The 57,671-nt window shown below is 36.8% G+C and carries 50 protein-coding genes and 1 pseudogene (1 of these 51 running past the window's edge); 19 read left to right on the top strand and 32 right to left on the bottom strand.

Features of this window, described 5'->3' with window-relative positions:
- From C6H22_RS03060 to C6H22_RS03050, 3 genes are all read right to left on the bottom strand, one after another.
- Window positions 1–58, bottom strand: the beginning of a protein-coding gene (locus C6H22_RS03060) for a M24 family metallopeptidase (RefSeq protein ID WP_104693872.1). Its footprint begins 1,004 nt before the window's first position; 58 of the gene's 1,062 nt are visible here — the first part of the coding sequence; it begins with the start codon at window positions 56–58; its stop codon lies off the left edge, out of view.
- A gap of 5 nt (window positions 59–63) precedes the next feature.
- Entirely contained in the window at window positions 64–537 is a 474-nt protein-coding gene (aroQ, locus tag C6H22_RS03055) for a type II 3-dehydroquinate dehydratase (protein ID WP_104693871.1), read from the bottom strand.
- A 109-nt stretch (window positions 538–646) separates the two neighbouring features.
- On the bottom strand, window positions 647–1,906 hold the full coding sequence (locus C6H22_RS03050; protein WP_104693870.1) for a TolC family protein: 1,260 nt from the start codon (window positions 1,904–1,906) through the stop codon (window positions 647–649).
- Between the two features lie 227 nt (window positions 1,907–2,133).
- Between C6H22_RS03050 and C6H22_RS03045 the strand changes: the two genes are divergently transcribed.
- From C6H22_RS03045 to C6H22_RS03035, 4 genes are read left to right on the top strand one after another with little or no spacing between them, the layout of a single operon-like run.
- A complete protein-coding gene (locus tag C6H22_RS03045) occupies window positions 2,134–2,388 on the top strand; it encodes a hypothetical protein (RefSeq protein WP_104693869.1) in 255 nt (84 codons plus the stop codon).
- Complete coding sequence (locus C6H22_RS03040) at window positions 2,375–3,340, top strand: alpha-2,3-sialyltransferase (RefSeq protein WP_104693868.1); 966 nt, start codon at window positions 2,375–2,377, stop codon at window positions 3,338–3,340. The genes C6H22_RS03045 and C6H22_RS03040 overlap by 14 nt, the downstream gene beginning before the upstream one ends.
- A 42-nt stretch (window positions 3,341–3,382) precedes the next feature.
- Window positions 3,383–3,568, top strand: a complete 186-nt coding sequence (locus tag C6H22_RS08620) for a hypothetical protein (RefSeq protein ID WP_158654606.1) — start codon at window positions 3,383–3,385, stop codon at window positions 3,566–3,568.
- Window positions 3,513–4,352: a beta-1,4-N-acetylgalactosaminyltransferase gene (locus C6H22_RS03035; protein ID WP_233707007.1), complete on the top strand. Its 840-nt coding sequence runs from the start codon at window positions 3,513–3,515 to the stop codon at window positions 4,350–4,352. Before C6H22_RS08620 ends, C6H22_RS03035 begins: the two co-directional genes overlap by 56 nt.
- Before the next feature lie 157 nt (window positions 4,353–4,509).
- On the opposite strand, the gene C6H22_RS03030 is transcribed toward C6H22_RS03035, so the two are convergent.
- On the bottom strand, window positions 4,510–7,707 hold the full coding sequence (locus C6H22_RS03030) for an efflux RND transporter permease subunit (protein ID WP_158654605.1): 3,198 nt from the start codon (window positions 7,705–7,707) through the stop codon (window positions 4,510–4,512).
- A gap of 4 nt (window positions 7,708–7,711) precedes the next feature.
- Window positions 7,712–8,764, bottom strand: coding sequence for an efflux RND transporter periplasmic adaptor subunit (locus tag C6H22_RS03025; RefSeq protein WP_104693865.1), 1,053 nt, complete (start codon window positions 8,762–8,764; stop codon window positions 7,712–7,714).
- Window positions 8,765–9,089: 325 nt separating this feature from the next.
- Between C6H22_RS03025 and C6H22_RS03020 the strand changes: the two genes are divergently transcribed.
- Entirely contained in the window at window positions 9,090–9,425 is a 336-nt protein-coding gene (locus tag C6H22_RS03020; RefSeq protein WP_104693864.1) for a DUF485 domain-containing protein, read from the top strand.
- 4 nt (window positions 9,426–9,429) lie between these two features.
- The gene (locus tag C6H22_RS03015; protein ID WP_104693863.1) at window positions 9,430–11,088 is read left to right on the top strand and encodes a cation acetate symporter; all 1,659 of its coding nucleotides are present in this window, start codon (window positions 9,430–9,432) and stop codon (window positions 11,086–11,088) included.
- Window positions 11,089–11,139: 51 nt separating this feature from the next.
- Here C6H22_RS03015 and lon read toward each other — a convergent pair whose 3' ends face one another.
- From lon to dnaA, 10 genes and pseudogenes are all read right to left on the bottom strand, one after another.
- A complete protein-coding gene (gene lon / locus C6H22_RS03010; RefSeq protein WP_104693862.1) occupies window positions 11,140–13,503 on the bottom strand; it encodes an endopeptidase La in 2,364 nt (787 codons plus the stop codon).
- Between the two features lie 26 nt (window positions 13,504–13,529).
- Window positions 13,530–14,171: an outer membrane protein assembly factor BamD gene (locus C6H22_RS03005; protein ID WP_104693861.1), complete on the bottom strand. Its 642-nt coding sequence runs from the start codon at window positions 14,169–14,171 to the stop codon at window positions 13,530–13,532.
- A 27-nt stretch (window positions 14,172–14,198) separates the two neighbouring features.
- The gene (alaS, locus tag C6H22_RS03000; RefSeq protein WP_104693860.1) at window positions 14,199–16,877 is read right to left on the bottom strand and encodes an alanine--tRNA ligase; all 2,679 of its coding nucleotides are present in this window, start codon (window positions 16,875–16,877) and stop codon (window positions 14,199–14,201) included.
- A 238-nt stretch (window positions 16,878–17,115) separates the two neighbouring features.
- Window positions 17,116–18,750 carry a chaperonin GroEL gene (gene groL, locus C6H22_RS02995; protein WP_104693859.1) on the bottom strand — a complete coding sequence of 545 codons (1,635 nt, stop codon included), beginning with the start codon at window positions 18,748–18,750 and terminating at the stop codon, window positions 17,116–17,118.
- A gap of 43 nt (window positions 18,751–18,793) precedes the next feature.
- Window positions 18,794–19,060: pseudogene (gene groES, locus C6H22_RS02990) on the bottom strand (co-chaperone GroES); the annotation flags it as partial.
- Window positions 19,061–19,244: 184 nt separating this feature from the next.
- Window positions 19,245–21,125 (bottom strand): RNA polymerase sigma factor RpoD, encoded by a 1,881-nt coding sequence (gene rpoD / locus C6H22_RS02985; RefSeq protein ID WP_104693874.1) that lies wholly within the window; start codon window positions 21,123–21,125, stop codon window positions 19,245–19,247.
- 121 nt (window positions 21,126–21,246) lie between these two features.
- The gene (polA, locus tag C6H22_RS02980; protein WP_104693857.1) at window positions 21,247–23,964 is read right to left on the bottom strand and encodes a DNA polymerase I; all 2,718 of its coding nucleotides are present in this window, start codon (window positions 23,962–23,964) and stop codon (window positions 21,247–21,249) included.
- The gene (gene gyrB / locus C6H22_RS02975) at window positions 23,965–26,277 is read right to left on the bottom strand and encodes a DNA topoisomerase (ATP-hydrolyzing) subunit B (RefSeq protein ID WP_104693856.1); all 2,313 of its coding nucleotides are present in this window, start codon (window positions 26,275–26,277) and stop codon (window positions 23,965–23,967) included. It abuts the gene before it with no gap.
- 22 nt (window positions 26,278–26,299) lie between these two features.
- Window positions 26,300–27,364, bottom strand: coding sequence for a DNA polymerase III subunit beta (gene dnaN / locus C6H22_RS02970; protein WP_104693855.1), 1,065 nt, complete (start codon window positions 27,362–27,364; stop codon window positions 26,300–26,302).
- Between the two features lie 198 nt (window positions 27,365–27,562).
- Window positions 27,563–28,888, bottom strand: a complete 1,326-nt coding sequence (gene dnaA, locus C6H22_RS02965; protein WP_104693854.1) for a chromosomal replication initiator protein DnaA — start codon at window positions 28,886–28,888, stop codon at window positions 27,563–27,565.
- 104 nt (window positions 28,889–28,992) lie between these two features.
- Here dnaA and ruvC point away from each other — a divergent pair, with 104 nt between their 5' ends.
- Window positions 28,993–29,460: a crossover junction endodeoxyribonuclease RuvC gene (gene ruvC, locus C6H22_RS02960; protein WP_104693853.1), complete on the top strand. Its 468-nt coding sequence runs from the start codon at window positions 28,993–28,995 to the stop codon at window positions 29,458–29,460.
- A gap of 2 nt (window positions 29,461–29,462) precedes the next feature.
- Here ruvC and C6H22_RS02955 read toward each other — a convergent pair whose 3' ends face one another.
- The 13 genes from C6H22_RS02955 to C6H22_RS02895 all read right to left on the bottom strand — a co-directional run bounded on the left by C6H22_RS02955 (window position 29,463) and on the right by C6H22_RS02895 (window position 40,345).
- Window positions 29,463–30,167 (bottom strand): hypothetical protein, encoded by a 705-nt coding sequence (locus C6H22_RS02955; protein ID WP_104693852.1) that lies wholly within the window; start codon window positions 30,165–30,167, stop codon window positions 29,463–29,465.
- Between the two features lie 31 nt (window positions 30,168–30,198).
- A complete protein-coding gene (locus C6H22_RS02950; protein WP_104693851.1) occupies window positions 30,199–30,498 on the bottom strand; it encodes a YciI family protein in 300 nt (99 codons plus the stop codon).
- A gap of 21 nt (window positions 30,499–30,519) precedes the next feature.
- A complete protein-coding gene (locus tag C6H22_RS02945; protein WP_104693850.1) occupies window positions 30,520–31,572 on the bottom strand; it encodes a 7-cyano-7-deazaguanine synthase in 1,053 nt (350 codons plus the stop codon).
- Window positions 31,547–33,232, bottom strand: coding sequence for a DNA primase (gene dnaG, locus C6H22_RS02940; protein ID WP_104693849.1), 1,686 nt, complete (start codon window positions 33,230–33,232; stop codon window positions 31,547–31,549). Before dnaG ends, C6H22_RS02945 begins: the two co-directional genes overlap by 26 nt.
- A gap of 17 nt (window positions 33,233–33,249) precedes the next feature.
- Window positions 33,250–34,545, bottom strand: coding sequence for an outer membrane family protein (locus tag C6H22_RS02935; protein ID WP_104693848.1), 1,296 nt, complete (start codon window positions 34,543–34,545; stop codon window positions 33,250–33,252).
- A gap of 67 nt (window positions 34,546–34,612) precedes the next feature.
- Window positions 34,613–35,878: a UDP-N-acetylglucosamine 1-carboxyvinyltransferase gene (gene murA, locus C6H22_RS02930; protein ID WP_104693847.1), complete on the bottom strand. Its 1,266-nt coding sequence runs from the start codon at window positions 35,876–35,878 to the stop codon at window positions 34,613–34,615.
- Window positions 35,879–35,889: 11 nt separating this feature from the next.
- Window positions 35,890–36,258: a hypothetical protein gene (locus tag C6H22_RS02925; protein ID WP_158654604.1), complete on the bottom strand. Its 369-nt coding sequence runs from the start codon at window positions 36,256–36,258 to the stop codon at window positions 35,890–35,892.
- Between the two features lie 52 nt (window positions 36,259–36,310).
- Window positions 36,311–37,135, bottom strand: a complete 825-nt coding sequence (gene galU, locus C6H22_RS02920) for a UTP--glucose-1-phosphate uridylyltransferase GalU (protein WP_104693845.1) — start codon at window positions 37,133–37,135, stop codon at window positions 36,311–36,313.
- A gap of 16 nt (window positions 37,136–37,151) precedes the next feature.
- Window positions 37,152–38,786 carry a lytic transglycosylase domain-containing protein gene (locus C6H22_RS02915; RefSeq protein WP_104693844.1) on the bottom strand — a complete coding sequence of 545 codons (1,635 nt, stop codon included), beginning with the start codon at window positions 38,784–38,786 and terminating at the stop codon, window positions 37,152–37,154.
- Window positions 38,786–39,079, bottom strand: a complete 294-nt coding sequence (locus tag C6H22_RS02910) for a YggT family protein (RefSeq protein ID WP_104693843.1) — start codon at window positions 39,077–39,079, stop codon at window positions 38,786–38,788. Before C6H22_RS02910 ends, C6H22_RS02915 begins: the two co-directional genes overlap by 1 nt.
- A gap of 68 nt (window positions 39,080–39,147) precedes the next feature.
- On the bottom strand, window positions 39,148–39,483 hold the full coding sequence (locus tag C6H22_RS02905) for a rhodanese-like domain-containing protein (RefSeq protein WP_104693842.1): 336 nt from the start codon (window positions 39,481–39,483) through the stop codon (window positions 39,148–39,150).
- Window positions 39,484–39,534: 51 nt separating this feature from the next.
- A complete protein-coding gene (locus tag C6H22_RS02900) occupies window positions 39,535–40,092 on the bottom strand; it encodes a class I SAM-dependent methyltransferase (protein ID WP_104693841.1) in 558 nt (185 codons plus the stop codon).
- The gene (locus C6H22_RS02895) at window positions 40,064–40,345 is read right to left on the bottom strand and encodes a hypothetical protein (RefSeq protein WP_104693840.1); all 282 of its coding nucleotides are present in this window, start codon (window positions 40,343–40,345) and stop codon (window positions 40,064–40,066) included. Before C6H22_RS02895 ends, C6H22_RS02900 begins: the two co-directional genes overlap by 29 nt.
- Here C6H22_RS02895 and C6H22_RS02890 point away from each other — a divergent pair.
- Together C6H22_RS02890 and C6H22_RS02885 are read left to right on the top strand one after the other, a co-directional pair.
- Entirely contained in the window at window positions 40,340–41,275 is a 936-nt protein-coding gene (locus tag C6H22_RS02890) for a ferritin-like domain-containing protein (RefSeq protein ID WP_233707006.1), read from the top strand. The genes C6H22_RS02895 and C6H22_RS02890 overlap by 6 nt on opposite strands.
- A gap of 4 nt (window positions 41,276–41,279) precedes the next feature.
- Entirely contained in the window at window positions 41,280–41,909 is a 630-nt protein-coding gene (locus C6H22_RS02885; RefSeq protein ID WP_158654603.1) for a LysE family translocator, read from the top strand.
- Window positions 41,910–42,704: 795 nt separating this feature from the next.
- Here the strand turns inward: C6H22_RS02885 and C6H22_RS02880 are convergent.
- Genes C6H22_RS02880 through rsmA form a run of 4 tightly spaced genes read right to left on the bottom strand, consistent with a single transcriptional unit; the run spans window position 42,705 to window position 46,875 of the window.
- A complete protein-coding gene (locus tag C6H22_RS02880; protein WP_104693837.1) occupies window positions 42,705–42,944 on the bottom strand; it encodes a DUF2443 family protein in 240 nt (79 codons plus the stop codon).
- Between the two features lie 11 nt (window positions 42,945–42,955).
- Window positions 42,956–43,933 (bottom strand): KpsF/GutQ family sugar-phosphate isomerase, encoded by a 978-nt coding sequence (locus C6H22_RS02875; RefSeq protein WP_104693836.1) that lies wholly within the window; start codon window positions 43,931–43,933, stop codon window positions 42,956–42,958.
- A 9-nt stretch (window positions 43,934–43,942) separates the two neighbouring features.
- Window positions 43,943–46,087 carry a ribonuclease J gene (locus C6H22_RS02870; RefSeq protein WP_104693835.1) on the bottom strand — a complete coding sequence of 715 codons (2,145 nt, stop codon included), beginning with the start codon at window positions 46,085–46,087 and terminating at the stop codon, window positions 43,943–43,945.
- A 2-nt stretch (window positions 46,088–46,089) separates the two neighbouring features.
- Window positions 46,090–46,875, bottom strand: coding sequence for a 16S rRNA (adenine(1518)-N(6)/adenine(1519)-N(6))-dimethyltransferase RsmA (rsmA, locus tag C6H22_RS02865; RefSeq protein WP_104693834.1), 786 nt, complete (start codon window positions 46,873–46,875; stop codon window positions 46,090–46,092).
- Window positions 46,876–46,998: 123 nt separating this feature from the next.
- On the opposite strand from rsmA, the gene hisF reads away from it, so the two are divergent.
- The 10 genes from hisF (at window position 46,999) to C6H22_RS02815 (ending at window position 57,522) form a co-directional block, all read left to right on the top strand.
- Window positions 46,999–47,769: an imidazole glycerol phosphate synthase subunit HisF gene (hisF, locus tag C6H22_RS02860; protein ID WP_104693833.1), complete on the top strand. Its 771-nt coding sequence runs from the start codon at window positions 46,999–47,001 to the stop codon at window positions 47,767–47,769.
- Between the two features lie 7 nt (window positions 47,770–47,776).
- Entirely contained in the window at window positions 47,777–48,355 is a 579-nt protein-coding gene (locus tag C6H22_RS02855) for a phosphorylase family protein (protein ID WP_324826068.1), read from the top strand.
- The gene (gene rlmN, locus C6H22_RS02850) at window positions 48,352–49,449 is read left to right on the top strand and encodes a dual-specificity RNA methyltransferase RlmN (RefSeq protein WP_104693831.1); all 1,098 of its coding nucleotides are present in this window, start codon (window positions 48,352–48,354) and stop codon (window positions 49,447–49,449) included. Before C6H22_RS02855 ends, rlmN begins: the two co-directional genes overlap by 4 nt.
- 147 nt (window positions 49,450–49,596) lie before the next feature.
- Complete coding sequence (locus C6H22_RS02845; RefSeq protein WP_104693830.1) at window positions 49,597–50,814, top strand: epoxyqueuosine reductase QueH; 1,218 nt, start codon at window positions 49,597–49,599, stop codon at window positions 50,812–50,814.
- 62 nt (window positions 50,815–50,876) lie between these two features.
- Window positions 50,877–51,332, top strand: coding sequence for a 3-hydroxyacyl-ACP dehydratase FabZ (gene fabZ / locus C6H22_RS02840; RefSeq protein WP_104693829.1), 456 nt, complete (start codon window positions 50,877–50,879; stop codon window positions 51,330–51,332).
- A gap of 3 nt (window positions 51,333–51,335) precedes the next feature.
- On the top strand, window positions 51,336–52,133 hold the full coding sequence (lpxA, locus tag C6H22_RS02835; RefSeq protein WP_104693828.1) for an acyl-ACP--UDP-N-acetylglucosamine O-acyltransferase: 798 nt from the start codon (window positions 51,336–51,338) through the stop codon (window positions 52,131–52,133).
- A 2-nt stretch (window positions 52,134–52,135) separates the two neighbouring features.
- A complete protein-coding gene (gene clpX, locus C6H22_RS02830; RefSeq protein WP_104693873.1) occupies window positions 52,136–53,392 on the top strand; it encodes an ATP-dependent protease ATP-binding subunit ClpX in 1,257 nt (418 codons plus the stop codon).
- 41 nt (window positions 53,393–53,433) lie between these two features.
- Window positions 53,434–54,468 carry a rod shape-determining protein gene (locus tag C6H22_RS02825; RefSeq protein WP_104693827.1) on the top strand — a complete coding sequence of 345 codons (1,035 nt, stop codon included), beginning with the start codon at window positions 53,434–53,436 and terminating at the stop codon, window positions 54,466–54,468.
- Between the two features lies 1 nt (window position 54,469).
- Entirely contained in the window at window positions 54,470–55,276 is an 807-nt protein-coding gene (mreC, locus tag C6H22_RS02820; protein ID WP_104693826.1) for a rod shape-determining protein MreC, read from the top strand.
- 14 nt (window positions 55,277–55,290) lie between these two features.
- Window positions 55,291–57,522, top strand: coding sequence for a hypothetical protein (locus C6H22_RS02815; protein ID WP_104693825.1), 2,232 nt, complete (start codon window positions 55,291–55,293; stop codon window positions 57,520–57,522).
- The last annotated feature ends 149 nt before the right edge of the window (window positions 57,523–57,671 follow it).

Below are 57,671 nucleotides of genomic sequence, written 5' to 3'. Positions count from 1 at the left end.
CATAATATTGTGCGTTTTCATCACGCACGATGTATGGTAATGAACTATCAAAAGACATGAGAATTATTGTTGTTTGTTTTGCTGGGCTTTAAGTGCTGCAATTTCACTAAGAATCTGCAAAAGCGCAATAAGCCCCAAATGATACCCAAACACGCCAAACCCTGTAATCACACCTGCACACACTCTACCCGTGTAGCTTTTGGCACGGAAATCCTCTCTAGCATGAATGTTGCTAATATGCACCTCAATCACTGGCACACCACAACTAGCAATAGAATCCGCAATGGCAATAGAAGTGTGAGAATACGCGGCTGGATTAATGATAACGCCATCATATTCCCCACCTATACATTCTTGAAGTTTGTCGATAATCTCACCTTCAAAATTGCTTTGAAAAAATTCGATATCAGTATTATGTTGCTTAGCTTGAGCTTGAAGGTTGGTGTGAATCTGATCGAGTGTTACATTGCCATAAATATGAGGTTCGCGATGTCCTAAAATATTAAGATTTGGTCCTTGGATAACTAGGATTTTCATAACTGCTCCTTATATAGACTATTACGCATACCTGTGTCCCCACAAATCCTACGCTTATAAAGGCTAGGACTCTAGCGGTTATGCTATAAAAACCTGCTTAAACTAAGCCTTAGTCCAAAAACAATAATGGGTTTTGCACGATACGCTCAAGATTAGCAAGAGCTAGATTAATACGATGTTGGGATTGATTGAAATGCAAGCGTGCTTGATTAAGTGCCACCTCGACATTAAGCAATTCTCTAGAGGTTTCGATATTTTGTTGGTAGCGGTTTTGTATGATGCGATAATTTTCTTCAGCCAAAACAATCGCCTTTTGTGAAATGCTATATTGCTCCTTGGCTATGACTAAATCATCAAGTGCCTTATCAAGAGAGAGCATCATTTCTCTTTTGAGATCGCTAAGCTTGCTTTTGGTTGCCAAAACTTCATAACGCTTAGATTCTATAGCATACATATCACTCAATCCATTAAAAAAATTCCACGACATACCAAGAAGCGCTTGAGATTGAAGATTTGTCCCAAAACGATTAAGCACGCTCACATCATTGCTATACCACCTCTTAGAAAAACTTACATCAAGAGCGGGTAAAAAATTCCCATAAAGAGCGTTTTTTTGGTTTTCTATTGAGGCAATCATTTCTTGCATATAGAGGTATTCGGAACGATGAGAGAGCATAATGCTTAAAAGCCTTTCGCGATCAAAAGAAAGCGTTTCTAAACTTTGGAGTCTAATCTCTTCAAGCGTCTGCACATCGACTTCTTGCATAATGAGCTTTTGGAGCGCCAACGTAGCGTGATGTAAAAGATTCTTATCATTGCTTTGTGTAACTTTGGCATTAGCCAACATCACCTCCACACTCAAAAGATCGCTTTTTGCTTTCACGCCTTGCAAATAAAATTGTTCAGCCTGTGCCTTTTGGAGCTCCAAAAGGCGGATAGATTCTGTAGAAATTGCTAGATTATCTCTTGCTTGTAAAATCTTGATATAGAGGCTTTTGGCAAGTAAAATAATATCTTGTTTGCTTGCCTCATACATATACTGCTGCGCTTTGTGGAGATTTGTATAAGACTTAAGTCCATAAAAATCTATCAAGCCATTAAAAAGGTTATATGTTACTTGGAGATTGCTAAGGTTAATTGTATACACACTATCATTAACGCGAGTATTTTGTGTTATCGTGTATTGAAGTCCAACTTTTGGAGAGAATCTACCATATTGTGCTAAGAGGTCTGCGCGAGACTGCTTGGTATTAAATGCTTGTTCTTTTATCACATCGCTATTTTGTAATGCCAAGCGTATTGTTTCATCAAGATTAAGCCCAAACATATATATTGGCAACATTGCTATGATGGCTATTTTTGCTTTCATTCTCCTACCTATGTTTATTATTATTTGTGTGTATGTATTTGTGTCTTATGTGGTTTGCTAACTGCCACACTCTATATCCCAAATTTTTCAAAACCTTTAGAAGAATCCTTAGGGCTTGTTTAGAAACATTATAGCATGTTTCTTACAAGCCCTTTTTTGTGTTCTTGTATCCAAAAATATGCTAGAATGTCGCCTAAAAGCAGAAAAATTACCAAAGGTCTAGCAAAATGTCTTTAAAACAAACATTGAAAAAATGTATAAGAGCACTCCTAAGACGACAAACAAATACCTCAATCACCCTACAAAAACTTCATCAGATTGCTTATAAAGATAATCTTTATGGGGGGGGGGGGCGAGATGCCCTAATCCAACATACGTGTGATATTTGCACAAAGTTTGCTTTCTCTATTATATACAATAAAAAAGTTTTTGTTGCATATTTTTATCTTTTTGTATCGGAGACCCTCTATGCGAAAAGATAACACACAGCAAATACAAAAAGCTATTGTGGCAGGTAATGCACCGAGTTTAACTGCTATTGATTATGCACGCTTGCCTCTTTCTTATGAGGTATTTCGCGCAAATCAATTCTATTTGGAAGACGCATATTATTTAGGGAAGAACATCAAAGCAGTAACCTTTGCACAGCAAGCACTTTTTGAGCATATCTATACTATGCAAGTTTTTAATAACACAAAAGAATACAAAATAGATTCTATAATTATCAATGACAGCCCGTTTATCTCAAACTCAAAAGAGGAATTTCATGTAAAATCCAACTTTTTATTAAAAGTCCTCCACAAACATAGCTTTATCGATACTCTCTATAACGGCAAACTCTCAGAAAATATTGGTGAGTTCTTAGAATACAATAGCTTGCAAAAACTCTACTCTAACAAAAATCCAACAAGTGGAATTTACCTCTGTGCGATAGCTGTCGCATTAGGACATAAAGAAATCTATCTGACAGGCATTGATTTTTATGAGGGTAAAACTTTATATGCCTTTGATCATTCCAAAACCAATCTCTTAAAGGTTATGCCATGGGAATTTGAAAGTGCCATGCCTCAACAAAAGTCACAGCAAGAGAGCTATCATAGCAAAGCAGCAGACCTAGAGGCATTAGAATTTTTAGCAAAAACCTACAATGTGGAGTTTTATTCACTCTCTCCTGCTAGCCCACTCTCGCGCTATATCCCTCTAGCGCCCATTACAAACAACACAACAAAGCCAGAAAAAAAGCCTCCAAACCACACAGATGATATTATTTTGCCACCAGAACATGCTTACCGCACTTTTAGAATCCTAAATGAACATATAGATTATTCAAAACGTGGCAGAGTAAAAAATAACTTTTATCTTAAACTCCTCTATGATTTAGCGCGTTTGCCTCGTGATATAAAGTATTGTTTTAAGAAGCTAAAAATATGCTAGAATGTCGCCTAAAAGCAGAAAAATTACCAAAGGTCTAGCAAAATGTCTTTAAAACAAACATTGAAAAAATGTATAAGAGCACTCCTAAGACGACAAACAAATACCTCAATCACCCTACAAAAACTTCATCAGATTGCTTATAAAGATAATCTTTATGGGGGGGGGGGGCGAGATGCCCTTACTCTCGCAAAGTTTGTCGCAGAACTACCTTTCAACAAAGCACCATAAAAATTCTCCACAAAATCCATATGCCTTTATCCGTGTCAAAAATGAGGAAAAAACATTGCGCGCAAGTTTAGATTCTATGCTGCCTGCGATTAAACGCGGAGTGATTGGATATAATGACTGCACAGATTCTAGTGAGGAAATTATTTTAGAATTTTGTAAAAAATACCCTAGTTTTATCCCTGCAAAATACCCTCATCAAGTGTTCTTAGAAAATCCACCACATGAATGCAACAAACTTCATAGCTATTATAACTTTGTGCTTTCACTTATCCCAGAGAATGAGTGGTTTATAAAAATTGATGTTGATCATATCTATGAGCCAACGCTCTTAGAGCAAACATTTTACATCCCTAGAAAAAAAAATCATGCAGTAGTTTATCCTCGCATAAATTTTATAGTTGAAGATTCTAAAATTTATGTCCAAAATAGTGGTAAAAGTGGCTTTATAAATGGCTATGATCAATTACTAGTATGCAAAAGAAATATTACATTTACTGAACGTAAAACCTCCAAAGCAGCACAATGGATTGATAACACAAAACACGAAAACACACTTTACTCTGAAAGTCAAATTTTACCAAATGATGTAAGGTATTTCCACGCTCCCCTTATACAATGGCATTTCCCAGCAGTGAAACAAAGACGCAAAGACTACACAAAGTATCTCCAACTCCTAAGCCTACAAGAATTTAAAGAGAGAAATTCTCATCTTATAGATTCTGTAATTCCTAGCTTTATGCTTGAGGAACAAGTGATACTAGAGCAATATGAAAAATTTATATAACAACAAAACTATAATCTAGCCATTATATCGCCTTATTGCAAGCACTACACTTTAGCCTACTTCACCAAATAGAGTAATTAGCCCTTTTTATCTCTGTGGGATTTAAAAGATTAATACCACCTATATCCCAAATTTTTCAAAACCTTTAGAAAAATCCTTAGGGCTTGTTTAGAAACATTATAGCATGTTTCTTACAAGTCCTTTTTTTGTGTTCTTGTATCCAAAAATACAAAAAAAGTGCACTTGGAATCACTAACAAGCTAAGCACACCCGAAAATAGTAAGCCACCTACAAGCACAGATCCAAGCCCCCTATAAATCTCGCTCCCTGCACCACCAAAAAGCACAAGTGGTGCTAATCCAAACACGCTTGTAAAAATGCTCATAAAAATAGGTCGCATGCGCGATTTGGTAGATTCAATGATGCTAGGCAGATACGCCATACCCTCATTGAGATTATGTTGGGTTTGATGCACGATTAAAATCGCATTATTAACCACGCTTCCCACAAGAATAATAAAGCCCAAAAGACTTAGCATATCAAGATTTTGTGGATACACAAAGGCATTTACAAAACTTAGTCCAAATAAGCCACCACAGATTGCAAAAGGCACACTCAAGATAATAATAAATGGATAAGAAAAATTTCCATACAACGCACACAAAACAAGATATGTAATACACAATGCCAACAAAAATCCAAAATACAAATCCTCTCTGCCACCCTCAATGTCTTTAGCAGCACCACCAAAGATAAGGTGATTATCGCGCAACTCACCTTTTATCTCTAGCTCAGGCAACACCTCATCTTTGATACTAGAGAGAATCTCCTCAAGGGGTTTGTTTGGAGGAGCATTTAAAACAAGTAAAATAGTTCGCTCTCGCTCAAGATGCCGAATCTGTGCCATAGTGTATTCATAAGCAATATCTGTAAGTGAAGTTAGTGGCAACAACCTACCACTAGGCACATAAATTTGTGTGTGTGAGAAATCTTCTGGAGCCTGAAAATCTACACTCTCTCTAGCGCGTTCTATACTCTCATCGCTTAAATCTGGCAAAGCTTTAAGCACAAGGTCTATGGTTTTGCCACTACGCATTTTAAATTCATCAATTTGTTTGCCATCAAGCACCACATCAACAATATCTCCAAAACTCTTGACATTAAGATCATTAAGGGCTAATGCGACATAATCTGGGTGCAATACAATCTCGCGATTTGTGTTTTCTAGCGCGGGAAGTGGGCGCACTTGCATATATGGCATTTTTTGTGTGATGGCATTGCTTAGGCTTGTAGCGGTGGCGACTAGAGAATCTAGCTCACTCCCTACAACATTAATATAAATACTTTGCGTGCTAGAACCCTTATTAAAGATTCCTTGTTGCACCACAGAAGCCCTAACACCAGGAATGTTTTTGATACTTTCTTGAATCTGTGGAATAAGTCGCCTAATTTCTGCAGGATTACTTGAGGTTACACCAAACTGCATATACGATTCATTACCAGAAAAAAACAAATGCTTGATAGGTGGTAAGTCTTTAGAATCTCGCTGTGTATAGCCCAAAGATTCTATAAGATGTTTATTTTGAGAAAATATACTCTCGCCAATCTCTTTTCGCTGCTCATAAGATATGCCAGGTGGTGCATTCACATATCCGATGAGAAAATTTTGATTACCCTTAGGAAGATAATCAAGCCTTGGAAATAATGCCCAGCTACTCACCACACAAAAAAACATAAATCCGACTATAAACACTGCGCTACGCTTAGGCGTGTGCAAAATAAAACCTAAGCCTCTCATAAGCCATTGACTACATGCAACACCAAGTTTTTGATACAAGCTTTGTGTTTTATGAGATTCAATATAAAAAGTTTGGATGGATGTTTGCATCATTGTAGGTATGACAAAGATAGAAGCAAAAAATGAAATCCCCAAACCAAAACATACGCTAAGTGCAACATCATAAAATAATTGCCCCAAATCCTGTTGCATATCCATGATAGGAATAAAAATCGCGATAGTTGTTACTACCGAGGCAAAAATTGCTCCGATAACTTCTCTTGTACCATCAACACAAGCCCTAAAAAGTGGTTTTTGTTTGTGCAAGTGGCGCGTGATGTTTTCAAGCACAACTATAGCATTATCAATAAGCATACTCATAGCAAAGCTCACACCTGCTAGAGAGATAACATTTAATGTGCGCCCCATAAGATTCAAAAAGAAAAATGTGCTAATAATACATATAGGGATAACAATAAGCACCACCACCACAGAATACACATTGCGCAAAAATAGATACAACACCACACATGCCAAAATAATGCCCACGATAATGTTGTTTTTCACCAAAGATAATGCATCAAGGATATAGCCCTCTTCGTCTCTGCTCCACACAAGCTCTAAACCATTATCATGCAAAATACCCTCATTAAGATTCTCTACTGCCTTGCGCACCCTTTGCGTCAAATCCAAAATATTCGCATTTGGCGTAGGCACAATCTGCACACTAAGTGCACGTGTATCGTTGAGATACCCATAGCTTGTCTGTTTGGCAAAACCCTCCACCACAACACCAAGATCCTGAAGATACAAAACCTTATTGTTAGATTTTTGAATAGGTGTGTGAAGAATAGAAGCAGTGTCGTTGTATTCGGATTCCACCTTGATTTTATATGAGCGCATTCCATAATCAAGACTTCCTGCAGTTGTGTTGGTATTGTGTGTAGTTATTGCACTAATAACATCGGCTATGCTAATATTGTGGTGCGCAAGTTGTTTAGAATCTAGCAAAATTTGTATCTGTGTAGCACGCCCACCGGGATAAAACACTTCACCAACACCCTCTATGCGCTCCAAATGCCCAAGCACATAGTCTTCAAAAAATGTCTTGTAAGTATCCACCTCTTGGGTATTGCTCTCTAGTGTGCGCAAAAAAAGATAAATGGCTGGTGGAATACTCTCACCACTTAAAGCAATCGTAGGCTTATGGACATCTTCTGGATACCCTTTTATCTCATCTATTTTGGCACTTACTTTTAAAAGAGCAAAATTTGTATCTACTCCGCTTTGAAATTCCAACAATACCACTGCACGTCCTTGTCGTGCGGTAGAACTCATAGATTCTAAGCCCTCAATGCCTTTGAGATATTTCTCTTGACGATTAATAATCTCTTTTTCTATTTCATAAGGTGTCGCGCCATTCCAATTCGTATAAACACTAATTGTTGGCTTACTAACTTGGGGCAAAAGCTGATAGGGCATAGACTTTAAGCCCAAAATCCCAAACATAATCGCAAAAATCACACACACAAGAACTACCATAGGATTATGAAGGCAAAATTTGAGTGTGCGTATCATAAGCCTACTTTTTGGAACTCTTGAGATTAATAGTAGATTCTCGCACCTGCATACCATTTTGGAGGCGATCTTGTCCACGATACACAACAGAATCTGTGCTTTTTAGCTTACCACGCACAATCGCATTTTCTCCCTGCATACTTAGCACCTCAACTGGCACAGCATATGCCTTAGAATCGCGCACGACAAAAACACTTTGTGTCCCCAAATATTCTACAATGCAATCTCTAGGCACCATATCACCCTCAATCACGCCACCGCTAGCGAGCAAAACTTGAGTCGCCATACCATCGACAAAACTCCCATCGTTTTCCACATGCAAATGCACTGGAAATGTCCTTGTGTGTGTGTCAGCACGAGGAATGATGGCATAAATCTTACCTCTATAATGCTTTTTCTCAATAATCACACCCACTTCTTGTCCGTTTTTTAGGTGCATTAGCATCGTTGATGGCACATCAACTATGATTTCTGCACTCGTAGTATCCACAATTTCGCAAATGGGGTCGCCCACATTAATCCATTCGCCCTTATTAATCATCTTATCCACGATGATACCGCCTATTGGAGCTTTGATATTTTTTTTGCTTAGCTCCATTTTGGCAGATTCTAGCTCAGAAGTGAGTGCTAAAATATTGCTGTATTGAGATTTTTGTTCGTATTCGATACTTTCGTATTGTTGGAGCGACACAGATTCGGACTTGAGTAGATTCTTATAACGCGCAAGTTCTTTTTGTTGGCGTTCGTGAATGTATTGGGCTTGTTTGAGTTTGGCTTGTTTGCTTTGGATTTCTTTTTGTAATAAATCAGCATTAACCTGTGCAAGAGAAGCATTTATCTTAATAGAATCACCAATTTTAAAATTGAGTTTTTCCACAACACCGCTTGTTTGCGAGGCAACTTTGGAGGCATTGACAAAATGTAATGTGCCTAAAAATGAAGTTTGTGCTTGCAGTTTGCCCTTTTGAATAGGTTGTGAAACAATTGTTGCTTCTGTAACTTTATCCTGCGCAAACAAGCCAAAACACACAAACACCAAGAGAACTAAAATTCTCATCTAACTCCCCTTCTATTATGATTTTAAGCCAAAGAAACCCCACCATCTAAATATAGGCTAAATCGTGTAAAATCCAAAATATTTCAATATCAAATATCACTACATATCCAAAATGGGAGACGATAACAATCACTGCTCATAATATATAGATTCTCAACTTGAGTGTTTCATTTTGTATATAATACTGAGTATCCTATGTATCACAATTTTTGATACATATCAACACAATATTTTTGAAAAAATCTCCATATTATTACAAAAAGCTTAACAAATTATTATTTTTTTGTTACATTAAAAATATCTTAACCAAAACAAGGAGTGCAGTATGGCAAACGATAACAAAGAAGCTGTGTTACAACGCTTTAAGCAATTTGTAAGATTTCGTAACAAATTTGGACTTACTCTTGCGATAGCTGTCCTTATATGTTACTATGGGTTTATCATTGGTGTTGGATTTTTCCCAGAGGTTTTGGGATATAGGCTAGGACCTAGCTCCATTACGCTTGGTATTATGTTTGGAATCTTTCTCATTGTATTATCCATTGCGCTAACTGGTGTTTATACTCTTTTTGCCAATAAATATTTTGACAAAGAACAAGAAGAAGTGATTGATGAGTTACGCCAAAATGGACTCATAGAAGATTTGCAAAAAGGGAGGTAATACTATGAAACATAAAATATTTTTGGGATTTTTGGCTATAAGTGGCACACAAATTATCTTAGGTGCTGGACTTGATCTAGGAGAAGTGCAAAGAAGTGATCTAAACTACATTGCGATTACCTTGTTTGTGCTTTTTGTCTTAGCAACGCTTGGCATTACATATTTTTCTAACAAAAAATCGAAATCTGCTGATGGTTTTTATACCGCTGGAGGCAATATCACTGGATTGCAAAATGGCATTGCAATCGCTGGGGATTATATGAGTGCGGCAAGCTTTTTGGGGATTGTGGCATTGGTTTTTACCAATGGCTTTGATGGGCTTATTTATTCTGTTGGATTCTTGGTTGGTTGGCCTATTGTGCTTTTTCTCATAGCCGAAAAATTTCGCAATCTAGGTAAATACACATTTGCAGATATTGTAGCGTATCGATTGAAGTCTAAACCTATTCGCACAATTTCGGCAATTAGTGGGTTGGCTGTGATTGTCTTTTATCTTATCGCGCAAATGGTAGGTGCAGGACAGCTTATAGAAGTGCTCTTTGGGCTTCCATACACAATAGCAGTTATAATTGTAGGAATCTTGATGATTTGCTATGTTGTTTTTGGTGGTATGCATGCCACTACTTGGGTGCAAATCATTAAGGCTTGTTTGTTGTTGGGTGGCTCTACATTTATGGCGCTTATGGTGCTTTATTATGCAAACTTTGATCTTGCATCTTGGTTTGAAAAAGCCATTAACAACCACAAAAGTGGTGAAGCCATTATGCGTCCTGGGACTTTTTTACCTGATCCTATCTCCGCATTATCTTTAGGTTTGGCGCTTATGTTTGGGACGGCTGGATTACCTCATGTATTGATGAGATTTTTTACCGTCAAAGATGCCAAAGAAGCACGAAAATCTGTATTCTATGCCACAGGACTTATTGGATATTTTTATATCCTTACCTTTATTATAGGATTTGGTGCTATTGCTTTTTTGCTAGGTAATCCAGATTTTACTGATAGCGAGGGTAAATTCACTCATCCAAACAACATGGCGGCTGTTCTTTTGGCACAAGTCCTCGGTGGTGATGTATTCTTTGGATTTATTTGTGCAGTAGCCTTTGCCACGATTTTAGCTGTGGTGGCTGGATTGGCAATCTCTGGAGCTGGTGCAATAAGCCATGATTTATTTGTCAATGTTTGCAAAAATGGAGTTTGTGACCAAAAATTAGAAATGCGTGTTACAAAAGGTGCATCTATTGGACTTGGTATATTGGCAATTATTCTTGGTATAGGGTTTGAAAGCCAAAATGTTGCCTTTATGGTGGGTCTTGCTTTTGCTATTGCTGCAAGCGTAAATTTTCCTATCATACTACTTTGTATTTATTGGAAAAACCTCACAACAAAAGGGGTATTTTGGGGTGGATTAATCGGCTTAGTTAGTGTCTTGACACTTGTGTTGCTTAGCAAAAGCGTATGGGTGCAGGTTTTCAAATTCCCTGAAGCTATTTTCCCTTATGAACACCCTGCGATCTTTACGATGCCATTGACATTTTTACTCATCTTCATTATTTCTAAACTTGATAATAGTGAGCGTGCAAAAATCGATAGATTGGGATTTAAGGCTCAAGATTTCCGTGCGCAAACAGGGATTGGAGCAAGTGAAGCGGTAGCACATTAACACACTTTGAGTGTATCCGAGTTTGCCTATATAGGCAAACTCAAATTCTTCTCATACAAGTGCGATTTTTAATACTTCCTTGATTGTGCTTACACCAATTATTTGCATTTGCTCTTTAATCTGTGGACTAATTTCATCCAAATCCTGTTGATAATTTTTCATAGGAATAAGTGCTTTTTTAATGCCTGCCTTATGTGCAGCAATCAATTTTTCCTTAAGTCCGCCTATAGATAAAACATTGCCACCTAAAGTTAGTTCTCCTGTCATAGCAACACTGCCATCTACGCATCTATCAGACAAGATACTTGCAATCGTGCAAGCCATTGTAATTCCCGCACTAGGTCCATCTTTTGGTGTCGCACCCTCTGGAATATGCAAGTGTATATCATAGCTGTTATAAATCTGTGCGTCTTGTTTGTGTTGTGCATTGCACAAAAATTTAGAATCAAAAAGTGTCTTTACCACAGAATGCGCAATTTTGGCAGATTCTTTCATTACATCACCAAGGCTACCGGTAAGTGTTAATTCTCCCTTACCCTTAATCTTAATTGCCTCAATTTTTAAAACATCGCCTCCAACGCTTGTCCAAGCCAAGCCACTGGTAACACCTATTTGATTTTTTTTCTCAGCACTAGAGATCTCAAATACCTTTTTATGGAGATATGTAGGAAGATCTTTTTGTGTGATGAGAATCTTTGTGTCCTCTTCTTTGCTTAGAATCTCTTTAGCCACCTTACGCATTATCGTGGCGATTTGTCGTCGTAAATTCCGCACACCTGCTTCTCTTGTATATTTTTCTATAAGTTCTTTAAGTGCTCCTATGTTAAGAGAAATTTCTGTAGATTTAAGGGCATGTTTTTTAATCTCTTGGGGGATTAAATACTTACGCGCAATCTCAAATTTTTCTTGTGGTGTGTAACTAGAAATTTCAATAAATTCCATTCTATCGCGCAAAGGTGGGGGAATCATACCTATATCATTAGCTGTAGCAATAAAAATAACTTGCGAAAGATCAAGATCAAAATTTGTATAATAATCTCTAAATGCTACATTTTGCTCTGGATCTAGAATCTCTAAAAGCACGCTAGATAGATCGCCTCTGTAACTTTTGCCCACTTTATCAATCTCATCTAATACAATCACAGGGTTTAATTCTTTAGCTTCTATCAAACCTTGTGTAATTCGTCCGGGCATAGCACCTATATACGTGCGTCTATGTCCGCGTAATTCATTGACATCCTCCATACCACCTAACGCGATGCGCACAAGAGAGCGTTTTGCAGCCTTAGCGATAGAATTTGCAAGGCTTGTTTTTCCCACACCTGGAGGTCCAAAAAAGCATAAAATGGTACCCTTAGAATCTTTACTATCTTGCTTACGCCTAGTAGCAAGCTCTCGCACTGCAAAATATTCCACAATCCTTTCTTTAGGCTTTTGTAATGCATAGTGATCAGAATCTAACTGCTTGGCAAGATTTTTGATAGCAATCTTAGTGGGAGCAAATTTCCCAAAAGGAATCTCTAGGCACCATTCTACATAGTTTTGCAATAAATTTGCATCAGCGCTATCTTGATGCATACGAGAAAGACGAGTAATTTGCTTTTTTATCTCTTTGTATGCATCTTCGTGCATATATGGGCGTAAAAATTCTAGTTTTTGGCTATAGCGCTCTATTTCTTCATCTTTTGGATTCTCGCCTAGCTCTTTTTGTATAAGCTTTAGCTGCTCTTTGAGAAAATACTCCTTATTGATTTGCTCCATTTTATTATGCACTTTGGATTTGATCTCTTTTTGCATTTTTTGAGCTTGAATCTCCTCCATTACACATTCAATAATAAGCTCTAAACGCTCCAACACATCATCTTTGGCAAAAAGCGTGTAAGCGACATCTTTTTTTAATCGAATCCCGGAAGCCACAAGATCAACAATGCGATTAGGATCATAGTTTTCATCAAGGGCTTTAAGTAAATCTGGTGGAAAATGTTGCGCCAAGTTTGCCAAAATCTTGACTTTTTCACGCAAAATCTCCAACAAAGCATTTGCAGTGTTTTCCTCATAGGGCTTAGATTCTATGCGATCTATATGAACTTCTAATAGCTCCCCTTGTGTTACACCAAGCACTTTGCATTTATAAAGACCTTGAAAGAGGATTTTTATGCGTCCATCGGGAATAGCAGTCTTTCGCATAATATGCCCCATCACACCCACATCATAAAATCCTCCATCTTCTTTAGCCACAGAGACAAAAATACGCTTTTGCTCCATATCTTTACTCTCCATAGCTTTATCAATGGCACATATGTTTTCCTCATCGCTCACAAAAATAGGTAAAATCATAAATGGATAAATAAAAAGATCATCTTGCACAAGCAAGGGTAAGGTCATCGGAAATTCTAAAGTATCATCATTATGCATTATTGTAAACCTCTTATTAAATTTTATTACCAGTTAAAAATCCGCACATACCAAGGAATATATGAGGATTTAATTTTAAGTCCCTCGATGATATCTTGATTTCTTGAGAGATAATCTTCTTGCGCCTGCTCCTTGCCTTTACGCTTATAGACATTAGCAATTGCTGTATTCAAATCATTTTCACCAAGCTTAAATTTAATAAACACATACTCAACAAATGGTGCGTATCGACTATTTGGAAAAGTTTCTAAATATGTTTCTATTTCACTAATAGAACGATACATAAACTCTTGGTCTTTAGCATAATTTTTAAATCCATAATAATTTGCAAGAATTTTGAGATATCCCAAATAATCTTGATCACCGATAGTAGAATAACGCTTCTCATACTCATCAACATAAAAAGTTGCTAACAAATATTCTTCTCTATCCATATGAGCCTGTGCAAGGATTAACATAGCTTCAGGCACAAGAGGTGAATTAATATGCTCAGATTGCAAAGAAGAAAAATTAGAATCCGCACCCTCAAGATTCCCAAAATTGATTTCTTTGAGTATGTTTTGATACCAATACATCGCTGGTTTGTTATATTCTAGTTCTTTTTGTGAACAAGCACTAAAATACAACGCCCACACACTCACAAATCCGATGTATAGAATCTTACGCATATTCTCCTCTTTTTGCGAAACTCTTAGCTAATTGCCCTCTCTAAGGTACTCTAGTGCAAACTCACGCGCACGCTCTAAAGCCCTATCAATATGTGCCACATCCTTGCCACCAGCAGTAGCAAAGTCATCGCGCCCACCGCCATTACCACCTAAAATCTGTGCAACCTCCTTAACCCACGATCCCGCCTTTAGTGGTGCATTTTTTACCCCTGCGGCAATAAAAACCTTGCCCTCATTTTCTACGATAAGCAAAATCGCTACACTTTGGTATTTATTTTTTACCTCATCGATATATGCCTTTGCTTGTGCACTCTGAATATTTTCAAGCTTTGTAACCACAAAATGACATCCTTGTATTTGCTCATACGCAAACTCTTTGCTTATTGCACTATGTGATGAAATTTGCTTAAGTTCTTTTAGTTGGGCTTGAAGCTTGCTAATTCCTACTAACACATCTTGGACTTTAAGCGCATCTTTGGCATTTTTAAGCGTGTCTAATGCCTTTTTGCCCCATTCATAAGCAGCATGCCCACACACAGCTTCTATGCGTCGCACACCGCTACTCACGCCACTTTCTTTGGTGATATAAAAACCCCCAATTTGGGCGGTATTTGATACATGTATCCCTCCGCATAACTCAACAGAATCTCCAAAGCTTACCACTCGCACATTATCCGCATACTTCTCACCAAAAAGTGCCATAGCACCCTTTGCTTTTGCCACCTCTAGTGGCATAGTCTCACATACTTGTGTATTTGCAGTGCATATTTGTGCATTCACATCAGATTCTATATATTCAAGCTCCTCTTGACTAAGAGGTTTGGTATGGCTAAAGTCAAAACGCAAACGATGTGCCTCAACCAAACTACCAGCCTGCGTAACATGCTCACCTAAAATCTTGCGCAAAGACAGGTGCAAAAGATGCGTTGCGGAATGGTGTTTGGCTATTTCACTGCGCGAAGTATCCACTTGGGCTACTACCTCTTGATCTTGAGTAAGTGCTTTGTTTGTATGTACTTGAGAAATAATAAGTCCAAAATATTTTTTAGTATCACTCACAGAAGCACACACTTGTCCTTGCGAGTCCAAAAGCACACCCTTATCACCCACAGGACCACCAGATTCTGGATATAGTGGCGTAGTATGTAAAAACACATAGCCATCTGCTCCTGCTTGGAGAGATTGTGTACGCTTAAATGTAGAATCCAATAATGCCAAAATTTTTGTCTGCATGCAATCTGTATCATAACCTACAAACGTATTTTCACCAAACGCACTAAGAATCTCTTTAAAATCACCTTCTTGCACACTATCTCCACTACCTTTCCAACTAGTCTTAGAGCGTTGTTTTTGGGCTTGCATACAAGAATCAAAATCTTGCATATCTACTTCTATACCTCTATCGCGCAACATATCTTGTGTAAGATCAAGTGGGAATCCATAGGTGTCATACAATCTAAAAGCCACTTCGCCACTAAATTTTCTATTTTTTTGCGTATGAATCTCATGCTTACTATGTGTATTTTGCGAGGCTATACCCATTGTATATAATTCTTTATTAAAAAGCTCCATACCTGCATCAATAGTTTCTAAAAATCGCTCTTCTTCGCTTTTACACTGCTTGGTAATTATATCTTTTCGCTCCAAAAGACATGGGTAAGTGCTTTGCATAGATTGTGCTAATACTTCTATTGCCTTGTATAAAAATGCTTCTTTAAGTCCAAGTAGGTATCCATGTCGAACTGCTCGGCGTAAGATTCTGCGCAATACATAGCCACGACCCTCTTTGTCAAAATGCACGCCTTGAGCAAGTAAAAATGCCACGCTACGCGCATGATCAGCGATAACACGAAAACTTGAGATACGAGCTTTGATATGCTCTCGTTGCTCTTGCGTATAGGAATCCCTCAGCAAGACATCATCACTAATATATTCTTGTTGTGTTAAATTCTCAATACATCGCATAAGCGGTGTAAAAAGTGAAGTGTCAAAATTATTTATCTTACCTTCTTTGAGTGCAATCACACGCTCCAATCCCATACCTGTATCGATACTTGGGCTTGGCAAGAGTTTTAATACCCCGCTTTCATCACGCTCATATTGCATAAAAACAAGATTCCATATTTCTAAGAATCTATCACCCTCGCCACCAAAAAAATCCTCACTTGAGTGAAAAAATTCACTACCTTGATCAACATAAATTTCACTACAAGGACCACAAGGACCTACATCACCCATTTGCCAGAAATTGTCTTTATCACCCATACGCATTATTTTGCTAGGGTCTATATAATTACTCCAAATCTTAAATGCCTCATCATCACTTTCATGCACACTCACATAAAGCACTTTTTCATCAAAGCCTAAAACTTTAGTAAGCAATTCCCACGCATAAGCTATGGCATCTTGTTTGAAATAATCTCCAAAACTAAAATTTCCTAACATCTCAAAAAGCGTATGATGACGCGCAGTATAACCAACATTTTCTAAGTCATTATGTTTGCCACCTGCCCGCATACAGATCTGTGAACTAGTAGCGCGGGGGATTTGCGGACGCGGAAGCCTACCTGTAAAAATATCTTTAAACTGCACCATACCCGCATTTGTAAAAAGCAATGTCGCATCATTTGGCACAAGCGACATAGAATCATAAATCTTATGCCCTTTTTGTTGAAAAAAATCTAAAAATGCAGCACGCACATCCATTTCTATCAATCCTTATCTAAAGCACTTTTTTAGCATTGTATCTTAAAAACATAAAATTTTCTATTATTCCAAAAAACCCTCTCTTGCCTTAGAATCCTAAGATTCACAATCTCTATCAATCCAAAACAAAAGCTACAAACAAGAGATGAATAATACAAAATTTCATATATGCAGGAGTAAAGAAGACAGAATACCTAACATATAGCTAGGTATTCTATGGATAGAATATTAGACAAAATTACATCATACCGCCCATTCCACCCATACCGCCCATATCTGGCATCGCTGGAGCTGGTTTATCTTCTTTAATCTCATTAATTGTCGCTTCTGTAGTAAGCAACAAGCTAGAAACAGATACTGCGTTTTGTAAAGCAATACGAGTTACCTTAAGTGGGTCGATGATACCTGCCTTAAACATATCTACATATTCGCCTTTGCTAGCATTAAAGCCTATTGTTTCTTTAGCATTTTGCACTTCATTAACAACCACACCACTATCAAATCCAGCATTTGCTGCAATCTGCGCCAAAGGTGCTTTGATAGCACGTTTGATGATGTCATAACCAATTGCCTCATCACCCTCAAATTTGAGTTTAACTTTTTGCGCTGCATGGATAAGTGCTGCACCACCACCGATAACAATACCTTCATCAACCGCTGCTTTTGTCGCAGAAAGTGCATCATCTACACGATCTTTTTTCTCTTTCATCTCTACTTCTGTAGCTGCACCAACTTTGATCACTGCCACACCGCCACTAAGTTTAGCAAGGCGTTCTTGAAGTTTTTCTCTATCATAATCACTTGTAGTATTCTCAATCTCTGTTTTAATTTGTGCAATTCTTTCTTTAACAGCTTGAGCTTTACCCTTACCATCTACGATGGTTGTATTGTCTTTGTCAATCACAATGCGTGCTGCTTGTCCCAAATCTTGCAAGCTGGCTGCTTCAAGTGTTTTACCAAGCTCTTCACTGATAACTTGTCCACCTGTAAGAATTGCAATATCTTGAAGCATTGCTTTTCTTCTATCGCCAAAGCCCGGTGCTTTCACTGCAGAGACATTAAGCACACCACGAAGTTTATTTACAACTAATGTTGTAAGTGCTTCACCTTCAATATCCTCAGCAATGATAAGAAGTGGCTTACCACTTTGCATGGTAGCTTCAAGCAAAGGCAAAATCTCTTTCATATTTGAGATTTTTTTGTCTGTCAAAAGCACATACGCGTTTTCAAGCTGTGCAATCATTTTATCAGTATTAGTTACAAAATATGCAGAAAGGTATCCTCTGTCAAATTGCATACCTTCAACCACATTAAGTTCATCATTAATACCTTTAGCTTCTTCAACGGTGATCACGCCATCTTTACCTACTTTTTCCATAGCCTCAGCAATAAGACTACCAATCTTATCATCAGAATTTGCCGAAATAGTTGCTACTTGTGCGATTTCATCTTTACCGCCAACTTTTTTGCTTCCTTTTTTAAGCTCTTCGATAATTGCTTCACTAGCCTTATCCATACCGCGTTTTACCTCAACAGGATTTGCACCTGCAGTAATATTACGTAAGCCTTCTTTAAAAATACTATGTGCTAAAACGGTTGCAGTTGTTGTGCCATCACCTGCTGCATCAGCAGTTTTGCTTGCAACTTCTTTAACGAGCTGTGCACCCATATTAGCAATTGGATCAGCAAGTTCTACTTCTTTTGCTACAGACACACCATCTTTTGTGATAGCTGGTGCACCATAAGATTTTTGAATAAGAACATTACGCCCTTTTGGTCCCATAGTCACTTTTACTGCATCGCTTAATTGTTTAATGCCTTCATAAAGCTTGTTTCTTGCAGAATCTGCAAAGTGAATTTCTTTGTTTGCCATGATAAACTCCTTAATGTAAATTTATGTTGTAAAATTATTTTTCAATAATACCTAGAATATCTTCAACTTCTAGCACGATGTATTCTTCATTGTCTAGTTTGACTTCGCTACCTTTGTATTTCTCAAACATAACAACTTGATCTTTTTTGAGTGCTGGACATTCTTTAGTGACTTTTTCACCCAAAGCTTTAATTTTTCCCATAAGAGGCTTTTCTTTGGCATTGTCTGGGATAATAATGCCTGAGCTTGTTTTAGTATCTTCTTCTAATCTCTGTATGAGAACTCTCTCTCCAAGCGGTGTGAATTTCATAATTTCTCCTTGTGAGTAATGTAAATAATTAGCACTTAAAAAACTTAAGTGCGATAATTTTAATAGATTTTATTAAATAAGTCAATATTTTATAGTAAATGAATAAATAAAGTTTAGTATAAAAGACTAAACTTTATTATGTTAAAATATTTAAAGTTTTAACATATATGACATAACAAGAAGCTTATTCTTCTATATAATTTTTGAGTTTTCGCCCTACTTTTGGATGTTTTAGCTTCTTTATTGCGCTAGATTCTATTTGGCGCACACGCTCACGCGTTACATTTAGTTCTTTACCAATTTCTTCTAGTGTTCTATCACTTTCATCATCAAGTAACCCAAAACGCATTCTAATAACCGCTCTTTCACGATCGTTAAGTTGATCTAATACCTCATAAATTTGTGCTTTTAAGTCTTCTTTTAGGATAAAATCCATAGGTCCCATAGAACTTTTATCCTCGACAAAATCCCCAAATTTTCCATCATCATCATTTCCTATAGGCGCATCAAGACTTATTGGTTCTTTGGTAATCTTAATCACATTCTTAACTTTATCTACAGGAAGTCCAACCTCTTGAGCGATAAATTCTACATCTGGCTCTTTTCCATGTTCTTGCATATACTTACGCATAATTTTATGGATTCTATTGATTGTTTCTATCATATGGATAGGGATTCTAATCGTGCGTGCTTGATCGGCAATTGCACGAGAAATAGCTTGCCTAATCCACCAAGTCGCATATGTCGAAAATTTAAAGCCCTTTTTGTATTCAAATTTATCAACAGCTTTCATAAGCCCTATATTGCCCTCTTGTATAAGATCCAAAAATGGCAATCCACGATTTGTATAGCGCTTGGCGATACTCACCACAAGACGCAGGTTTGATCGCGCCATTTTTGCTTTTGCTTTATCGGAGATATTTTTACCCCGCTTTATTTGCTCAAGAATCTCTTTTAATTTTTCTGGCTCAAGATTAAAGCCTCCTTCACTCGCTTCTTTTGTCTGAAAAAGTTTCTTAAGCTCGATATACACACTTATCATAGTTGTTTCTGGCACTGCAGCAGCAATCTCCTCGCGACTCATATTTGTGATGTTTTCTAAGATTTTTTTATGATTACTTACAAGTGCCTCATTAAAAAGAGGTAGTTTATATTCAAGTCTTTTTAATTCCTTCTCAAAACCATCGCCACTTTTTAGGGTATTTTCCATTGCTTTAACAAGCTCATTTATAAGTTTACTTGTTGGTCCTAAATCTAGTAATTTTTCTTTGAGAATCTGTTTTTTATGCGCCAAAAGCAAAATATAAACAAGTTCATCTTCATCTTTTTGTGCCTCTTCCTCTTGAGCGTTTAATACTTTAAGCCAATCTCTTTTTGCCTTATCAAGTGCTTTAAAATTCTCCAACACTTTTTCTATGCGTTTTTGATCCTTCTTATTGATTGGCTTTTTAGTAGCAGAATCTTCTTCATTTTCAAGCTCATCAATTTCTTCTTCAGAATCTTCCTCTTCTTCATCTTCAAAACTTTTAAAAAGTTCCTTGACACGTCGCTCACGATTTATGAGTGCATCTTTGTAATCATAAATAAAATCAATCAAATATGGCACCGAACAAATCGCATCAAGTATCGTGCTTTCACCTAATTCAATCTTTTTAGAAAGATCAACTTCCTCTTCTTTCGTCAAAAGCGGAATCTGCCCCATTTCACGCAGATACATTCGCACTGGACTATCACTTCTACTCCATTCTAATAACTCTCGCTCTTTGGCAAAGTCAAATTCATCTTCAAGTTCATCATCAATGATTTTTTTACGCTCTTCTTGCGATTTTATTTGATCTTCCATATTGAGTTTTTTTGCCGCTTCAGAGGAACTTAACAATTCTTTTTTATATTTTTTAGCCATTTCTCTAATCTTGCGCACTTGTGCTGCACTTGGTGCTTTGGCAAGAATTTGTGCAATTTTTTCATATGTAACATAACTACTCTCTTCTTCTTTAAAAAATGTCTCTAAATTTTGCATAACCTCTTTGGCTTTTTTGTTTTGTTTATCAGCAACTTGGGGCATATCACCATCTAAATTCATATCTATATCTTTTTCATCATCAAACATTTCTTTTGTCATCACAATTCCTTTGCAAAAAGTTTTTAGTCCCTAACATCGATATTTTTGTAAATTTTTGTAGAATCTACTTCAAATCTGCCCAATTATCTCCCACACTCACACTACATTTAAGTGGCACTAAAAGTGTGTAAATAGAATTCATAAGAGATTCTATGTGAGGTAAAAACTCCTCAACTTTTGATTCTGGAGCTTGAAAAATCAACTCATCATGCACTTGTAAAAGCATTTGTAATTCACTATTTTGGTAATTTTGATAAATTTTATACATACATAGTTTAATCAGATCGGCTGCGCTACCTTGAAAAATGCAATTTATGCCCTCACGGATATAATTTGCCTTCATAAATTCCGTAGCATCGCTAAAATCAAAATATCGTCTGCGCCCTAGAAGGGTTTGTGTATAACCATTTTCAAGCAAAAATTCTTTTTGATTATGTAGATAGTCTTTAACCGTTGGAAAAAGTTTGAAATAACTTTCAATATATTCTTTTGCTTCCTTGTGAGTGATTTTTAGTGTTTCACTAAGTTTACGCGCACCCATACCATAAATAAGCCCAAAATTAATCGTTTTGGCAATAAAGCGCTTATTGTGTGCTTGAGCTTCACCAAAAAGTCGCAAAGCTGTTTCATAGTGTATATCTTTTTGCCGCTTAAAAGCTTCTATAAGATGTGAATCTTGACTAAAATGTGCAAGAAGTCGCAATTCTATTTGAGAATAATCCACACTAATCAATTTATATCCCTCTTTTGCTATAAATCCTTTACGAATCTTGCGACCATATTCACTACGAACGGGGATATTTTGGAGATTTGGAGATTTGGAGCTTAAGCGTCCTGTTACGGTGCCTGTCTGTAAAAATGAAGTATAAATTTTATGTTCAATATTTTTATTAGCATATTTTAAAAGTGGCTCAATGTAGGTATTTTTTAATTTATTCATTTCACGATAATCAAGCACAAGTGGTATGATGGGGTGAGAATGGGCTATATTGCTTAATGTGCGTTCATCTGTGCTAAGTCCCCCTTTGACACTACGCCCACTTTGTAATCCAAGCTTAGTAAAAAGAATTTGGGAGAGTTGCTGTGGGGAATTAATGTTAAAATTTTCTCCCGCATATTCATAGAGTTGCTGTGTGAGAGAATGTAAAATCTTTGTAAAATCTTTATTATATTCTCGAAATAATGTCGTATCAATCTTGATACCTTCCATCTCCATTTGCACCAAAACATTTACAAAAGGAAATTCTAACTCTCTAGCAAGTTCTAAAATAGATTTAAGTCCTCTTTGTTCAAATTCTTGTTTCAAACGTTTATACAAACAATATGTTGCTACTGCATCTTCAGCAGCGTATTGTGAAGCAAGATTTACATCTACATTTGCAAAAGTTTGCTTTTTATCTACAATCTCTTCAAAACTAATCATCTTATGCCCAAACCATTGTAACATTTGTTTATCAAGTCCCACTGGTTTTGCACTATCTAAAAGCCAAGCTAAAACCATCGTATCAATAATGGTATTTTGGGGTTTAATACCAAAATTATGATATACAAGTGCTATATCAAATTTAAGATTATGCCCTATAAGTGTATGAGAAAAAATATTTTCCAAAGCAATTTTGGCACTTTGTTTATCTATTTGTGTCTGGACACCTAAATAAGTATGCCCCAATGGCACATAATAACCCTTATGTCCATCGATACTAAAGCTAAAGCCCACAATATTTGCTTCTTTAGTATCAAGTCCATCACTTTCAGTATCAAAAGCTATAAGCGCATCTTTTGGTATAGATTGTATAAGTGTAAAAAGTGTGGATTGTGAATCTATCATTATGTATTCATATATAAAAGTGCTAGATTGTGAAATTTGTTGCGAAAACACAGCATTCTTAAAACTTGGAGCGGTAGAGAGAGAATTATATTTTGGACCTTGAATCTTTGTAAGAATCCCATTAAATTCATATTTATGCAATGCATCAACAATTTCTAAAAGCGGATTTTGACTTGGCATTGCACATTGGGCAAAATCTATCTCTAATGGAATATCTTTTACTAAAGTTACAAGAGATTTTGCAAGAAATGCTTCATCCTTAGAATCCAAAATAATTCTTTGTAACCGCGGAGTTAAAACTTGGGCTATCTCATCACTTCGTTGATATAAAGATTCTAGATTCTGAAAATGTTTGATAAGTTTTTGTGCGCTTTTAGCACCTATACCTTTGATACCTGCAACATTATCACTACTATCTCCAACAAGACTTTGATAATCAATAAACTCACAAGGCAAAACACCAAATTTTTCCTGACATTGCTCCTCATGTATTTCTATTTTTTTTATGGGATCATAGATATAAGTTTGTGAATCTATAAGTTGATATAAATCTTTATCATGACTAATGATACGCACATTTAAACCCCTTTTATGTGCTAAAACACTTGTAGAAGCGATTACATCATCAGCTTCATATCCATCTACACTTAGATTTACAAAACCCATTTTTTGAATCCACTCAATTGCAATAGGAAGTTGTAAAAGTAGTTCTTTTGGGACTTCTTGGCGATTTTGTTTATAACGCGGATCAAGAATCTTTCGACGATTTTTACCCTGTCCTTCTAGGGCAAAAAGGATATAATCACAATTCTTATCTTTATAAAGATTGTTTAAAAGATTACAAAATCCTAATAAAAGACCTGTGGGAAAGCCTTCTTTATTTTTTAATGGTGGCAGGGCATAAAAAGAACGAAAAAAAAACCCAAAAGTATCTATGATTGTGAGAGTTTTCATCTATACATCTAGGTGTTTGACATTCTTTGCATTATTTTGGATATATAATCTTCGAGGTTCAACTTCATCACCCATAAAGAGTGTGAAAACCTCATCAGCACTCACATCATCCTCTAAACTCACACGAAGGAGCGTTCTATTGGCTGGAGTCATCGTTGTTTCCCAAAGTTGTTCTGGATTCATTTCTCCCAAACCTTTATATCTTTGGATATAAGCATCTTTTTTGGCGCTAGATTCTATCTCTTCAAGTAATGCAATAGGATCTTTATCTTGTAAAAAGCTTAACCCCCTATCTTGGATATTTTTATAAACTGATAAGCCTTCTTTAAAAAAATTATTACTCCATAGATTCTCATCAATCAAAAGCTCCACAAGTCCTACACGAGTTTGCACATAAAGTCGCAAATGCATTTGTGTAATTTCCTTATTCAAAATATTACACTTTTGTGTTTGCAGAAACTTTTCAAGCTCTATAAAAAGCTTTTGATATTCATTAGTATGAATCTGTGGATTTTGGATAAGAAATTTTATAGCTTCAAGCATTGGATATTGCTTCTCAAGTTCCTTTAATACAAAACGATAATGAGAAATATATTTTAAAATCTCTAAAAGTTCGGTATTCCCTATACCCTCAAACTCAAAATTTCCAATCCCATTTTCAATGAGATATTCACTCAATGCTTTTTCATCTTTTAAATACACCTCTTTTTTACCTTTTTTGAATCTAAAAAGTGGTGGTTGGGCAATATAAATATGTCCATTTTGGATAAGTGGTTTAAGATAACGATAAAAAAATGTCATTAAAAGTGTTTGAATATGGCTACCATCAACATCAGCATCAGTCATAATGATAATTTTGTGATAACGCAATTTTTCGATAGCAAACTCATCACCTATACCACACCCAAAGGCTGTAATCATATTTTTGATTTCATCAGATTTTAGAATCTTATCAAGGCGAGATTTTTCGACATTGAGAATCTTTCCACGCAATGGTAAAATCGCTTGATATCCTCTATCACGACCTTGCTTTGCACTACCACCTGCAGAATCCCCTTCCACGAGATAAATTTCAGATTCGGTTGGATCTTTACTTTGACAATCTGCGAGTTTTCCTGGTAATGTGCCTACAGAAAAACTTTCTTTTTTGCGTGTTAAATCTCTTGCTTTTTTGGCAGCTTCACGACCACGAGCTGCCATAATAGCTTTTTGCATAATCGCTTTTGCATCATTTGGATTTTCTTCAAAAAATTTATTGAGTTTTTCGTAGGTAAGCTTTTGGACTATAGGTTTAACAAATGAACTTCCTAATTTACCCTTTGTTTGTCCCTCAAATTGCGGTTCAATTACTTTTGTCGAAACGATGGCTACTAAACCTTCGCGGACATCATCACCTGTAACTTTAGAATCTTTTTCACGTGCATTTGCATTAGCCTCGATATAATTCACAATTACTCTAGAAAGCCCTGCTCTAAAACCTGCTTCGTGTGTTCCACCCTCTGGAGTGCGTATATTATTCACAAAACTTAAAACTTTCTCATCATATCCATCATTATAGGCTAAAGCAATTTCTACTTCTACATCTTGATCATTGGTTTCAAAATTAATAATTTGGGAGACTAAAGGCTTATGATTTAAATCTTGAACAAATTGTAAAAGCCCACCTTCAAAATGATAAACTTCTTGCACACCACTTCGTTCATCAAAAAATGTGATAGTAATGTTCTTATTTAAATAAGCAATCTCTTTAAAACGACGCGCTAAAGTCTCTTTATTAAACTCTAGCACTTCCATAATTTCACCATCTGGGAAAAATTCTATTGTCGTGCCTTGCTCATTTGTTTTACCAATAATTTCTAATTCTGATTGTGGAATACCTTTGGCAAATTCTTGGCGATAGATATTGCCATCTTTTTTGATAGTCATAATCAATCTAGAAGAAAGAGCATTAACTACTGATACACCCACACCATGCAAACCACCAGAAACTTTATAAGAATCTTGGTCAAACTTTCCACCTGCATGTAAGATTGTCAAGACAACGGTAGCAGTTGGAATATTTTCTGTAGGATGAATATCTACTGGAATTCCTCGTCCATTATCTTCTATAATAGCGCTACCTTCGTTTGTCAATGTTATTTTAATTGTATCACAAAAACCTGCCATAGCTTCATCGATGGAATTATCCACAACTTCATAAACCATATGGTGTAATCCACCAATATTGGTATCACCAATATACATTCCCGGTCGTTTTCTAACGGCTTCAAGTCCTTTTAGGACTTTAATATTCTTCCCACTATAGTTTTGCATACTTTGCTAACTCCCTACAATGCTATAAAATAATAGGCATAATGATTGTGCTAAAGTTATTATCTATAAGAGTTAATGGAGAATTTTGTTCATTAAGTGCCATAGTAAATTCTGCTGAATCTACTTGTGCCAAAAAATCTGTAATATTTTTAGAATCTACACCAAATGTGAATTCTTCTTGCATACCTGTTTGAATATCAATTTGTGTGCTTGCTTTATGATTTCTGTCGCTAATAGATTCAAAAAGGATCTCATTAGTATTAAGTGTGATTTTAATTTTACTTGATAAAGAACTTACAACCTTAATAGATTCAATAAATTTATCTTTTGGAAGTTTGAGAGTATTTTTAAAGCTTTTTAGGATAATTTTTTCATAATCTGGGTATTTAGCATTGATAACCTTACTAAAGAATAGATAAGTTGGGGATTTGATAATAATGTATGTTGTGTTAAAAAAGATTTCTATGTTATCAACAAAAAGCTTTTGAATCTCATTCATGGCGCGTTTAGGAATGATAAGAGAAAGTGTGTTGATACCTTGTGTGTCGTATTTAACGATAGCAAGGCGTCTTGTATCTGTAGCTACAAAATTTATAGAATATTCTTTGATGTCTAAAAAAGCGCCATTTAACTCGAATTTGGCATTATTTGTTTCAGCAGTTGAGTTGATTTTTTTGATTGAACTAAGAAATTTATGAGATTCTATATTAATTTGTTGAGATTGGGAAAATTCTGGGAGACTTGGAAACTCATGCACGTTAAACATTTGGAGACTTGATTTTGATCGTCCTTGTTTTATAATAAGTAAATCATCTTGTGTTTCAAGTGTAACATCACCTTCTTTAAGGTTTTTGATAAAATTTAAAATATCTCGTCCGTTTGCAGTAGCTTTGCCTTCTTCTTGTGCTTGAATTTCTATCTGGGATTGAATAGCTACTTCATAATCTGTAGCTCTTAAAATCAATGTATCATTTATACATTCAAAATAAATGTGTGAAGTGATTTGTGAAATATCTCGTTTTTCTAAAAAGCTTTGGAAGTTTGAGAGTATGATCTCAAAAGGTGTTTTTGAAATGCTAAGTTTCATCATAGCCCCTTTTTATGTAAATAATTTTTAGTAGTAGTAGTAGAGTTTGTGAAAATGTGAAATATTTTTATTTTTGCCTATTTTGGCGACTTTTTCAGTCAAAAATATTTCACAATGCTTTATTATATTTTTCACATTTATTCCCATCTCTTACTCGAAAAAGCGCTAAATTATACCTAAAATTGTTTTGGTGTTGCTTTAAACTTGTGGGATATTGTCGTTTTTTATGTTGTTTTCTATTTCTTCAACGACATTTTTGAGATTTTCATCTTCTTTTATAGCTTCTTCCATAGCTTTTATTGCTTTACTTACAGAGCTATGGTCTTTCATATTAAGTTCATTAGCAATGAGTGGCATAGAATTATGCGTAAGTTTTCGTGTGAGATATGTTGCGATTCTGCGTGCTTTGGCTATACGCTGATTTTTTCCTTTTGAAGTTATTTCACTTGGTTTAATGTTAAGTTCCTTGCCTACAAAAAAGAGAATCTTATCTATTGTGATATTTTCTGATATGTCTCTTTGGTATGTTTTCATCACACTTGTGGCAATTTCAATTTTTTTGACATCTGGGTTTAGGTTGGATTGGAGGTTGATATTTTGGATAATTCCTAGAATCTGTCTGGAGTTATCAAGTTTGGTGGCGATAAAGTTGATTGTTTCATCATCAAGGACGATAGAATTTAGATTACATTTTGAGCGGATAATCTCTTTTTTTGTATCTAAATCGGTTTTTTCAATTTCTATGACTATTCCCCCTTCAAACCGCGAACGCAACCTTTCCTCTAAACCTCGAATCTTTTTTGGTGGTTGATCACTTGTCATAACGATTTGTTTTCTTTCTTGATGCAGGGCATTAAAGGTATTATGGAATTCTTCACAAATTTGATCTTTACCTCCAAAAAATTGGACATCATCAATCAGCAAATAATCACATTTTCTATAGATATTGCGAAATGTATCCATTGTCCTATTATGTAAGCGTAGTTGAAAATCGTTTAGAAATTGTTCAGCAGTAACTAAAATCACTTTTTCATTTTTTTCTCTCACAGAATTTGCAATGGCATTTAGTAAATGCGTTTTACCTACACCGGTATGACCATAGATAAGCAAAGGATTAATGCGTCCTCGGATCTCTACGACTTTTTGACAAGAATCCCACGCAAGATGATTAGATTTTCCCACCACAAAGTTTTCAAAAGTTTCTTGATAATTAATGTGTGCTTGTTGGGAAGATTCAGAATTTTTTGCATTTTTATTGTTTTTTAAACTTTTCACAACATTTGTGAATTTTTTTGTTTTTATGTGAATTTTTGGCGGGATACCTGTGATTTCTTGGGCACAAGATATGAGCTTATCAAGATAATGTATTTCAATCCAATCTGCCACAATACTATTTGGTGCATAAAAGACCAGTAAATCGTCTCTGGAGGCGTTTTCATCGAATTCTAGAATCTTAAAATATGTATTATATTCGTGTTGAGATATTTCTTTTTTAAGTTGATCTAATATATCATTAATGTTCATAAAATGCCTTTCTTGATACATCTGTGGATTGTGGAAAAATATGTGAAAAATATGTGAAAAGTTGCTGAAATCATAAAAAAAAAAACTTTTAAAATGGATTAAAGATGCAAATTTTAGGGATAGACCCAGGAACAAGAAATTGTGGTTATGCAGTTATTGATTATACAAATAATACGTTAAAGCTTATTGAAGCAGGATTTATTAAGATTAAAGAGCGTGTTTTACAAGCTCAAATTGTAGAATTTATAGAGGGGCTTGATATTATATTACAGACACATAAAATTGATGAGGTGGCTATAGAAGATATGTTTTATGCCTATAATCCAAAGAGTGTTATTAAACTTGCTCAATTTCGTGGGGCATTGAGTTTAAAGATTTTACAAGATTTTGGCAATTTTGCAGAATATACACCATTGCAAGTCAAAAAGGCTCTTACAGGCAATGGCAAGGCAGATAAAACACAAGTAGCTTTTATGGTGAAACGTCTTTTGCATATCAAGGGTGAGATTAAACCCCTTGATATTACCGATGCTATAGCTGTGGCGATCACACACTCACAGCGTTTAAAATAGCTCTAAAAGATCACGATACCTTGTTGAGATGAATCAGATAAATCTTGTTGTAAAGATTGTGGAGTGAGATTTTCAGAAGTACTAAAGACAATCTCAAAACTTTGAATCTTTTGAAAACTTCCATTTTTAAGAATATAAGCTCCTATTGTATATATGTCATTATTTTTAGAATCTACCCCTTGCACCCATATGAGATTACTTTGTGGTTTTGCAAATACATTGAACTTAAAAGGTGGTGTGACCTCTTTATAGAGTATAGGAAATTCTAGCACTTCACCATTTTCTACATTCACTGCACCAAGCATTATTTCTGCATTATTTGGCTTAAGTGTGTAGAGAGCATATTTGCCACCAAAATCAATAATACCTCGCTTTAGTGCTTCTTGTAGACCACCCTCACAATTTATACAGCTTTCATCAGCTTTCATAAATTGTCCTTGATACATAGTTGCAGGGTATTCTTGAAATTGTGGAATTTGGTGTGTTTTATAAAAAATATCTTGTGTAATGACAGAATCTAGTGTAGATTCTTGAGTGGATTGTTCTAGATTCTGTGTTTGTGTTGAATCTATATCTTGAGAATCTTGTGGAGTGTATTGATTGGGGATAAATTTTTGTTCATGTGTGTGTTTATATATTTTAGAAATGCCCACACCTATGCCCACTCCCATGCAGATTAGTAAGAGTAATGAGAGATTTTTTTTCATTTTTACCCTTTATTTTCTCTTGGTTTTGTTTTTAATCTTGCACAAATTCTTTGATACACTTTGCGTGTAGCACAGGGTTAAATTCTATAATTTCATACGATGCAGCATTATTGAGGTAATAAGGATCATTGTGTGTAAAAGCAATAGCTGTATCCTTGCTTGCAAAATGCCCTATAATGCAGCCGCCTATTTTTGGATTCTGTGGACCAGAGACAAGCAAAAATCCTGCATCATAGCCTTTTTGTAAATATGCACGATGTTCTGCCAAAATCTGCTCAATTTCATGTATGGGTTTTGTGTAAGTTACCAAAATACAAAAAAGATTTTTCATTTTTGCTCCCTGTTATATGATTTAAGATTTCAAAAGCAAATATTGTGCGCTTTTATCTTTATGCAAGCTTTGTGTGCAAAATATCTCATCACCAACACGCACTTTGTATTCTACGCCATCTTGCGTTTTAGCATAGCCTAACACAATTTGTGCACTTAAGAGTTTATCTTCTTTGGATGCATTTTTTTCAATAAGCCCTATAGGTCCTACAGAATCTAACAAGATAATTTGCTCCATCATTGGATTTGGTGCTTGGAGTTTTTTATTTTCTTCTTCATTTCGCCCAATCACACACCTAGCACCATTTTCTAACACCATATACCGCCCTACTTTTATCATCTCTACATCTTCAAAAATCATTTTTCTATGAGCCGTGAGATCTTTGATTTTAAGCGCAATAGAATCTTGAGTTAGCAAGCAACCACCACCAGGCTTTTCATAATATTTAAACCCATAAGCCTTTATCATTTCTAATTGTCTTGTGCGTCCCCGCCCATTGATATCTAAGAGTTTTTCACGATCTACCCAGCCCATTTTTTCAGGAAAACTTGGTGTAAGAAGTTTGGCACTCATTGGGCGCAAAAGTAATTCATCAAGAGTTTTTGGTTTATTTGGATCACTGCCATCACGACTAAGAATTTTGTCAAATTTGGGATCTTTGCCAATCTCACGCACGAGTTTTTTTACCTCATCGAGTGCTTGGGCGCGTTGAGATTTTGGTCGTTGCCCTAGCACTTCACCACTAATGACAAAATCTGCGCCACATTCAAGCAAATATGAAAAGGCATTACCAAACATATTAGCATGACAATCAATGCAGGGATTAAAATATTTTCCGTACCCATATTTTGGCTTAAAAAGCACAGAATCAAAAAACTGCTTTTTAATATCAATAATTTTAAGTTCCACAGGGATTTGTGCTGTAGCATTTTTGAAATACTCTAGTTTATCTTTGTTGCCACCAAACCCTATATTAAAATGCACAGCAATAACTTCTATGCCTTGATCTTTGAGTAGTTTCATAGCGATGAGGCTATCACAACCTCCACTAAAGAGTGCTAATGCTTTTTTCATAACTGATAAGTTCTCCTTTTGTAAGTTTAGTTATTTTGTCTTTAAGTGTGTTAATAGATTCTAGTTTTTGCTTGGTATGAATATTAAGCCTTGGTATGAGTGCTAGATCTTTTTTGTATGCTTTTAACACGAGAAGTTTTATATGTTCCTTAAACTCTTGGAGTGTTTGGAGTTTTTTAATGTTTTCATCAATAAGCAATGGGCGAAAATAAGGATTTTTTGTAATATCCTCATCGGTGTTTTGGTCTTGCAAAAGTAAAAGATATTCTCTAGTGTGATGTTCAAAGATATTTGGTTCCAGATATTCTGCTGCGATATTAATCCACTCTGGATTTTCTAGTAATGTGCGTATTAGCACACTTTCGGCGAGATATTTTTGTGAATCTTGGTGCAAAATAACTTCTTGCTTGGTGTTGTGTCGATGGATTTTGATGAGGTTTGGCGCTATGCGTAATCGCTGAGCAATAAAAGGTACATATTCTGCTTGAAGTAATGGCGTAAGTGTCTTGGTAAAAGCTGTAATTTCAGTAAGTGCGTGTTGTTTTTGGAGTGGATCAGTGAGAGTATAGTTTGTAATAATTTGTTCGATAACAAATTCTATAAAACTCACTGGATGCATAAATAGTGTTTTGAGTTCTTCAAATTTATTTTGTGCAACCATATCAGCAGGATCAAGATTATTGCCAAAAATAACTACACCACCACCTGCACTAATACTGCTTAGCATTTTAGCAGCCCTAAAGGCAGCATTCATACCGGCTTTGTCGCCATCATAGCTTAGGATTATTTGTGGATCGCCTTTTTTAAGAAGTGGAATATGTTCGTTTGTAAGGGCTGTGCCTAGCGTTGCCACTGCATTTCTAAATCCGGCTTGATGAAGCATTATTACATCAATATATCCTTCACATACAATGATTTTTTTTTCACGATAGATAGATTCTTTAGCCATATGATAACCATAGAGTAATTTTGATTTGTTAAAAATCTTGCTTTGTGGGGAGTTGATATATTTTGCCATTGCATTAGAATCTATGCTACGTCCGCCAAAACCTACGATTTTTCCATTTGGTGAATGGATTGGGAACATGATGCGTTGTGTAAATCGTGCGTATTCTCTCTGTTCATCTTTGCCAATGATACCAAACTCTATAGCTTCTTGTTTGTTGTGGTTGTGATTTGTGTTAATAAATTTCATACTCTCAAAACTTTGAGGACTAAAGCCCAATCGAAAAGATTCTATACTCGCGCTAGAAATTTTACGATTTTGGAGATATTCAAGCATTTGAGGGTTATTGTGGAGTTGTTGTTGATAGAATCTTGCCATATCCTCTAATAAGCTAGATTCATTCTTTTTTTGGTAGTTATTTTCATATTGGAGTTTGAAGTTACTCATTTCTGCTATACGTTCTATTGCTGGAGCAAAATCCAGTTTTTCATATTGCATGACAAAGGCAATACTATCGCCACCTACGCCACAACCATAGCAGTGAAAAATATTTTTTGCAGGACTTACCATAAAGCTTGGTGTTTTTTCATTGTGAAAAGGGCAACAAGCAGAGAAATTACTCCCAGAGCGCTTAAGATCAATATATGAACCAATAATATCCACAATATCTACTTGCTCTTTTAGTCGCTCTATAGAATCTTTGCTAATTCTCATACTTGATACCCCAAAGTTTAAAAGCTATATTGGATATATGCTTTCCCAAAACTTCTATTTATAGTGCCTGTTTGCTCATCTTTGTGATTTTCTAACATATAAACACCAATAAGCCCAAGATCTAAATCAAGCGTTGCAGAATAGCGCATCCCTAGAGAATAGGCGCTTTGCGTTCTATGTGCGCTACGACTATCGCGACCAAGTATTTCTATCGCACCTTTTGAAAAACCAATGTCTATAAAGCCATAGATTGTATCAGTATGGAGATCATACATATTTGTTGTTTGACTTCCACTATGCATACCACCAGGTTGAATCACCCCAAAACTATTATGCGAGTGATTATGTGCTTCAAAGCGTGAAACAGAACCCATATTGGCTAACTCAAAGACGTCATTTCCTATTTTTTGGTATCCAGCACCAAACTCTAGAGAGTTTTTATAAGCAATGCTTTGTTCCAACCACACAAGGAATGTATCACCTCCGTTACCCCTGATATGTCCGTGCCCATCATGACTCTCATGATCGTGATCCTGATGCATGGCACCTGAAAATGCAGAATTTAGGTATGCATAATGCACAAGTGTTGAAGTATGCCAACTATTAATTCTTCCAAATGAAAGTATAATCTTGCCTCCAAAGACATCAAAAAAATCTTGCATATGATATACAAATGGTGCAAATTCAACAAAGGGTAGAGTGAGGCTTAATCCCCCCACAAAAAGATCTTTGTTGTCATACATATCTTGATAAAAATTAAAATCTGTAGAAAATTCTCGTGTTATATGGGCTTGTTCATCTACCCAAAGCCCATAGAGTTTCACATAAGGATTTTGTATGTAACCATATGCACCTTGCAATGAGTGAGCCACCCAATCAAACTCATCCTCAAATCTTCCGGCTTTGATTCCAAAGTCTATGTTTTCAAATTTTTTTTCAAAGGCTATATAGGCGTTATTTGTGATAAACTTTGATCCTATATATTCGTAGGGCGTGCCTTCAAAATTTGTATCCATACTAAATGGCACAAATGCAGCAATACCGAGTCCAAAATCTAGTGTTTCAAAAGCTTGTGCTTTCATGAGCATATGTGAATACAGCATTGAGTATGAATCTCGTCTCGCATTGTTCTGTGTTGAAGCAAATGCCGAGCTTTTGCCAAAAATTCCAACATCGGCGTGAAATTCCACAGGATTACTGCCATGATGATGGTGATGATGCCCAAGTTCAACATCCATATTTTGCGCATTTGCATAAAGTTCAAAACCTCCAAAGATTCCCAAAGTTGCTAGTGTTAAAATGTGTTTTTTCATCCTTACTCCTTTGTGTTTGCATTTTAGAATTTTTACAAGCAATTTTACATTTTATCATTCTAAGAGATTATTCTTTTTGTCTCATTATTTTCACCTCCAATCTTTTAAGTTTAGATTCTAAATCCTCATATCCCCTATCTAGGTGATAGATTCTGTGTATATCCGTGCTCCCTTTAGCGATAAGAGCAGCTAATACAAGTGCTGAAGATGCGCGTAAATCTGTCGCCATAACATTCGCCCCTATGAGTGGCTTTACTCCACTTACTTTTGCAATGTTGCCTGAGAGTTTGATATCTGCCCCAAGTCTTTGGAGTTCGCTTACATGCATAAATCGATTTTCAAATAAACGCTCTTCTATTACGCTCACACCCTCGCATTGCGTGGCAAGTGCCATAAATTGCGCTTGCATATCGGTTGGGAATCCGGGGTATTCTGTCGTGATGATTTCAAAGGCATTGCGTTTTTGTGCTGGAAGTATGGTAATGCTAGATTCTGTAATCTCAAAGCTAAAGCCAATTTCTTCTAATTTTTCTAAAACCGCTTGGAGATGTGTATTATCGGTATCGCGTAGCGTAATGCGTGAGTTTGTGATAGCTCCTGCACAAAGATATGTACCAGCTTCTATCCTATCTGGAATCACGCTAAAAGGTTTAAATACAGGAAGTTCACCATCGCTTCCATAGATAGAAATTTCATTGCTACCTATGCCTTCAATTTCTATGCCATTGTGTGCTAATATCTCGCAAAGTTGCACTACTTCAGGTTCTTTGGCAGCATTGATAATACGCGTTTTACCCTTAGCCAAAGCCGCTGCCATAATAACATTTTCACTTCCTGTTACTGAGATTTTGTCAAATAAAATATCTGCACCTTGTAAGCCATTTGGGGCATTAGCGATGATATAGCCACCTTCAATATGGATATGAGCGCCCATTTTTTCCATGGCTTTGAGGTGTAAATCTACAGGACGCGCACCTATGGCACAGCCCCCCGGCAAACTCACCTGACATTTCCTAAAACGCGCTAATAATGGTCCTAGCACTAGGATAGAAGCACGCATTTTACGCACAATATCATAAAGTGCTTTTGTGTGAATGATATTGGCACAATTGATATTAAGTGTATGTGAATCTAGTATCTCTATATGCGCGCCTAAGTGTTCTAAGAGTTTTGAGAGTGTCTTGACATCTGCGACATTTGGTAGATTGGATATACGCACATATTCTTTGCTAAGTAATGTGAGGGCTAAAAGTGGGAGCGCAGCATTTTTGGCTCCTGAAATAGCAACTTCACCGCTCAAGATTGGGGATTGAGTAATGGTAAGATAGTCCATAAGGCACTCCTTTATAGTTTTTCTCTATGTTGTAGGGCACTACCTATTTTGTTTTGGATAGCTTTTGCAATGCTTGGATTTGCGTCTTCTAGCATATCTCGAAATTTTGCCACTTCATCGGCTTCCATAAGGATAGAATTGATTGAAAGGTTATAGATAATATTTAACCATGTATCAAAATCGGGGTTATTTGGAGTACATGTACTAAAGTTTTTGGTAAAAGTTTTGTAGTTTTCTTGTAATTTTTTTTTGTCATCTTTGTGTGCGAGAATCTCTTTGTATAATTCCGCAAGTGGATTTTTTGCTATGGGTTTTTCATCATTTTCAAGCGCTACGCTTAAGAGTCCGGCAAATACAATAGGTAAAGCTAGGATAAACATCACTAGCCAACACATCACATAAAAAAATACATCAAACATTTATGCAACAGGTTTAGGGTTTAAAAGTTTTAAATAAATCTGTTGTGGCTTTGACATAGCCATCTATTGAACCACAATCATAGCGAGAACCTTGAAATGTATAGGCAAGCACTCTTCCTTGTTTAGCTTGTTCTAACAAGGCATCAGTGATTTGAATCTCACCTTTTTTTCCCGGCTTGGTAACACGCAAAATATCAAAAATATCAGGCGTGAGGATATAACGCCCAATGATAGCGAGGTTGCTAGGTGCAGAATCCACGCTAGGCTTTTCGATCATATTATTGATACGATACACGCCTTCTTCTATCATTTCTCCGTCTATAATCCCATATTTATCCACTTCTTTTTTTTCTACTTCTTCAATAGCCACAATAGAGCAACGATAGCGTTTATAAAGATCTACCATCTGAGATAAAACACCTTGTGATCCACGATTGACACATAAGTCATCAGCCAATATTACCGCAAAAGGTTCTTGTCCGATAAGCACCTCACCAGTGAGAATAGCATGTCCCAATCCTTTCATTTCCTCTTGTCGTGTGTAGGAAAATTTGCAAAGGTTTGTAAGACGTCTAATGTCTTTTAGTAGTTCTTCTTTGTCTGTTCCCTCGATTTGGTGTTCAAGCTCATAATTTCTATCAAAATGATCCTCAATCGCTCTTTTGCCACGCCCAGTCACGATTGCCATCGTATGGCACCCAGCTTCTAGTGCCTCCTCTACGCCGTATTGAATAAGTGGTTTTACTAAAATAGGGAGCATTTCTTTTGGCATTGCCTTTGTTGCGGGTAAAAATCGTGTCCCATATCCTGCTGCTGGAAATAAACATTTATCGATCATAAAAGCTCCTTAAGGGTTAGTTGATTAGAGTTGCTCTGAGTAATTCTTCCAAATTGGCATTATTACCAAAAAGTTCTTGATAAACAATATAATTTGCAAGGACTTTTAGCCCATATATGCGAGTTTCCTCATAAGGAACAAGCTCCATGCTTAGCCATGGCTCGTATTCTCGTTTTTTTAGAAAAAGTTTTTTTTGTTGGAGTGTGCGACGCAAAAACCCCGGACCCCCATTATAAGCATATGCCACAAAAAGCGGGTACTTAAACTCGCGTTCTAGCTCATCAAGATAGAATCTCCCAAATTCCAAAGCAATGATAGGGTTAAACATATCTTCTAATTTGATGTCTTCAAGACCCATACTTTTTGTAAATGGCTCAACATTAAAGGGCATAATTTGCATCATGCCTAGCGCATAAGAAGTTGAAATGAGTGCGGGAAGAAAATTGCTTTCTTGCCTAGCGATTGCATAGGTTAGTGATTTTTGGTGAGTATTTTTCCATTTTATGTTTTGCATAAAAGGAGAGAGGAAGTAATTGTTTTGGTATCTTGTTGCACGATTGTGCACATAAGCCATATGAGCTAGAGAATCTGTAAAAGCAAACTCTTGTGTGAGTTCATCAAGTGCTTTTGGATCTGCAACTTGCGAGAGATTAGAGCGTAAAATTTCCCATTCAAAGGGATCTTGTATATTAAAGGGAGGTTTTTTCTTGCTTAAAGGTGTGAAATCAGCAATAATCGTATATTGTGGAGTTTTTTTGAGTTTTTGGTTGGCATAAATTGTGTAAATATCGAGATTTGTGCTTTGTGCAAGTTTGGAGAGGATTTTTTTATCTTTGCTGACATAATATTGCCAAAAAAGTGCCTTATCTTGTAAAAACATATCCTTGCTAGTATCGTGTGTAAGCCTAAAATATGCGAGTGCATTTTGTTTGTTTTTTGCCATAAGTTCATGCATGCCAAGCAAAAAAAGCGTATAGGGATTTGCTTTGGTGATATGCGCATTAAGCAGGGATTTTTTAAACTTAGGTAAAGAATCTGAAAGAATAATGCTTTGGAGCATTTTGTTAAATACTGGAATATTTTCATCAGCAAGTTTTTTTAGCCTTTGGGGTTTTACAGCTTGATTTATGAATGTTTCGCGTTGTGTTTGGGTAAGTGCGTTATAGATTTGTGCAAAGGTTTTGGCATCGCTTTGGAGCATTTTTGTAAGCACCATTTTAGAGCTTAGAATATCTACCTTTTGACTAAGAGTTTTATTTGAGGAGATTTTTGCCTTTAGGGTATGTAATTGTTGTGGTGAGAGATTTGGAATGAGGCTTAGTTTTAAGCCATAGTTGATACATTCTTCATCTTCTTTTAGCAAAGATTCAAAACTTAAACTTTTGCAATACAATTCCCTTGGTAATTCGTGTGGCATACCTTTTTTTTCTAGAAGTGTTGTGAGTTTTGGGGTTTTTCTATAGACAAGCTCATAAGCTTTGAGCGCGTCTTGCAAAGAAGTATTTTCATCACTAAGAAAACGCCAAATATAAAAATCCCGCGCCAATCCTTTTGGTTTAGATTCTAAAAATTTTAGGGTAATTTCTTGGGCAATGGCTTGTATTGCAAAAATGCTCCACAATGCTAAAATATAAGCAAGTTTTTTGTGCATTACATACCTTGCGCGAATCTATAGAGAATCTGTATTACCGTGAGGTCAATAAACTTTAGCGCTACAATGACGATAAGTGGCGCAAAATCTAATCCTCCTATGTTGGTGGGTATTAGTTTGCGCACCTTGGCAAAAACTGGCTCACTTAGGCGATAAAGGACTTGCACAATAGGGTTGTATGGATCAGGACGCACCCAACTAATGAGCGTGGCGATGATAAGAATCCAAATGTAGAGATTAAGCAACATACTTGCTATGGTTGCGATCGCTTGTAAAAATGTGGCGAGAATCATTATTGCTCCTTGTGGTGTTGAGACATTTGCATTTTGTCTAGAGTGCTTTTGGTAGGCTTTTGAAATTTTTAGGATTGTTGTGTGTTGAGTAAGCCCAAAAGCTCAAAATGTGTGAAATAATCGTCAAAATAATAGATATTTTCACACCCAGCTTCTACAAGATGACTTCCCAACACACTAGCCGTATGACCACTATAGCAAACAAGCAAGATGTTTTTGTCTTTGTGTTTTTGTGCGTAGTTATAGACATCTTGTGCGTTATTGAAATGTTGAGAGTTTTTTATATGTGCATAACCATAATCGCTTTCATCGCGAATATCGATGATATCAAATTCCATCGTTGTTAAATCTGGGGTATAAATTGGGTTTGCTAACGAGGGATTGTTTTTGCCTTTAAATTCCATGAAGATTCTCCACCTGAGTAATTCGTGGGTATTGTAGTCAAAGTTTGTTAATTAGGGTAGAGTGGCAGAGAGGAGTTGATGATCGCTAAGCGTTTTGCTTTGTAAAAAATGTTTGAGAATCCAAAATGATCCTTTGTTGGCAAAGCGTATGAGTGTGGCAAACAATACAGGATTAACTTTGTATTGACTAAATAAATGAATGCCTCTATATGAGGATAGGAACACACCTTTTTGTTTGGCTATATATTCGAGAGTTTGTTTTGTGTAGAAACTAATATGTTGTCCGTGTTTAAAACCATAGTACCACCAAGTATCCTTGCCATTATATTGAGGAATAGGGCAGGGAAGTAATTCTGTAGTAAACAATATATTAGGACATACGGCAAACATGGCAGAGATTTGCTCCATAGGATTTGGAAGATGTTCAAAAACTTCAAAACTCGTTAATAGCGTTGGCTTTGTGTTGCAATCCCATTCAAATCCACGTGCAAAAATATTTTGACAATATTCATCTTGCCAAAATGCTTCAATGCCAACATCACGCAAGAGACGAACAAGCAACCCAGTGCCGCCCCCAAAATCAACAAGTGTGCTTGCCCCCCCCCCCAATTACGTTTTTGGATCGGAAACCAAAGATATTATAGGCAATAAGACTAACTATTTTGTATAGTGAGAGATTTCTAGCCACAATTCCCGTATCAGAAGCGTTTATAGCATTTGTGTAGGCTTCAGATAGCCAATGTGCCTCACCTACCCCGAGAAATCCACAGGATTGGCATTTATAAAATCCTTCTTGGTATTTTTGAAGAATCTCAGTTTCAAATACCTTTTCTACCGGACTCGAACAAATTTTGCATTGCATAAACGCTCCTCAGTCATTGTAAGAATTTTTAGCCTTTTTAATTTTGGAGAGATTATACTAAAAATCGCTATAATTTTGCCTATGAAAGTGGCGTTTTTTGAAGCATTAGAGGATATACTACAAAGCACAAGTTTTACTCAAATACGAGAAAAATTTGTGCCCTTTTATGATGATGTCAAACGAGGATGTGTAGATTTTACATCGAATATTTGTGTGCGCCCAAGTTCGGATTTAGAGAGCTTGTGGATTATGCACGATAATAATACCTCCGCACTTAAGATTCGCCGCCCAAATCATGCTAAATCTAAACTTGCTTTGGCGAAGATCTTGCACTCTGTAACCCACATAGAAGCTAGTGCGATTATTTTGGCACTTGATGCTTGTTATCGTTTTAGGGATATGCCTTTGGCATTTTATATGGATTGGCTTAGCGTGGCAGATGAGGAGTTGAAGCATTTTGGGCTTTTGGAGGAGCTTTTAGGTGAGCTAGATTCTGTATATGGTGCGTTTCCTGTGCATAGCACACTTTTTGAGGCAATGCAGGCGACACAGACAAGTTTGGAGTGGCGTATGGGAGTGGTGCATCGTGGGTTGGAAGCAAAGGGTTTGGATGCCAATCCTTTTGTATTGCAAAAACTTATGCAAACAAACCTCCCACTTAAATCTAAGATTACAGAAGTATTTGAGATTATTTTGCGTGATGAGGTGGGTCATGTGCAAAAAGGAGATATATGGTGGAGGTATGCCCAAAAAGATATGCTTACCCCACAGCCTTTTGTTACGTTATGTGAAAGATTTGAGCATTTTAGCCTTGCAGGAAGGATTCTCAATGTTGATGCGAGATTACAAGCGGGTTTTAGTATTATGGAATTAGAATCTCTGCGGACATTTTATGCAAAGCAGAGCAAAAGAAGGCTATCAAGGAAATAAATATATGGAACATTTTGGATTGTTTGGAATTTTTGTTATAGGTTTTGTGGGGGCATTGACACCTGGTCCTGATATTTTACTTGTTTTACAGACAAGCTTATGTTTAGGGATACGAGCGGCTTTTGTCGCATTTTTGGGTATCGCAAGTGGCTGGGTTGTGTTTATGAGTGCTTTGTATTTGGGACTTAGTTATGTTTTTGGCAATGTATTTGTACAGATTGCCCTTATGTTTGTGGGTGGTGTTTATTTGGCGTATCTCGCGTATGTGTTGTTGGTAAATGTAAATTGTGAGGGTGCGATAACACAAATTAATCAACGCCCACAAGATAAGGATTTTCGGACTTTGTTGGGATTATATTTCAAGGCGTTGGGTATTAATCTTTCTAATCCTAAGGCATTACTATTTTTTGCCACGATTATTGTTCCTTTTATGGAGGTAGATTTGGGGGAGCGTATTATGGTGCTTTTTTGTGCATTGAGTTTGCCATTTTTGGGTGTGATTGTGTTAGGAAATGCACTTAGGACTTACCTCACGCAAAAAATGCTTATGTGGATAGATAGGCTTTGTGGTGTATTGTTTGCATTTTTTAGTGCATATTTGTTTTATGCAATATGGCATATTTTGTATAGCTAGTTGTTTTTAAGAGAGTTTATATTGAGTATGTGTATCTAAGGTATAGATATTTAGAGCTTTATACCCTCTAGTTCTTGCGTAAAAATTTGTTTGAATCTTTGGAGATTTCTATATCTTTGATATAAAGACAATAGCTTCCTTGAGGTAAAGAAGTATCTTGCTTATAGATTCTAAAGTACCTTGTTCTTTTAGATGATTAGATTTATAAATGTCTTTCTATATCTATAACATTATATTCTTTGGAATAGATTCTGTAATGTGTTACATTTTCCTTATCAAATATTTAGAATCTGCATCAAATATTTAGAATCTGCTTTCTCTTTTCACTTCTCCTCATTCTATTATCATTAATTCCTTGCCATCGAATCTAAGGGATAAAGGAGGTTTATAATCTAGCTTGGTGTAGGTGTATAATTCTTTACTTTATAAGCAAAGATAACTAAAGCATAATCCCCTTGTGTAAGGTATTGGAGTAATTGGGAGCATCATTTCTAGGGTTTGGTTGATTTGATAGCGATTGCTGTGAGCTTGTTGTAGGTATTTTTTAACATTAAATTCTATTATATTTCCCTTGCAAATATCACTCGGGAGTTCATAATAGTGTATATCTTTTGTGGCTTTGTCTTATTTGGATCATATTTTAGTGGGTAGTACTTATATATGCCCATTTGACAGAGTTATAACCATAATAGATAGCTCCACACTTCAATAGCCTTTTTATATGTTATATGTTTCTTGTGCTTGTATTGAAGCCTCTTAGCCAATTTATATTATGTTTTTTATGTTTGTTTTGTTCTAAAAGATTAGCATTTCACGCTTAAGTTTGTTAAGAGAATCTATTTCCGCCTTAAGCTTTTGGACTTCTACATCGATTTGTGAGAGTAGAGTAAAATTTAGGGTTTCTGGCATATCCTGTGATCCACGCTTAATCATAATATAATCAAGCATGGAGATTTTTGCCATGCCTAGCAAGATATTGATGTCATCTCGTATATCCTCGATATTTCTAAAGATACTATCAATGCGTTCAAACATAGCCTACTCCTTTATGATTTGATTCCGGCGGTGATTAGCGTATGTAAGTGTATAACACCTTGTATTGAATCCTGCTTATCTGTGATGACAAGAATTTGAATCTTGTTTTCTTCAATAAGTTTTAGGGCATCAAAGGCAAGCATATCAGGGGTATTGCAGGTCTTTGGATTTTTGGTAGCATATTTTAGCACCGCATCTTCTAGGCTAAAATCCTCTCTTAGCAACGCCCTTCGCAAATCACCATCGCTCAAAATCGCTATGAGCTTATTTTTGTGCGTAATAAGGAGATTGCCCAATCTCGCTTCACTCATAAGGGGGATACATTCTTTGAGTGTTGTGTGCGAATCTACAATAGGGAGGTTTGTGGTTTGCATTAAGTCTTTTAGTTTAACAAAAAGCCTTTTTCCTAAGTTACCACCGGGGTGGAATGATGCAAAGTTTTCGTGTGTGAAGCCTCTATAGTGCATAAGACACACAGCCAATACATCGCCAAGTGCAAGCGTAAGAGTGGTTGAGGTTGTGGGTGCGACATTGAGTGGACAAGCTTCTTTTTGCACAAAAATATCAAGAAACAAATCACTCATTTTTGAAAGACTAGATTGTGCGTTTTTACTCATAGTGATGAGGGTATTACCAAAGCGCTTAATGTGAGGCAAAACATTGAGTAGCTCCTCGCTCTCACCGCTATAGCTTATTGCAAGGATAACATCATCGTGTTGTATCACACCTAGATCGCCATGCATAGCCTCTGTAGGGTGGAGAAAAAAGCTAGGAGTACCTGTGCTAGAGAGAGTAGCGGCAATTTTTGCTCCTATATGTCCGCTTTTGCCCACGCCCATAACCACTAGTTTTCCCTTAGATTCTGCAATAGTGCGGATAATCTGGTAGAGTTTTTGTGAATCTAGCCGACTAGCAGAATCTAGCAATGCTTGAGATTCTGTGTGCAAAACCTCCGTGGCGATTTGTAGATATTGATTTGTTTCTGACATATTGCTTTCCTATAGGACATACACCATAGCTTCTATGGTTGGATATTTTTTGACCTTTTTGAATATATGCTTTTTAAATGCTCCTTGGATTTCGTGCTCTATGGTTTTGGCGTTAAAATGCTCCTTTTTGTAATTTTTGACAACAAGCTCCAAGACTTCATTCATTTCTTTCTCAAATCCCTTATCCTCTTTGTTGGCTACTAGTCCATAGCTCGCGATTTTAGAATCAATGATTTTACGATCTTTACTTACTTGCATAAACACGATGACAATTCCCTCATTAGCAAGTATTTGTCTATCATCAACTATGTCTGTATCCACTTGTCGATTGATTTGATTATCAATAAAGATTTTGCCATTTTTGACACTGCGGACTTTGCGCATATAGTTTGGATTGACTTCGATTTGATCGCCATCTTCCATAAGCAGTATATTTTTCTCTAGCACGCCACATTTGATAGCGGTTTCTTTGTGCTTGGCGATGTGATTGTATTCTCCATGGACTGGGAGGAAGAATTTTGGTTTAATAAGGCGTAACATAAGCTTTTGTTCTTCTTGTGCCGCGTGCCCGCTAACATGAATCTCACTGAAATCTTGGTAGACAACCCTTGCTCCTGCTTTCATAAGGAAATTTAACACTGTTGAGACAGATCCTTCATTGCCCGGAATGGCTTTGGCAGAGATAATAACCATATCGCTAGGCTTGATTTTAATATGGCGATGTTCATCTGTTGCCATACGATAGAGCGCGCTCATCGTTTCACCTTGAGAACCTGTGGTAACAATAAGCACCTCATTGTCTGGGTATTTTTCTACCTCGTGTGCTTCGATAAAGATATTTTGGGGAATTTCAATATAGCCAAGCTCACGCGCTATCTCTAGATTTTTTTCCATAGATCTTCCAATCACTGCGACTTTGCGATTATAAAGGCGACCATAGTTGATTGCTTGATATACGCGATGGATATTTGAGCTAAAGGTGCTCATAATGACGCGTCCTTTAGCTTGTTGAAAAAGCGTGTCAAATGTCGGTCCTACACTCGCTTCACTTGGCGTAGTGCCACTGCGATGAGAGTTTGTTGAATCGCTAAGGAGCAACATTACACCTTCTTCTCCATAGTGTGCTAGTCTGTGTAAATCTGTAGGCATATTATCAATTGGGGTATGATCGATTTTAAAATCTCCTGTGTGAATGATTGTCCCAGCTTCTGTTTTGATAGCAAGAGCTGAAGCATCAATAATAGAGTGTGTAATATTAATCCACTCAATTTCAAATTCGCCAATTTTGATAGGTTGGCGCTTTTGCACTATTTTGAAGTATGAGCGGTATTTTTTAAGTCCGTGTTCATCAAATTTGCTACCAATCATACCAAGTGGTAATGGTGTCCCATAGAGTGGGAATTGTAGTTGTTTATAGAGATAAGGTACTGCACCGATATGATCTTCGTGCGCATGAGTGATGATTACCCCTGCAATTTTGTCTTTAATAGCATGGATATAGCTAAAATCTGGAATGAGAATGTCTACTCCATGCATTGTCTCATCAGGGAAGCTCATGCCCACATCAATGATAATCGCACTATTTTGTGTTTCTAGCACGGTGATATTGCCTCCAATTTCTCCTAATCCCCCAAGAGGGGTTATGCGCACACTTGCTTTTGTGTTGAGATTGAGTTTTGCATGAGCATTGAGGCTTTCACGTTGGATTTTTGTGTTTGCTTCTACACCACGGCGCAAATCTTTGTGCAGACTAAGATTATCTTTTTCGTGTGGATTTTTCACACTACGGACACCATTTTCTACGACATCTTTGTCATCTGTGCGATTTTTGGCATGTGGATTTTTCCCACTCCATTGTCGCCCTTTAAAATTTTTATCTTTTTGTGCATAGTGTGAATCTCTAGTTTGGCTACCTTGTGTTGATCCAAATTTATTGTGAGTAGAGGATTTTTGTGAATATTCGCTTGTAGGAATTGTGTTTTGGATAGAATCTGTATGTGTAGGATATTTTGCGCCAGATTCTTGTGTGCTATCATCTGTCTCATCACTAATCTTACGACGGAACTTTTTTGTAAAAGATTTGAATCTGCTTTCTTTTGATGTTTGTGTTTTTTGATCTTGTGGTACTTGTTGAGGTGTGTTGTTGTCTTCCATAATTAAACTCCTTTTGTAATGTGTTGGTATATGCGGTGATAATCTTGCGTGCTGATTTCATGTGGTCTAGCATCGCTTTGAATCTGGAGAGTATGTAAGAGAGAGGCAGTATCTGTAAAAGCTTTTTGTAAATTTTTGGCTAGTTTTTTACGCGGTGCGCAAAATGCTATTTTTAAAAACTCTTCAAATTTATAATCCCCTTGTGCAGTATTTTGTGTTTTATCAATACAAAATACACTGGAAGTGATTTTTGGTGCAGGCTCAAAGGCAGTGTTTGGCACATCAAAAAGCATTTGTGGCTTACCAAAGGTCTGTGCTAATACGCTCAATGCACAAAATGGACTTTCTTGTGTGTGTGCACAAAATTTTTGCGCAACTTCTTTTTGAGTCATCACGACAAGATATTTGCATACACTATCCCGCAATAAACGCAAAATAATGGGTGTAGCGATATAGTAAGGAAGGTTTGAAATAAGCACATAATCACTGGGGTGCAGCCACCCTTTGTCTTGCTGGATTTCTAGCACATCTTTTTGTATCAGCTTCACCTTTTTGCTCGCAATAAGGGGGGCAAAATTTTTATAAAACAAAGAACATAAGTCAGGATCGACTTCATAGGCTTTTAGAGAATCTCTCTTGGCTAACTCTTGTGTCAAATCACCCAAGCCAATCCCGATCTCCACGAGTTGATAGGGGAGTTTGGGAATAGATTCGGTGATTTGCTGGATATAGGAAAAATCTTTCAAAAAATTCTGCCCTAGATGTTTTTTGGTTTTGTAGTTTTCCATAAATATCCTTGAAAAATGCTATAATTGTAGCAGAAGTTCTTAAAATCCTAGCTAATAAAATTGCTTTAGAATTGTAAATCCTTGATAAAGAAACATTTTCAAAAATATAATTAAAGGTGCATTATGAATTTTGCAAAGCGGATCATTCCTTGTCTGGATGTAAAAGATGGTCGTGTTGTTAAAGGTGTAAATTTTGTGGGCCTACAAGATGCCGGAGATCCGGTAGAAATAGCCAAAAAATATAATGACAAGGGTGCAGATGAATTAGTGTTTTTGGATATTACCGCAAGCGCAGAGGGTCGTAGCACGACTCTTGAAATGGTAAAACAAGTTGCCAAGGAAGTTTTTATTCCTTTTAGCGTAGGTGGAGGGATTGGATCACTAGATGATATGTATAACCTCCTCAATGCTGGGTGTGATAAGGTAAGCATTAATAGTTCGGCTCTCAAAAATCCTGGACTTATCCAAGAGGGTGCCAAGCGATTTGGTTCGCAATGTATTGTGGTAGCGGTAGATTATAAGGTTTTTAATCCATCTAGTTCATCTCATTTGTGGCATGTATTTATCAATGGTGGTAGAATAGATACGGGTAGGGACTTACTTCAGTGGTGCAAGGAAATTTATGATCGTGGTGCTGGAGAAATTTTGCTGACAAGCATGGATTGCGATGGGACAAAACAAGGTTATGACAAAGCAGGCATCGAGGCAGTGAATGCAGTAGCGCCTTTGCCACTTATTGCAAGTGGCGGTGCTGGATGTATGCAAGATTTTGTAGATGTGTTTGCGTATGGGGCTGATGCAGCACTTGCAGCGAGTGTGTTTCATTATGGTGAAATTGGTATTGCTGGATTAAAATCATATCTCCAAGCCCATGGAGTTAGTGTGAGAATCTAAGGAATTTATGATGGTTGTGTGTGCTGGACGCGGAGAAGAATTTACTTTTGCGAGAGTTATTGGCGTAGGTCTTATAGAGAGTGCGATAAACCTCACAAAAATTTGCCTTACAGAAAGGGTTGATGAGTTTATTTTTGTAGGAAGTGCTGGGGCATATGATGAAAAGATTAAAATTTTGGATATGTTTTGTGCTTCAGAGGCGACACATATTGAATCTGCCTTTTTGACACAAGGTGCTTATACACCCATGATCACTCACAAAACATCACCAAAACCTGTGATATGTAATGTTTCATATGAAACATTGTGTGTCAATAGTTCAAACTATATTACTACAGATTCTAGTGTGGCACAGAGATTTTTAGAGCAAGGATTGAGGTTGGAAAATATGGAGTTTTTTTCCGTTATGGAAGTGGCTCAATATTTTGGGATTGGCTGTCTGGGGATTTTTTGTGTGAGCAATTATTGCAATGCTAACGCACATCGAGATTTTTTGGATAATCATACGTGCGTCAAGGAGCGTTTAGAATCTCTTGCCCCTGTTTTGGCAACGCATAATGAATCTAGATTAGGATACCATAAATGATTGACACACTAAAGAAAAAAAATATTTTTAGTTATACGCTTAGCGAATTGTCAGAAAGCATTAAGCCAAAGTTTCGTGCACAACAAATTTATAAGTGGTTGTATATAGAATATAAGATGGATTTTGAATCTATGTCCAATCTTCCAAAACATTTGCGTGAAGAGCTATCTCAAGAATATAGCGTACAGAATCTAGAGATTCTCAAATGTGAGCAAAGTCGCGATGGGAGCAAGAAATATCTTTTTCGCACACACGATGGGCATACATTTGAATCTGTGCTGATTCAAATGCGTGATAAACAACACGACGCCAATGGTAAAATTGTGAGTAGTGAGAAATGGACAATCTGTCTTTCTTCGCAAATTGGTTGCAAGGTAGGGTGTGCATTTTGTTTTACTGCAAAAGGTGGCTTTTATCGCAATCTAGAAGCTGGAGAAATAGTGGAACAAGTCGTGCAAATCAAACGAGATAATGCTATCCCACCACATAAGCGTGTAAATATTGTTTATATGGGTATGGGTGAACCACTCGACAATTTTGAAAATGTTACCAAAGCAATTAGAATCTTGAGTGAAAAAGATGGCTTGAGCATTTCGGCACGCCGACAAACTATTTCTACAAGTGGCATAGCTCCTAGAATAAAAAAACTTGGTATGCTTGATTTGGGTGTGCAGTTAGCCATTTCTCTACATGCGGTTGATGATACACTACGCAGCAGACTTATTCCGATGAATAAGGCATATAATATCGCACAGGTGCTTGATGAAGTACGGGATTTTCCTGTGGATGCACGAAAAAGAGTAATGTTTGAGTATTTGATGATAAAAGATCTCAATGATAGTCTCAAAGAAGCAAAACAATTACTTTCATTGCTTGATGGTATACGTGCTAAGGTGAATCTTATTTTGTTTAATCCTCACAAAGGTAGTGAGTTTTTGCGACCCAGTGAAGAAAGGGCAAAAGCATTTGCAGATTTTCTCACACAGAAAGGATTACTTTGCACGATTCGAGAATCTAAGGGGCTTGATATTAGTGCAGCATGCGGGCAACTGCGTGAAAAAGAAAAATTACAATATGTTTCATATGAAACATAAAGGAAGTGCTATGGATATATTAGATTGGATTTTGGTAGTATTTTTGGTACTTGTGTGTGTCGGTGGGAGTATTTGGTTTTTGTATTATGCATATAACCAAGATTCCAAAAAAAGAGATTCATAAACTATGAATAGTGAGGTAAAACAATGAATGTGATACTTGTGCATATTTGCTGTTCTGTAGATAGCCATTATTTTTTGCAACGATTGCGTGAGCAATATCCAGATTCTAAACTTGTGGGATATTTTTATAATCCAAATATTCACCCAAAGACAGAATACGATTTGCGTTTGCTTGATGTGGAACGAAGCTGTAAAATGCTTGGTATAGAATTATACGAAGGTGAGTATGATACATTGCATTGGCTTGAGGATGTGCGAGGATTAGAGGAGGAACCAGAAAAAGGGGATCGGTGTGTAGCGTGTTTTGATAGTCGGCTGATACGCACAGCAAGTTTTGCTAAGCAAAAGGGTATAGGGACTTTTACGACGACTTTGCTTTCTAGTCCGATGAAAGAGCGTGATATACTTTTTGCGCAAGGAGAAAAAATAGCACGTATGTACAATCTCGCATTTATCAAAATCGATGTGCGTAGCAATGGTGGGACTCAAGCACAAGCCCAACTTGCTAAAAAAGATAATTTGTATAGGCAAACTTATTGTGGTTGTAAATTTGCATTGATAAAACAAAGAAACGCACAAGGCAAACTCTCTCTTGAGCTTGTAGAAAATCTTGGAAGACAAGTTATGCCTGCAAGCAACGAGGAGAGAATCCAAGTTTTTAGTCGGCGTAATGCTCTAGAAGAAGAACATGTGCCATATATCCTCACTAAACGCTCTATTATGGCATGGAGAAATTTACGCAGCACTGCTAAGTTAGCAGGACAACCCATCGATATGTATGTGCTTGCAGATTCAAAAGAAAAACATAATGCCAAAACCGGAGAGATTCAATGGATGCACACTGATGTGCTATCACCATATTCTTTTTATAAGTTGCTGTATCCAAAGGATATGAAATATTTTCAAGACATTAATCATATAAGCAAGAATTCATCTTGTGAGATTACTATAGGTGTAGCAAGCAAAGATGATAGTATATTTTTGTGTTTGCAAGATGTGAATACTCTGTGCAACACACAATACCAAAACATTAGAGAACTAAATATAAATCCACTACCTTATGAACTAGAAAGTGTGCTACGGATTTGTCTTTGTGGATTGGGGAGTATTAATCCTATCATTGTCTTAGATTCTCGCGTAGAATCTTCTCTTACGATTTTTATCCATAGCCTTTTTCAAGAGGAAAATGTTTTTCGTCTTATAGAGGGAAAAAGGACACACCAAGACAATAAAGTATTTTAAAGCCTTTTTTTGTTACCATGGCAGGAGTTGCATTGTATTTTAGATATCAATAAGGAGCCATTATGATGGATGTTAATAGAATACGTGAGATTTTACCACATCGTTATCCTATGTTACTTGTCGATAGGGTTGTGTCGTTGGTGATAAATGAAAGGATTGAAGCATACAAAAATGTTACAATCAATGAAGAAGTATTTATAGGGCATTTTCCTAATCAGCCTATTTATCCGGGTGTTATGCAAATCGAGGGAATGGCACAGGCTGGCGGACTACTTGCTTTTAGTAGTATGTTTGGCGATGATACAGAGCAAGCAAAAGACAAGATTGTGTATTTTATGACGATTGATAATGCTAAATTTCGTGTGCCAGTTGTGCCAGGAGATAAGCTTGTATATAGGCTTGAAGTTCTTGCGCATAAAGGTAGTGTTTGGTCATTGGGTGGCAAGGCATTTGTTGATGATAAGGTTGTATCTCAAGCAGAACTTAAGGCAATGATAGTAGATGCGCACAAAGGATAGGCTATGGTAGCAGAGAATATCGCGCCAACAAGCATTATAGAATCTGGCGCCAAAATTGGTAAAAATGTCAAAATTGGACATTTTTGTGTGATTGGCAAAAATGTCATCATTGGTGATAATTGTGAAATTGGCGATCGTGTTACTATCACCGGGAATACAACTTTGGGTGAGGATAATAAAGTTTTTACAGGTGCATGTGTGGGTGTGCCACCACAAGATCTCAAATATGCCGGTGAGGATACGCAACTTATTGTAGGCAATGGCAATATCATTAGGGAATACACGACGCTTAATACTGGCACCATTGGTGGTGGTGGCGTAACGTGCATAGGTGATGAAAATTTATTTATGGCGTATGTGCATATAGCCCATGATTGTCATGTCGGCAGTGGTTGTATCTTTGCAAATGTTGCTACACTGGGTGGACATGTGCATGTAGGCAATTATGTGAATTTTGGTGGCTTAAGTGCCGTGCATCAGTTTGTGCAAGTGGGCGATGGATGTATGATCGGGGGACTTTCTGCGCTTGTGCAGGATTTGCCACCTTATTCCATTGCGCATGGCAATCATGCTCGTGTTGTTGGGCTTAACAAACATCGTATGCGCAAACTTTTTAGTCGTGAAGAAATAGATTCTATTGCTTCAATGTATAAGCGCCTTTATTCACGAGAAGCACCGATAAAAGAATTGGTCCAAAGAGAGTTAGATTCTGGTTGTCTCTCGCAAACACAACAATACATTTGTGATTTTATTTTATCAGCAACTAGGGGTATAGCTTTAGGACACAAAGGGAATGAATAATGATGGAACCAAAATATTGTAGTTTTTGTGGTAGGAGAGAAACTCAGGGTAATCCCTGCATAACAGGTAACAAAGGCAATTCCGTTGATGTGTATATTTGCAAAAATTGCATCACGGTAGGCGAAGAGATTTTAAGAGGCTATAAAGAGCCACACGAGATAGAATCTACCCATACATTTCATATCCCTACACCAAAAGAATTAAATGTAAAACTTGATGAATATGTCGTGGGACAAGATGAAGCAAAAAAAGTCTTTAGTGTTGCTGTGTATAATCATTACAAACGCATTAGCGATGATGAGTATTCGCTAAGCCCAGAACTTGCAGATGTGGAGATTGCTAAATCCAATATTTTGCTCATCGGTCCTACAGGAAGCGGTAAAACGCTTATGGCACAGACTCTAGCGAAGTTTTTAGATGTGCCTATTGCTATTTCTGATGCGACAAGCCTCACAGAGGCTGGATATGTAGGCGAAGATGTAGAAAATATCCTTACACGCTTATATCAAGCTGCAGATGGCGATATACAAAAAGCACAAAGAGGTATTGTGTTTATTGATGAGATTGATAAAATCTCGCGCCTATCTGAAAATCGATCAATCACTCGCGATGTAAGTGGAGAGGGCGTCCAACAAGCATTGCTAAAGATTATTGAGGGTAGTGTGGTAAATATTCCTCCAAAGGGTGGTAGAAAGCATCCAAATCAAGAATTTGTACAACTTGATACAAGCCATATTTTATTTATTTGTGGTGGCGCATTTGATGGCTTAGGAGAGATTATAAAAAGGCGTGTTGGGGGCAATGTGCTAGGATTCCATGGTAAAAAACATGGCAAAAGCGATGAACAATATCTTTTAAGCCTTGTAGAGCCTGATGACCTTGTGAGTTATGGACTTATTCCAGAGCTTATAGGGCGTTTGCATGTTATTACAACACTAAATCCTATAGATAAAAATGCAATGATACAGATTCTTACTAAACCCAAAAATGCACTCATTAAGCAATATCAAAAGCTTTTTGCTATGGATGGTGCGACACTGAACTTTGAGCAAGACGCATTGGAAAAAATCGCTGAACTTGCTATAGCACGCAAAATTGGCGCAAGAGGTTTGCGATCAATTATTGAGGATCATATCAATGATTTGATGTATAATCTCCCAGATTTGCGAGGCTGTGAGATTACAATTACCAAAGATTGCATAGAGGGCAATAAAAAGCCAATTATCATCAAGCAACCAAAAACAAAAAAAACATCGTGATACATGTTATAATACTTTAAAGATTCTAAGGAGTGTGCAGTATGCTAATAGATAGATTAATAGGATCATTTTCTAAAGATGTTGCTATAGATTTGGGAACGGCAAACACCATTGTATCTATTAAAGGTGAGGGGATTGTGATCAATGAGCCTTCGGTAGTCGCAGTGCATAGCGACAAACATGGGTATGGAGAGATTCTCGCTATAGGGAGAGAAGCTAAGGATATGGAAGGCAAAACTCCGCACAAGATAGAGATTATCCGCCCTATGAGAGATGGTATTATCGCGGATTTTGAGATGACTGAAAGAATGATAAGATTTTTTATCGAAAAAGCCTATAAGCGTAAGAGTCTTATTCGTCCAAGGATTATGGTGTGTGTGCCCTATGGACTTACCGGTGTAGAGAAAAAGGCAGTCAAAGAATCAGCACTTGCGGCAGGTGCGCGCGAAGTATATTTGATCGAAGAGCCTATGGCGGCAGCTATTGGTGCTGGATTGCGCACAGAAGAAGCAAAGGGCAATCTCGTCATAGATATCGGTGGTGGGACTACAGAGATAGGTGTTGTATCCTATGGTGGTTTGGTGATTAGCAAAAGTATTAGAGTAGCTGGGGATAAGTTTGATACAGCAATTTCAGAATATGTGCGCAAAAAATATAATCTCCTTATTGGTGATCGCACTGCAGAGACAATTAAGATTGAGATTGGATCAGCATATTCTTTAAATGAAATGTTGGTGTATCAAGTGCGCGGGCGTGATAATGTGAGTGGTTTGCTTAATACTATTGATCTCACGAGCGAAGATGTGCGAGAAGCTATCAAAGATCAGCTTAAGGTCATTGTCAATGCTTTAAAAGATGTGTTAGAAAAACTTCCACCCGATCTTTCTGGAGATATTATCGAAAATGGTATTGTGCTTACTGGTGGTGGTGCGCTTATACGAGGGCTTGATAAATACATTTCTGAAATTGTGCGCTTACCTGTGTGGGTAGCTGAAGAGCCATTGCTATGTGTTGCTAGAGGTACGAGCAAAGCTATGGAAGATGAAAAACTTCTCCAAGAGCTAGCAATTAACTAATATGCGTTATAAGACTCTTATTTTTCTCGTCTTGTTTTTTGTCACAATTATCGTGACCATGGAGGTTAATAAGGGTTTTGAAGCGCGTGTGCTAAATGTTGGCGATAAGGTGCGTTTATTTTTTATTTCTGGCTGGGATCAGGTGTGGTTGTGGTATAGGACACATTTTAGTCAAGCTGATGAGATTAGGACTTTGCGTCAAAAGATCGCCGATTATGACAAGATACTTCTTCAAAATACCGAACTTATGAATCAAAATACAGAGTTAAAATCCTTTATTCACAATGATTTGCACAATGATCCTGAATTTTATCTTGCGCGAATGAGTGCGTATGTGCAAATGGGGGAATATGATAAGGTTTGGCTTGCACTAGATTCTCATGTGCGCCAAAAGCTAGAATCTATCCAAGAATTACGAATCTTGGGTCTTGTGCGTGATAATGTAGCTTTTGGTATCGCAAAATTTGAACATACAAGATTGCAAGGGTTTTTGAATAATGCTAAAGAGTGTAGTTATGGTGTGTTTATTGGGAAAAATAAGGCAATGGGTATTGTGGATAATGCAATAAAAAGCAAGAATGATGGGTATATCAATGTGAGTTATATCCCTAAATGGACAAGCGTTGAGGTTGGCGATGAAGTGTATACAAATGGCTTAGATGGGATTTTTATAGAAAATGTTTTGGTTGGCAAGGTAATGGAAGTCTATGAAGAATCAAATTTTTTGCGCGTGAGTGTGTTGCCCTATGCACAGACACAAGATCTTGGGTATGTGTGGGTGGTGGATACAAGCATATCGGAACTCTAATGTCATAATCATCAATGCCCCACGCTATAGATAATAACGGATATTCTAGTATCACAAAAATCCTAGAAACGCTACGCTCCCCATGCAATAAACACACGCTTGATGAAGCGATTTTACAGCTTTGTGTGTGTAATCCTTTTATCCAAGATTCTAAAGTCTCTCAAGATACAGAAAACCTTCATGACATAGAATCTCATATCCATACAAAACAAATACCTAATCCACAGATTATGCACACTTTGGCGGAAATCCTTGCACAGCGAATCTTTGAACTTTTGGAGAGTGGCACAATATGTGAGTTAGAATATATAGGTGTATTTTGGGTGTTAAAACATTTAGATACCCCATTTGTAGATACACGATTTTTGGTGTTTTTGGAGCAAATGCAGCCACTACTCTTTAGCGATGGGCTTAGTGAGTTAGAAAATATTTTGTTTTTGCAAGTATGTAGCGTGGCACATATGTTTGTGTATGGTGCAGATTCTGGCATGGAGTTTTTTATTGTAAATATGTGTTTGCTTGATATGGATTTGGCGCAGAGTGAGGGCATAGCGGAATTTTGTATCAAATATTTTCCTTTGCTTGGTGTGGATTTTGATGTGTGTTTAGGGGCATTGATGAAAGCCCTTGGTTCTAGTATGAATCTTGCGCCAAGACGACGACGTAGCCTTTTAAACTGGCAATTACATTGTTTATGGAATATCCAAGGATATTTCAATACTACTCGTTGGCTTGAACTTTATCCTTCTTATGAGGCTGTGTTTTATGCACTTTTAGATCGCATTAGGGATACATTTTTGCACGACAAAGAGCGTGCGTTAGGCTATCTTGATGAAGTGCTATATATGCAGTTTTTTATTTATCATATGTGTGGCAATAGTTTTCATACTCAAGAGCAATGGCAGGAATTTTGTGAAAAAATAGATCGCAAAGCAGTGGCTGTGTATGAGATGTTTGCGCCATATATACGTGAGTGTGTGCCCACCATACCACATAAACACACAAAAGAAATTATTGGTGTTATAAAAGATCGCATTGTAGGGAATTCTCCATATAAGGTCGAATTTTCTTTGTTTCAGAATCTTTTACGCACGCAGGCTTTTTCTTCCCAGTTTTGTATTAAAATCTATAATATGGCGTTTATTGAAAAGAGTGCCGATGATGAGAATCTACGCAAAGAGTTAGAAAATCTTGGTATAGAAATTTGCGATGTTGCAAAGAGGGAAAATATAAAAGGTTTTTATAATTCTCATCTTAACAAAACTTTGTTGCTTTGGGAGGCGATACGTGCTGATAGTGTGCGTTATCTTATTTCCCCAAATAATGGCTATGGGATTAGTGATTTTTTACTTAGTGTGAGTGTAGCGCCTATACAAATGTATTATTCGCATGGAAACTTTGTATATGATATTCCTTTTTTGACACAACGCCTCACGCATATTTGCAACGTACAAAAGCGCATACAACATTGTGGTTTTGAGTTTGTCGGCGTACCTGTAAAAATGGATAAGCGTTTTTATAATCCTCCTATAGATTCACACATTATACATACCCTAAGGTTGCAATATCCAAGCGAATCTAAGATTTTAGGCACGATCGGGCGATTGGTAAAAATTGATTCATCACAATATTTACGAAGCGTGTTATATATCATGCGCCATTATCCACAAAGCATTTATTTGGCTTGTGGTGGAGGTAATGAATTTGCAATACGAGAGAAGATTATACGCGAGGGTGGATCGGATCTTTTGGATCGTTTTTATTTTGTCGGATATGTTGATAATGCGTTATATGGACATATCATTGATATATGGCTTGATAGTTTTCCGTTAGAGCAAGGAGAGAGTCGCATAGAATATGTGGCTAAAGGCGGTGTAGCATTGGTGCTTTCTCGTGAGAGCAAGCAAGAGCGTGTTGGTAGAATCTCACGCTGGGTAGATCAACATGCAGAGATTTTATCGGAGTTTTTAATACTTTATAATACGCCTAGTGCCAATATATCGCAGATTCAGACTATCGTGCTTACAAGTCTTGCAGATATAAAAACACTTTTGTGTGAATGTGTGTATGTGGCATTTGATATACAAGAATATGAGCGTAAAGCCTTAGAGCTTTTGCGAAGTCAATCTATAGAGGCAGTGCGTGCCCATAGTCTTTTGGAGCGTGAAATCTTGGATTTTGTGCGAGAAAAGATAGGCACACAAAGCTTTTTGGAATTATTAGATTCTCTAAGTAGTGAGGATTAAGTAGTATTCTTATTCTTTAGAATCTTGTTGTGGTGTGAGAGAATAGCTAAAGTCTTGAATGCTTTGCTGAAAGATATTTTGTGTTGGCAAGGTGGGATTAAAGAGTGATTGTGAAAGTTTTGTGTGGCAATCCATACAATTATCAATCA

It is taken from the genome of Helicobacter equorum (assembly GCF_900198655.1).
Taxonomy (GTDB): domain Bacteria; phylum Campylobacterota; class Campylobacteria; order Campylobacterales; family Helicobacteraceae; genus Helicobacter_F; species Helicobacter_F equorum.
The sequence above is the reverse complement of the archived record's forward strand: the minus strand, read 5'-3'. Positions and strand labels throughout refer to the sequence as shown.

What these genes read in the sequence shown, in the direction of transcription:
- C6H22_RS02870 (WP_104693835.1), bottom strand. Translation starts at nt 46,087, where the DNA reads ATGGAAGACAACAACACACCTCAACAAGTACCACAAGATCAAAAAACA.
- dnaA (WP_104693854.1), bottom strand. Translation starts at nt 28,888, where the DNA reads ATGAACATTAATGATATATTAGATCAACTTAAAAAAGAAATATCTCAA.
- C6H22_RS03015 (WP_104693863.1), top strand. Translation starts at nt 9,430, where the DNA reads ATGAAACATAAAATATTTTTGGGATTTTTGGCTATAAGTGGCACACAA.
- alaS (WP_104693860.1), bottom strand. Translation starts at nt 16,877, where the DNA reads ATGGATGTGCGTGCTGCATTTTTAGATTTTTTTCAACAAAAAGGGCAT.
- rpoD (WP_104693874.1), bottom strand. Translation starts at nt 21,125, where the DNA reads ATGCCCCAAGTTGCTGATAAACAAAACAAAAAAGCCAAAGAGGTTATG.
- rsmA (WP_104693834.1), bottom strand. Translation starts at nt 46,875, where the DNA reads ATGGAAAACTACAAAACCAAAAAACATCTAGGGCAGAATTTTTTGAAA.
- polA (WP_104693857.1), bottom strand. Translation starts at nt 23,964, where the DNA reads ATGAAAACTCTCACAATCATAGATACTTTTGGGTTTTTTTTTCGTTCT.
- C6H22_RS02910 (WP_104693843.1), bottom strand. Translation starts at nt 39,079, where the DNA reads ATGATTCTCGCCACATTTTTACAAGCGATCGCAACCATAGCAAGTATG.
- aroQ (WP_104693871.1), bottom strand. Translation starts at nt 537, where the DNA reads ATGAAAATCCTAGTTATCCAAGGACCAAATCTTAATATTTTAGGACAT.
- dnaN (WP_104693855.1), bottom strand. Translation starts at nt 27,364, where the DNA reads ATGAAACTTAGCATTTCAAAAACACCTTTTGAGATCATACTCTCAAAC.
- C6H22_RS08620 (WP_158654606.1), top strand. Translation starts at nt 3,383, where the DNA reads ATGTCTTTAAAACAAACATTGAAAAAATGTATAAGAGCACTCCTAAGA.
- rlmN (WP_104693831.1), top strand. Translation starts at nt 48,352, where the DNA reads ATGATTGACACACTAAAGAAAAAAAATATTTTTAGTTATACGCTTAGC.
- hisF (WP_104693833.1), top strand. Translation starts at nt 46,999, where the DNA reads ATGAATTTTGCAAAGCGGATCATTCCTTGTCTGGATGTAAAAGATGGT.
- C6H22_RS02815 (WP_104693825.1), top strand. Translation starts at nt 55,291, where the DNA reads ATGCCCCACGCTATAGATAATAACGGATATTCTAGTATCACAAAAATC.
- C6H22_RS02935 (WP_104693848.1), bottom strand. Translation starts at nt 34,545, where the DNA reads ATGAAAAAACACATTTTAACACTAGCAACTTTGGGAATCTTTGGAGGT.
- C6H22_RS02925 (WP_158654604.1), bottom strand. Translation starts at nt 36,258, where the DNA reads ATGTTTATCCTAGCTTTACCTATTGTATTTGCCGGACTCTTAAGCGTA.
- C6H22_RS03005 (WP_104693861.1), bottom strand. Translation starts at nt 14,171, where the DNA reads ATGCGTAAGATTCTATACATCGGATTTGTGAGTGTGTGGGCGTTGTAT.
- gyrB (WP_104693856.1), bottom strand. Translation starts at nt 26,277, where the DNA reads ATGCAAAACTATAGTGGGAAGAATATTAAAGTCCTAAAAGGACTTGAA.
- C6H22_RS03025 (WP_104693865.1), bottom strand. Translation starts at nt 8,764, where the DNA reads ATGAGAATTTTAGTTCTCTTGGTGTTTGTGTGTTTTGGCTTGTTTGCG.
- C6H22_RS02875 (WP_104693836.1), bottom strand. Translation starts at nt 43,933, where the DNA reads ATGTCAGAAACAAATCAATATCTACAAATCGCCACGGAGGTTTTGCAC.
- ruvC (WP_104693853.1), top strand. Translation starts at nt 28,993, where the DNA reads ATGCAAATTTTAGGGATAGACCCAGGAACAAGAAATTGTGGTTATGCA.
- C6H22_RS02885 (WP_158654603.1), top strand. Translation starts at nt 41,280, where the DNA reads ATGGAACATTTTGGATTGTTTGGAATTTTTGTTATAGGTTTTGTGGGG.
- C6H22_RS02880 (WP_104693837.1), bottom strand. Translation starts at nt 42,944, where the DNA reads ATGTTTGAACGCATTGATAGTATCTTTAGAAATATCGAGGATATACGA.
- C6H22_RS03020 (WP_104693864.1), top strand. Translation starts at nt 9,090, where the DNA reads ATGGCAAACGATAACAAAGAAGCTGTGTTACAACGCTTTAAGCAATTT.
- C6H22_RS03045 (WP_104693869.1), top strand. Translation starts at nt 2,134, where the DNA reads ATGTCTTTAAAACAAACATTGAAAAAATGTATAAGAGCACTCCTAAGA.
- C6H22_RS02950 (WP_104693851.1), bottom strand. Translation starts at nt 30,498, where the DNA reads ATGAAAAATCTTTTTTGTATTTTGGTAACTTACACAAAACCCATACAT.
- C6H22_RS03050 (WP_104693870.1), bottom strand. Translation starts at nt 1,906, where the DNA reads ATGAAAGCAAAAATAGCCATCATAGCAATGTTGCCAATATATATGTTT.
- C6H22_RS02845 (WP_104693830.1), top strand. Translation starts at nt 49,597, where the DNA reads ATGAATGTGATACTTGTGCATATTTGCTGTTCTGTAGATAGCCATTAT.
- C6H22_RS02825 (WP_104693827.1), top strand. Translation starts at nt 53,434, where the DNA reads ATGCTAATAGATAGATTAATAGGATCATTTTCTAAAGATGTTGCTATA.
- C6H22_RS02905 (WP_104693842.1), bottom strand. Translation starts at nt 39,483, where the DNA reads ATGGAATTTAAAGGCAAAAACAATCCCTCGTTAGCAAACCCAATTTAT.
- C6H22_RS03035 (WP_233707007.1), top strand. Translation starts at nt 3,513, where the DNA reads ATGCCCTTACTCTCGCAAAGTTTGTCGCAGAACTACCTTTCAACAAAG.
- fabZ (WP_104693829.1), top strand. Translation starts at nt 50,877, where the DNA reads ATGATGGATGTTAATAGAATACGTGAGATTTTACCACATCGTTATCCT.
- murA (WP_104693847.1), bottom strand. Translation starts at nt 35,878, where the DNA reads ATGGACTATCTTACCATTACTCAATCCCCAATCTTGAGCGGTGAAGTT.
- C6H22_RS02895 (WP_104693840.1), bottom strand. Translation starts at nt 40,345, where the DNA reads ATGCAATGCAAAATTTGTTCGAGTCCGGTAGAAAAGGTATTTGAAACT.
- C6H22_RS03040 (WP_104693868.1), top strand. Translation starts at nt 2,375, where the DNA reads ATGCGAAAAGATAACACACAGCAAATACAAAAAGCTATTGTGGCAGGT.
- groL (WP_104693859.1), bottom strand. Translation starts at nt 18,750, where the DNA reads ATGGCAAACAAAGAAATTCACTTTGCAGATTCTGCAAGAAACAAGCTT.
- galU (WP_104693845.1), bottom strand. Translation starts at nt 37,135, where the DNA reads ATGATCGATAAATGTTTATTTCCAGCAGCAGGATATGGGACACGATTT.
- C6H22_RS02955 (WP_104693852.1), bottom strand. Translation starts at nt 30,167, where the DNA reads ATGAAAAAAAATCTCTCATTACTCTTACTAATCTGCATGGGAGTGGGC.
- mreC (WP_104693826.1), top strand. Translation starts at nt 54,470, where the DNA reads ATGCGTTATAAGACTCTTATTTTTCTCGTCTTGTTTTTTGTCACAATT.
- C6H22_RS02945 (WP_104693850.1), bottom strand. Translation starts at nt 31,572, where the DNA reads ATGAAAAAAGCATTAGCACTCTTTAGTGGAGGTTGTGATAGCCTCATC.
- C6H22_RS02855 (WP_324826068.1), top strand. Translation starts at nt 47,777, where the DNA reads ATGATGGTTGTGTGTGCTGGACGCGGAGAAGAATTTACTTTTGCGAGA.
- lpxA (WP_104693828.1), top strand. Translation starts at nt 51,336, where the DNA reads ATGGTAGCAGAGAATATCGCGCCAACAAGCATTATAGAATCTGGCGCC.
- C6H22_RS02915 (WP_104693844.1), bottom strand. Translation starts at nt 38,786, where the DNA reads ATGCACAAAAAACTTGCTTATATTTTAGCATTGTGGAGCATTTTTGCA.
- C6H22_RS03030 (WP_158654605.1), bottom strand. Translation starts at nt 7,707, where the DNA reads ATGATACGCACACTCAAATTTTGCCTTCATAATCCTATGGTAGTTCTT.
- clpX (WP_104693873.1), top strand. Translation starts at nt 52,136, where the DNA reads ATGGAACCAAAATATTGTAGTTTTTGTGGTAGGAGAGAAACTCAGGGT.
- dnaG (WP_104693849.1), bottom strand. Translation starts at nt 33,232, where the DNA reads ATGAGAATTAGCAAAGATTCTATAGAGCGACTAAAAGAGCAAGTAGAT.
- lon (WP_104693862.1), bottom strand. Translation starts at nt 13,503, where the DNA reads ATGCATAATGATGATACTTTAGAATTTCCGATGACCTTACCCTTGCTT.